Source organism: Vibrio fluvialis (assembly GCF_900460245.1).
GTDB lineage: Bacteria > Pseudomonadota > Gammaproteobacteria > Enterobacterales > Vibrionaceae > Vibrio > Vibrio fluvialis.
In genome coordinates this window covers 1,613,084-1,670,754 of record NZ_UHIP01000001.1, presented here as the reverse complement: position 1 = coordinate 1,670,754, position 57,671 = coordinate 1,613,084, and the positions used below count along the sequence as shown (strand labels likewise).

At 48.4% G+C, this 57,671-nt stretch carries 55 protein-coding genes, 2 tRNA genes and 1 pseudogene (2 of these 58 running past the window's edge); 34 read left to right on the top strand and 24 right to left on the bottom strand.

The genetic code is table 11. The annotated features are described in order from the left end of the window. Together rlmF and DYA43_RS07860 are read left to right on the top strand one after the other, a co-directional pair. A protein-coding gene (gene rlmF, locus DYA43_RS07865) for a 23S rRNA (adenine(1618)-N(6))-methyltransferase RlmF (RefSeq protein ID WP_061056581.1) crosses the window boundary here: on the top strand, positions 1–703 show its 3' portion. 395 nt of this gene lie to the left of the window's left edge; only the last 703 of its 1,098 coding nucleotides appear in the window; its start codon lies off the left edge, out of view; its stop codon occupies positions 701–703. 36 nt (positions 704–739) lie between these two features. After that, positions 740–970 (top strand): hypothetical protein, encoded by a 231-nt coding sequence (locus DYA43_RS07860; RefSeq protein WP_020327489.1) that lies wholly within the window; start codon positions 740–742, stop codon positions 968–970. Here DYA43_RS07860 and pilW read toward each other — a convergent pair whose 3' ends face one another. Beyond that, on the bottom strand, positions 971–1,690 hold the full coding sequence (gene pilW / locus DYA43_RS07855; RefSeq protein WP_061056580.1) for a type IV pilus biogenesis/stability protein PilW: 720 nt from the start codon (positions 1,688–1,690) through the stop codon (positions 971–973). Positions 1,691–1,868: 178 nt separating this feature from the next. Next, positions 1,869–2,810, bottom strand: a complete 942-nt coding sequence (gene metA, locus DYA43_RS07850; RefSeq protein ID WP_020327487.1) for a homoserine O-acetyltransferase MetA — start codon at positions 2,808–2,810, stop codon at positions 1,869–1,871. A 141-nt stretch (positions 2,811–2,951) separates the two neighbouring features. Between metA and DYA43_RS07845 the strand changes: the two genes are divergently transcribed. Then, on the top strand, positions 2,952–3,326 hold the full coding sequence (locus tag DYA43_RS07845; protein WP_061056579.1) for an ATP-binding protein: 375 nt from the start codon (positions 2,952–2,954) through the stop codon (positions 3,324–3,326). 5 nt (positions 3,327–3,331) lie between these two features. Here the strand turns inward: DYA43_RS07845 and DYA43_RS07840 are convergent, their stop codons facing one another. The 5 genes from DYA43_RS07840 to DYA43_RS07820 form a co-directional block, all read right to left on the bottom strand. Continuing rightward, a complete protein-coding gene (locus tag DYA43_RS07840) occupies positions 3,332–4,480 on the bottom strand; it encodes an ABC transporter permease (RefSeq protein ID WP_020327486.1) in 1,149 nt (382 codons plus the stop codon). Continuing rightward, positions 4,467–5,630, bottom strand: a complete 1,164-nt coding sequence (locus DYA43_RS07835; protein WP_061056578.1) for an ABC transporter permease — start codon at positions 5,628–5,630, stop codon at positions 4,467–4,469. The genes DYA43_RS07840 and DYA43_RS07835 overlap by 14 nt, the downstream gene beginning before the upstream one ends. A 3-nt stretch (positions 5,631–5,633) precedes the next feature. Continuing rightward, positions 5,634–6,608 carry an HlyD family secretion protein gene (locus DYA43_RS07830; protein ID WP_024374143.1) on the bottom strand — a complete coding sequence of 325 codons (975 nt, stop codon included), beginning with the start codon at positions 6,606–6,608 and terminating at the stop codon, positions 5,634–5,636. Then, positions 6,605–8,038, bottom strand: a complete 1,434-nt coding sequence (locus tag DYA43_RS07825) for a TolC family protein (RefSeq protein ID WP_061056577.1) — start codon at positions 8,036–8,038, stop codon at positions 6,605–6,607. Before DYA43_RS07825 ends, DYA43_RS07830 begins: the two co-directional genes overlap by 4 nt. Before the next feature lie 151 nt (positions 8,039–8,189). Continuing rightward, positions 8,190–8,423 (bottom strand): hypothetical protein, encoded by a 234-nt coding sequence (locus DYA43_RS07820; RefSeq protein WP_020432526.1) that lies wholly within the window; start codon positions 8,421–8,423, stop codon positions 8,190–8,192. A 358-nt stretch (positions 8,424–8,781) separates the two neighbouring features. On the opposite strand from DYA43_RS07820, the gene DYA43_RS07815 reads away from it, so the two are divergent. The 6 genes from DYA43_RS07815 to DYA43_RS07790 all read left to right on the top strand — a co-directional run bounded on the left by DYA43_RS07815 (position 8,782) and on the right by DYA43_RS07790 (position 20,189). After that, complete coding sequence (locus DYA43_RS07815; RefSeq protein WP_020327481.1) at positions 8,782–10,404, top strand: ATP-binding protein; 1,623 nt, start codon at positions 8,782–8,784, stop codon at positions 10,402–10,404. Beyond that, complete coding sequence (locus DYA43_RS07810) at positions 10,401–11,084, top strand: response regulator (RefSeq protein ID WP_024374659.1); 684 nt, start codon at positions 10,401–10,403, stop codon at positions 11,082–11,084. The genes DYA43_RS07815 and DYA43_RS07810 overlap by 4 nt, the downstream gene beginning before the upstream one ends. An 81-nt stretch (positions 11,085–11,165) precedes the next feature. Then, positions 11,166–11,936 carry a substrate-binding periplasmic protein gene (locus DYA43_RS07805; protein ID WP_020327479.1) on the top strand — a complete coding sequence of 257 codons (771 nt, stop codon included), beginning with the start codon at positions 11,166–11,168 and terminating at the stop codon, positions 11,934–11,936. Positions 11,937–11,959: 23 nt separating this feature from the next. Continuing rightward, positions 11,960–12,934 (top strand): chemotaxis protein, encoded by a 975-nt coding sequence (locus DYA43_RS07800; RefSeq protein ID WP_199465406.1) that lies wholly within the window; start codon positions 11,960–11,962, stop codon positions 12,932–12,934. Positions 12,935–13,353: 419 nt separating this feature from the next. Beyond that, positions 13,354–19,305 carry a pullulanase-type alpha-1,6-glucosidase gene (pulA, locus tag DYA43_RS07795; RefSeq protein WP_061056576.1) on the top strand — a complete coding sequence of 1,984 codons (5,952 nt, stop codon included), beginning with the start codon at positions 13,354–13,356 and terminating at the stop codon, positions 19,303–19,305. Positions 19,306–19,496: 191 nt separating this feature from the next. Beyond that, positions 19,497–20,189, top strand: coding sequence for a DUF2726 domain-containing protein (locus tag DYA43_RS07790; protein WP_061056575.1), 693 nt, complete (start codon positions 19,497–19,499; stop codon positions 20,187–20,189). Here DYA43_RS07790 and DYA43_RS07785 read toward each other — a convergent pair. Continuing rightward, positions 20,181–21,239, bottom strand: a complete 1,059-nt coding sequence (locus DYA43_RS07785; protein WP_024374661.1) for a GGDEF domain-containing protein — start codon at positions 21,237–21,239, stop codon at positions 20,181–20,183. The two genes, DYA43_RS07790 and DYA43_RS07785, sit on opposite strands and share 9 nt — an antisense overlap. Positions 21,240–21,516: 277 nt before the next feature. Here DYA43_RS07785 and DYA43_RS07780 point away from each other — a divergent pair. From DYA43_RS07780 to DYA43_RS07735, 9 genes and pseudogenes are all read left to right on the top strand, one after another. Beyond that, positions 21,517–21,593 (top strand) — tRNA-Val (locus DYA43_RS07780). Between the two features lie 37 nt (positions 21,594–21,630). Continuing rightward, a tRNA-Val gene (locus tag DYA43_RS07775) sits at positions 21,631–21,707 on the top strand. 330 nt (positions 21,708–22,037) lie between these two features. After that, a pseudogene (locus DYA43_RS23060) lies at positions 22,038–22,270 on the top strand (phage portal protein); the annotation flags it as partial. Positions 22,271–22,449: 179 nt separating this feature from the next. Beyond that, on the top strand, positions 22,450–22,800 hold the full coding sequence (locus tag DYA43_RS07765; RefSeq protein WP_061056574.1) for a DUF3147 family protein: 351 nt from the start codon (positions 22,450–22,452) through the stop codon (positions 22,798–22,800). Positions 22,801–22,958: 158 nt separating this feature from the next. Further along, positions 22,959–23,393 carry an SRPBCC family protein gene (locus DYA43_RS07760; protein WP_061056573.1) on the top strand — a complete coding sequence of 145 codons (435 nt, stop codon included), beginning with the start codon at positions 22,959–22,961 and terminating at the stop codon, positions 23,391–23,393. Positions 23,394–23,484: 91 nt separating this feature from the next. After that, on the top strand, positions 23,485–23,844 hold the full coding sequence (locus tag DYA43_RS07755; protein ID WP_020327472.1) for a VOC family protein: 360 nt from the start codon (positions 23,485–23,487) through the stop codon (positions 23,842–23,844). A gap of 44 nt (positions 23,845–23,888) precedes the next feature. Then, the gene (locus DYA43_RS07750; protein ID WP_038157635.1) at positions 23,889–24,200 is read left to right on the top strand and encodes a cupin domain-containing protein; all 312 of its coding nucleotides are present in this window, start codon (positions 23,889–23,891) and stop codon (positions 24,198–24,200) included. A gap of 1,074 nt (positions 24,201–25,274) precedes the next feature. Next, a complete protein-coding gene (gene cspE, locus DYA43_RS07740) occupies positions 25,275–25,487 on the top strand; it encodes a transcription antiterminator/RNA stability regulator CspE (protein WP_020327470.1) in 213 nt (70 codons plus the stop codon). A gap of 294 nt (positions 25,488–25,781) precedes the next feature. Then, on the top strand, positions 25,782–25,988 hold the full coding sequence (locus DYA43_RS07735) for a hypothetical protein (protein WP_020432512.1): 207 nt from the start codon (positions 25,782–25,784) through the stop codon (positions 25,986–25,988). 320 nt (positions 25,989–26,308) lie between these two features. On the opposite strand, the gene DYA43_RS23030 is transcribed toward DYA43_RS07735, so the two are convergent. Then, complete coding sequence (locus DYA43_RS23030) at positions 26,309–26,734, bottom strand: protein kinase domain-containing protein (RefSeq protein WP_225869448.1); 426 nt, start codon at positions 26,732–26,734, stop codon at positions 26,309–26,311. A gap of 515 nt (positions 26,735–27,249) precedes the next feature. Here DYA43_RS23030 and DYA43_RS07725 point away from each other — a divergent pair. The 5 genes from DYA43_RS07725 (at position 27,250) to DYA43_RS07705 (ending at position 32,118) form a co-directional block, all read left to right on the top strand. Continuing rightward, a complete protein-coding gene (locus DYA43_RS07725) occupies positions 27,250–28,566 on the top strand; it encodes a methyl-accepting chemotaxis protein (RefSeq protein WP_061056572.1) in 1,317 nt (438 codons plus the stop codon). A 154-nt stretch (positions 28,567–28,720) separates the two neighbouring features. Beyond that, positions 28,721–29,137 carry an SRPBCC domain-containing protein gene (locus DYA43_RS07720; protein WP_020432508.1) on the top strand — a complete coding sequence of 139 codons (417 nt, stop codon included), beginning with the start codon at positions 28,721–28,723 and terminating at the stop codon, positions 29,135–29,137. Positions 29,138–29,264: 127 nt separating this feature from the next. Beyond that, a complete protein-coding gene (locus DYA43_RS07715; protein ID WP_061056571.1) occupies positions 29,265–29,624 on the top strand; it encodes an EF-hand domain-containing protein in 360 nt (119 codons plus the stop codon). A gap of 631 nt (positions 29,625–30,255) precedes the next feature. After that, the gene (locus DYA43_RS07710) at positions 30,256–31,227 is read left to right on the top strand and encodes a calcium/sodium antiporter (RefSeq protein ID WP_020327464.1); all 972 of its coding nucleotides are present in this window, start codon (positions 30,256–30,258) and stop codon (positions 31,225–31,227) included. A 54-nt stretch (positions 31,228–31,281) separates the two neighbouring features. After that, entirely contained in the window at positions 31,282–32,118 is an 837-nt protein-coding gene (locus DYA43_RS07705) for a mechanosensitive ion channel family protein (protein ID WP_024373895.1), read from the top strand. A gap of 63 nt (positions 32,119–32,181) precedes the next feature. Here the strand turns inward: DYA43_RS07705 and DYA43_RS07700 are convergent, their stop codons facing one another. Beyond that, a complete protein-coding gene (locus DYA43_RS07700; protein ID WP_061056570.1) occupies positions 32,182–32,505 on the bottom strand; it encodes a DUF1840 domain-containing protein in 324 nt (107 codons plus the stop codon). 411 nt (positions 32,506–32,916) lie between these two features. On the opposite strand from DYA43_RS07700, the gene DYA43_RS07695 reads away from it, so the two are divergent. From DYA43_RS07695 to DYA43_RS07670, 6 genes are all read left to right on the top strand, one after another. After that, positions 32,917–34,116, top strand: a complete 1,200-nt coding sequence (locus DYA43_RS07695; protein WP_061056569.1) for a type III PLP-dependent enzyme — start codon at positions 32,917–32,919, stop codon at positions 34,114–34,116. Between the two features lie 145 nt (positions 34,117–34,261). Then, positions 34,262–34,939 (top strand): response regulator transcription factor, encoded by a 678-nt coding sequence (locus DYA43_RS07690; protein WP_020327460.1) that lies wholly within the window; start codon positions 34,262–34,264, stop codon positions 34,937–34,939. A gap of 14 nt (positions 34,940–34,953) precedes the next feature. Then, positions 34,954–36,426, top strand: a complete 1,473-nt coding sequence (locus tag DYA43_RS07685) for an ATP-binding protein (RefSeq protein ID WP_061056568.1) — start codon at positions 34,954–34,956, stop codon at positions 36,424–36,426. Positions 36,427–37,209: 783 nt separating this feature from the next. After that, positions 37,210–39,384 (top strand): catalase/peroxidase HPI, encoded by a 2,175-nt coding sequence (gene katG / locus DYA43_RS07680; RefSeq protein ID WP_061056567.1) that lies wholly within the window; start codon positions 37,210–37,212, stop codon positions 39,382–39,384. 146 nt (positions 39,385–39,530) lie between these two features. After that, complete coding sequence (locus DYA43_RS07675; protein ID WP_061056566.1) at positions 39,531–40,028, top strand: GNAT family N-acetyltransferase; 498 nt, start codon at positions 39,531–39,533, stop codon at positions 40,026–40,028. Beyond that, entirely contained in the window at positions 40,025–41,014 is a 990-nt protein-coding gene (locus DYA43_RS07670; RefSeq protein WP_061056565.1) for a phosphotransferase, read from the top strand. Before DYA43_RS07675 ends, DYA43_RS07670 begins: the two co-directional genes overlap by 4 nt. Before the next feature lie 31 nt (positions 41,015–41,045). Here the strand turns inward: DYA43_RS07670 and DYA43_RS23055 are convergent, their stop codons facing one another. From DYA43_RS23055 to DYA43_RS07635, 7 genes are all read right to left on the bottom strand, one after another. Continuing rightward, the gene (locus DYA43_RS23055) at positions 41,046–41,501 is read right to left on the bottom strand and encodes a c-type cytochrome (protein ID WP_225869435.1); all 456 of its coding nucleotides are present in this window, start codon (positions 41,499–41,501) and stop codon (positions 41,046–41,048) included. 3 nt (positions 41,502–41,504) lie between these two features. Further along, positions 41,505–41,948: a c-type cytochrome gene (locus tag DYA43_RS07660; protein WP_172465282.1), complete on the bottom strand. Its 444-nt coding sequence runs from the start codon at positions 41,946–41,948 to the stop codon at positions 41,505–41,507. Then, on the bottom strand, positions 41,941–42,480 hold the full coding sequence (locus DYA43_RS07655; RefSeq protein WP_020327453.1) for a methylamine dehydrogenase light chain: 540 nt from the start codon (positions 42,478–42,480) through the stop codon (positions 41,941–41,943). The genes DYA43_RS07660 and DYA43_RS07655 overlap by 8 nt, the downstream gene beginning before the upstream one ends. A 16-nt stretch (positions 42,481–42,496) precedes the next feature. Next, positions 42,497–43,102, bottom strand: a complete 606-nt coding sequence (locus tag DYA43_RS07650; protein ID WP_020327452.1) for a thioredoxin domain-containing protein — start codon at positions 43,100–43,102, stop codon at positions 42,497–42,499. Continuing rightward, the gene (locus DYA43_RS07645; protein ID WP_225869434.1) at positions 43,102–43,656 is read right to left on the bottom strand and encodes a MauE/DoxX family redox-associated membrane protein; all 555 of its coding nucleotides are present in this window, start codon (positions 43,654–43,656) and stop codon (positions 43,102–43,104) included. Before DYA43_RS07645 ends, DYA43_RS07650 begins: the two co-directional genes overlap by 1 nt. Position 43,657: 1 nt before the next feature. Beyond that, complete coding sequence (locus DYA43_RS07640) at positions 43,658–44,800, bottom strand: amine dehydrogenase large subunit (RefSeq protein WP_024373905.1); 1,143 nt, start codon at positions 44,798–44,800, stop codon at positions 43,658–43,660. 306 nt (positions 44,801–45,106) lie between these two features. Beyond that, positions 45,107–46,300: a class I SAM-dependent methyltransferase gene (locus DYA43_RS07635; RefSeq protein WP_061056564.1), complete on the bottom strand. Its 1,194-nt coding sequence runs from the start codon at positions 46,298–46,300 to the stop codon at positions 45,107–45,109. 229 nt (positions 46,301–46,529) lie between these two features. Between DYA43_RS07635 and yccX the strand changes: the two genes are divergently transcribed. Continuing rightward, complete coding sequence (yccX, locus tag DYA43_RS07630; RefSeq protein ID WP_024373907.1) at positions 46,530–46,805, top strand: acylphosphatase; 276 nt, start codon at positions 46,530–46,532, stop codon at positions 46,803–46,805. A gap of 34 nt (positions 46,806–46,839) precedes the next feature. Here yccX and DYA43_RS07625 read toward each other — a convergent pair whose 3' ends face one another. The 6 genes from DYA43_RS07625 to DYA43_RS07600 form a co-directional block, all read right to left on the bottom strand. Next, entirely contained in the window at positions 46,840–47,169 is a 330-nt protein-coding gene (locus DYA43_RS07625) for a TusE/DsrC/DsvC family sulfur relay protein (protein ID WP_061056563.1), read from the bottom strand. Between the two features lie 140 nt (positions 47,170–47,309). Then, positions 47,310–47,972, bottom strand: coding sequence for a Bax inhibitor-1/YccA family protein (locus DYA43_RS07620; protein ID WP_020327445.1), 663 nt, complete (start codon positions 47,970–47,972; stop codon positions 47,310–47,312). A gap of 336 nt (positions 47,973–48,308) precedes the next feature. Next, a complete protein-coding gene (locus tag DYA43_RS07615) occupies positions 48,309–49,064 on the bottom strand; it encodes an amino acid ABC transporter ATP-binding protein (protein ID WP_020327444.1) in 756 nt (251 codons plus the stop codon). A 22-nt stretch (positions 49,065–49,086) separates the two neighbouring features. Continuing rightward, positions 49,087–50,184, bottom strand: coding sequence for an amino acid ABC transporter permease (locus DYA43_RS07610; protein WP_020327443.1), 1,098 nt, complete (start codon positions 50,182–50,184; stop codon positions 49,087–49,089). A 1-nt stretch (position 50,185) separates the two neighbouring features. Beyond that, entirely contained in the window at positions 50,186–51,394 is a 1,209-nt protein-coding gene (locus DYA43_RS07605; RefSeq protein WP_024373908.1) for an amino acid ABC transporter permease, read from the bottom strand. A gap of 67 nt (positions 51,395–51,461) precedes the next feature. Further along, positions 51,462–52,490 (bottom strand): amino acid ABC transporter substrate-binding protein, encoded by a 1,029-nt coding sequence (locus tag DYA43_RS07600; RefSeq protein WP_020432941.1) that lies wholly within the window; start codon positions 52,488–52,490, stop codon positions 51,462–51,464. Between the two features lie 461 nt (positions 52,491–52,951). Here DYA43_RS07600 and DYA43_RS07595 point away from each other — a divergent pair, with 461 nt between their 5' ends. Further along, positions 52,952–53,890: a precorrin-2 dehydrogenase/sirohydrochlorin ferrochelatase family protein gene (locus DYA43_RS07595; protein WP_061056562.1), complete on the top strand. Its 939-nt coding sequence runs from the start codon at positions 52,952–52,954 to the stop codon at positions 53,888–53,890. Between the two features lie 55 nt (positions 53,891–53,945). Here the strand turns inward: DYA43_RS07595 and yidA are convergent, their stop codons facing one another. Next, the gene (gene yidA / locus DYA43_RS07590; RefSeq protein ID WP_061056561.1) at positions 53,946–54,770 is read right to left on the bottom strand and encodes a sugar-phosphatase; all 825 of its coding nucleotides are present in this window, start codon (positions 54,768–54,770) and stop codon (positions 53,946–53,948) included. Between the two features lie 257 nt (positions 54,771–55,027). Here yidA and queE point away from each other — a divergent pair, with 257 nt between their 5' ends. The 3 genes from queE to DYA43_RS07575 all read left to right on the top strand — a co-directional run. Continuing rightward, positions 55,028–55,696: a 7-carboxy-7-deazaguanine synthase QueE gene (queE, locus tag DYA43_RS07585; protein ID WP_061057223.1), complete on the top strand. Its 669-nt coding sequence runs from the start codon at positions 55,028–55,030 to the stop codon at positions 55,694–55,696. Between the two features lie 12 nt (positions 55,697–55,708). Next, a complete protein-coding gene (gene queC / locus DYA43_RS07580) occupies positions 55,709–56,398 on the top strand; it encodes a 7-cyano-7-deazaguanine synthase QueC (RefSeq protein WP_020327436.1) in 690 nt (229 codons plus the stop codon). Between the two features lie 344 nt (positions 56,399–56,742). Beyond that, positions 56,743–57,671, top strand: partial view of a NapC/NirT family cytochrome c gene (locus DYA43_RS07575; RefSeq protein ID WP_061056560.1) — the 5' portion only. 163 nt of this gene lie beyond the right edge of the window; only the first 929 of its 1,092 coding nucleotides appear in the window; its start codon is at positions 56,743–56,745; the stop codon falls past the right edge of the window.

The following is a 57,671-nucleotide window of genomic DNA, read 5'->3' as shown; positions in this document are numbered from 1 at the left end:
TTTGCTCACTGAAGAGTGCCCCGCACTTAAGCAAAATAGGGTGAAAGCGTTGGATATTGGCGTGGGTGCGAACTGCATTTACCCGATAGTTGGTGTAACGGAATATGGCTGGAATTACACGGGCAGCGATGTGGATCCGGCGTCGGTCAAACAGGCAAATTTGATTGCGCAAGGCAACCCAGTGCTGAAAGGGCGCATTGAATGCCGATTGCAGAAAAACAGCAAAGCAATGTTCAGTGGCATCATTGGCAAAGATGAGCGTTATGATGTCACCACCTGCAATCCTCCGTTTCATGCTTCTCTGGCTGAGGCTCAGCAGGGCACTGAGCGTAAAATCCGCAATCTGCGCGACAACCAGCTTAAGAAAGGGGTCGCTCAGACTCAGCAGGCCAAAACAGCGCCTGTGTCTCCGACACTGAACTTCGGCGGGCAGAAAGCTGAACTGTGGTGCCCGGGGGGCGAAGCGGCGTTTGTGAAAGACATGGCGTTGGAAAGTCAGAAGTTCGCAGAACAAGTGCTGTGGTTCACGACACTGATTTCTAAGAGCGACAACGTCCGTTGGTTGAAAAAACAACTGGAGAAAGTTGGCGTGCAGTCGATAAAGGTAGTAGAGATGCAGCAAGGACAGAAAGTGAGTCGCTTTGTGGCATGGAGTTTTCAAAATGCTGAGCAGCGCAAGCTGTGGTTGAGCAAAAAATGCTAAGGTAAATAACAGGATAAACAGCAGAGGAGGTTGGTCATGGACTTTGAAATCTATACCCCCTGTCAGCCTGATTGGCTATGTGTACCGTTTCTTTCCGTGTTTTCGGTCATTTTGTTGATTGGTCTCGTGCTGTTTATTCGTATCTTGTATCGCGAATACCAAAAAATTCAACGCTCTACTAAAGTTCGCCGTTTGCGCCGCACGCACTATCGCGATCGCAAAGGCGGCAAAGATGGCCGCCCAACCAACATTGGTAAACGTCGCTAATTATGATGGAGAAAGAGCATCCAGCGCTTGCTGATACTTTTTCTCCAGTGCTTTATTACCCGCCTTTTCTTCCAGTTCAATCAAGAGTTGTAGAGATGCCTTTTGGTAACCGTAACGCTGATGAAACGCCAGCAGTTTGATTCTCGCTTCTGTGTAATCTCCCCGTTCTATTTCCAGCTTCGCCAGTTGCAGTAAAGACCGAACCCGTGTCGGATCGTGGTCGACAGCACGTTTGAAGTAGTAGGCGGCTTTTTCTGGGTCGCCGGATTTGAGTGAACAAAACGCGGCGTTCTCATAGCTGGCGGAAATCAGGTAGTAGTAAGGCTGTTCGACAGCGCGGTTGAAGTACTTATCGGCCTGCTGATATTCGCCGTGTTTGCATAGAAAGGTGCCGTAATTGTTGAGCACATTGCCGTTTTTGGGATGATCGCGCAGTGCCGCGCGGTAGGTGTCTCGGGCTGAGTCGGTTTCGCCAACGGTTTCAAAGTAATGCGCCATCGACAGTTGTGAGCGGTAATAGTGCGGCGCGTGCTGCATCGCTCTTTCTAGATTTTCACGCGCTTTGATCATGCTGCCGTTTTCTAAGTAACCCAGCCCGAGTGCGATACGTGATTCGGCCATCTCAACCGGATCGCTTTTCAGATCGCTGTTGTCTGACTCCTTCACCGTAATACAGCCAGTTAAACTCAATACGCACGCCAGTATCCATACATGTTTCATTCGCTCACTCCTTTTCAATGCACAATCATAAGCACATCAGCAAGTTAACCTAGGTAACGGCAATAACATTGCGAGTCAGTTGGCAAACATACGAGAGTCAATCGCAAAGGATGCGAGGCGAGTAAAAACGTAACGTGCGGATAAAGAAAAGGCCGCTAAAGCGGCCTGAGAGATAGACTTAATCGTCTTTGGTGAATTTGTCTTCGCTGAAGTGCTCCAGATCGTACGGCGTTTGTTGGTACACGCAGTAGTTGAGCCAGTTCGCAAACAGCAGATGACCATGGCTACGCCAGCTGGCGCGCGGTTTGTTGTCCGGATCGTCATTCAGGTAGTAGTTGACCGGAATTGCCGGTTCCAGACCTTCACCCAAGTCGCGAATATACTCATGGTGCAGAGTCAGGGAATCGTATTCTGGATGACCAGTGACGAACACATTGCGTTTGTCTTTGGTCGAGGCCAGATATACCCCCGCCACATCCGAGGTGGCCAGAATATCCAGATCGGTGTGAGTTTCTAAAAAACCCGGCTCAAAATCCGCGTAGCGTGAATGAGGCGCAAGGAACGTATCATCAAAACCTCGGGTCAGCGGATGATAAGGCTGCAGGGTTTCATGGTGATACACGCCGGAGAGCTTCTCGTCACGGGTGCGTTTCGGTAGGTTGTACAACAGTTTCAGGCCAGCTTGCGCCGCCCAGCACACATACAGTGTGGAGGTGACATGCTGTTTGGCCCATTTCATGATCCGTTGTAGGTGGTCCCAATACACCACATCCTCAAATTGCACCAAACCTAAAGGCGCGCCAGTAATGATCAGGCCATCGAAGTTACGGTGGCTAACGATTTCAAACTGACGGTAGAACTCATTCAGGTGCTCTTCTGGAGTGTTTTTGCTTGGGCGATCATCAATGCGCAACAATTCAATGTCCACCTGAAGTGGCGAGTTGGACAACAGGCGCAGGAACTGTGTCTCTGTCTCAATCTTTTTCGGCATCAGGTTCAAAATCAAAACTTTAAGCGGACGAATTTCTTGCGTAGAGGCACGCGATTCTGGCATCACGAAGATATTTTCATTGCGTAGAACATCAGTTGCAGGCAATTGATCGGGGATCTTAATTGGCACAGCTTTCTCCCTAAGCGTTACGTTTGGACGTCTATACATCTAGACTTATAACCCAACTCCCTAAAGTTGTCGATAGCAAAATGCAGCCGGCTCGAATTTAAGTTAGTATGAAAGCCACGATTTTCCTACTCCAAACCCACTATGCCACTCACTCTGACCCTGATTCGCGGCCTGCCAGGCTCCGGCAAATCCACCCTTGCGAAAACCTTGCCCGGAGTGCATCTGGAAGCGGACATGTTTTTTGAGAACGCACAGGGCGAATATCATTACCGCCCGGAATTAATTTCCAAGGCGCACGAGTGGTGTCAGCGGGAATGTGAACGCGCATTGGCGCAGGGGAATAGCGTGGTGGTGGCGAACACGTTTGTGCGTCATTGGGAAATGACTGCGTATAAAAATCTGGCGCGAAAATATCGCGCCAGATTAGTTACCAAAGTCTGTCGGGGGGATTTCCCGAATGTTCACGGTGTCGACTCCGCCACTATCGAGCGTATGCGCCAAAAGTGGCAGGACTGAAGCGATTAATCGCGATGTGCCAACTCACCTTGACCAGTGCGCGTAAACTGCCACCAAGCCAGCGTGCCCCAGACGAACGTTTGCAGCCACAACAGTGTCCATTGAGGCGCTATCTGACGCCATTCTGCGCCCATCTGGTTTAACGCCAAAAAGCCCTGAATCCCCGGCGTACTCGGAAACAGTTTTGATATCCAAACCAGCGGGGCTGGAATTGCCTCAACAGGCCAGATAAAGCCAGCTGAAAATACCAATGGCATTGAGCTGATCAGTACTACCAGTGTCACCAGTTCCCGGCGTGGCGTTAATGCGCCAAGCCAGATGCCGATAAAACACGCACTGAGCAAGAAGGGCAGCAAGAGGGTGAGGAGCTGTCCGCCACTGGCGAGGGTGTTCACTCCGTGGCTGGTAAAACTCGCTCCGAAATAGTACATGCTGAGCAGATAATAGATCGCAACGATGATCGCGCTACGCACCAGAATCAAACGCAGCGGTGACACGCGGCTCCAATAACCCCGGCCTTGCTTCTGCGTTCCCACCATCAAACCTGAAGACATCGCCAGCGTTTGTTGCAAAATCAGTACGAAGACGGCCGGAACGACATAATCGACGTAGCCCATACGTGGGTTGAAAGTCGGTTTGAGATTGGACTGCATGGCTGAATAGTGATGGGCAGCCAGTGCCATCGGCTCACCGTCGATCACCAGACGCGAAACTTTGGCTTTGGCCGACAGTGTGCCGCCCGCCTGCGCCAGGCCCTCAACAATCGTGCCGTAGACCAGAAAATAGGACGCATCACCGGCATACGCCAGTGTCGGGCTTTTACCCAGCAGCAAGTCTTTATAAAAATGTTCCGGGATCACCAGAATTCCGCTGACTTTGCCATCGAGAAAAGCGTGTTTCGCGTCTTCAATCGAATGGTCCCGTTGAACCACCTGCACCTGAGGTGTGGCATCCACCATTCGCTCTAACTGATAGCTGGCCTGGCTTTTGTCGAGATTGACCACCGTGATTTTTTGCTCGCGCGGCGTTTGATGGCTGTAGGGAAGCGGATACAGGAACGAATAGAACACCACGCCGCCAATCATGGTGAGCATGACCACCGGATTGGTCAGCAGGGCTTTGAGCTCGGCTTTAAACAGTTCAAACAGGGTCATGAGTACTCCTTACGGTTTGCTCTTTGCTTTGATGCTTGCGAATTAACGCTAACGTCAGCAGCAGTGGCAGCACATAGCCCACCATTGGCCATAAATGGGACAGCGATTTTGCTGCGCTCAGTCCGTAACTGACCTGACTGACCTGGACTTCAATATAGTGACTGATGGGCAGTAGGCTGCGCCATGCCTGAGCCAGAGAACCCATATCGGAGGTCGGAAAGGTGATGCCCATGAAGGCAAAGCTGGGCGCGGTGAACGCACCAGCAAAACTCATTGCGCGCGCTGGATCGAGCGTGAGGAAGTAGAACGCGGCGCCCATGATCATGCAGGCAACGGCTGTCAGCATTTGTGCGCCAATCAGTACCGCGAAACTCCCATGCATTGGCCACTGCAGCAGTGAGTAAAACCAGATGAGAAACGCTGCGCCTTGCAGCACAAACATCGGGTAGTAAGGCAATAACGTACGAATCAGATTCAACAGCGGTTTGTCACCCAACCAGGCTTTCAGTCCGTATTCGCGATAGTTGGCAGTCAGAATCAAAATGGTACTGACTACAACCACAATCTGCCACAATGCCGGCACAATCGCAGACACCAGAAACTGGGCGTAGTTGGTGTTTTTGTTAAACAGCGCCGTAATTTGCGTGCGTACCGGAACGGAACGGCCCATGGCGCTCAGTGTGGTTTGTTCACCGGAAGCGAGTGTTTTCACCACGTCAATCTGAGCGTTGAGTGTTCCCTGCGCTTGCACTACCGCTGAGTTAATTAAACGACCAACCAGAATGTACTGACTGTTGTAAAAAGTAGTGACTCTCGGCTGTTCGCCACGATAAATGGCTTTATCAAACTGATAGGGAATCACCACATACGCATAAATGTCGCTGGTTACCATGTCATCTTTAGCTTGAGCCACGTTCTGATATTGGCGCGTGACTGACAGCGTTGACGTGGCATCCAGCTCTCTGACTAACTGACGTGAAAGCTGGCTGTGTGACAAATCGACCACACCAATCGGCAGATTCTGAACCACACCCGCAGAAAAGATCCACCAGATGGAACCGGCCAGCAGAATGGGTACCCAGGTCAGGCAGGCCAGTAACCAGTGATCATGACGCAGCAGTTGCCATTGCGAGGGGATAGCGCGGCGCATCACTTACAACTCAACCACCACGCTCATGCCCATGCGCAGATTCGTTTCTGGCGCAGTCGGGCGAGCTTCTACTTCAAAGGTACGCAGGTCAAAACCTTGCGCAGCATCAGTTGAGCGCCAAGTCGCGAAATCACCCATCACGGCGACATGGGTCACTTTAAACTCCAACGACTTGTTCAGCGCAGGCAGATAGGCATTAAACGTGGTGCCTTTCTGGAAATGACTCAACAGATCCTCACGCACGTTCAGCACTGCCCACGAATCTTCGCGATCAACCACCGTCACCACAGGAAAACCCTGAGGAGCCAGTTCGCCGCTTTGCATTAACACCTGCGACACTTCACCATCGAACCAGCTTTCGATTTTTGTGTCTGCGGCATAAGCTTCTACTTCCGCTACGGCACCTGCGGCCATACGCGCTTTCTCCTGCGCGGCTTGTTTGGTTTCTGCGCGAGCGCCTTCTTTGGCCATTTCATACATCTGGAATGCCGCGCTTTCGGTGTATTTCGCCGCTTGCCACTGAGTATTGGCCTCATCACGTTTCTGTTCGGCAACCACGCCATCTTTATACAGGTTGTTCACGCGCAGGTAGGTTTTCTCTGCCAGTTCAGCCGCGGCTTTGGCTTTCATCCATTGGTCTTTCGCGGCGCGAATCTGTTGCTCGCGAGCGCCATTTTCGGCTTCTTGTGCCAGCGCGCCAGCAGCTTTCTGACCCGCGATGGCTTGTTCCAGTTTGGCTTCAATTTCCGGGCTGTGCAGGGTGAAAATCAGCTGACCTTTTTTCACTTCATCGCCTTTACGCACGTAAACCTGATCGATTCGCCCCGGTACTTTGGACGAGATGCTGTATTGCTGAGATTCAATCTGGCCTTGCAAGCGCACAGGCTCTGGTTGGTAGGCCTGATAAAAGCTGTAACCAATCCAGCCCGCGGCTGCTAAGACAGTGACTGCAAGAAGAGAGGATTTTGCCGCTTTCATGAAGGATCCTTTTGCGTGTTGAACTGGTTATTAGAATGCTGAGTGACCAGAGGAATCGCACTCTGGGTGTATTGCGGGAAGGTGGTCATTTCGCTGGAGATCGCCAGAAGTTTGGTGAGCGAAATCAGATAATTAAATCCGGCCGCCGCTTGTTGGGTACGAATGCTGGCTAGATAGAGTTCGGCATCCACCACATCCAGAGAGGTCGATAGCCCTTGGCTGAACGCTTTCTGGCGCAGAGAGAGGTTCTCCTCTGCCAATTTCAGGCTTGAATTGAGCCCCTGAACTTCTTCCAGTGCCTGCTCGGCCTCTTTGTAGGTTTTCTCAACCAACACACTGAGATCTTGCTTGGCTTGCGCGCGCAGATATTTCACCTGCGTCACGGTGCTGCTGGCGGCTTTCACTTGCGAGCTGCGGCCTGTGTTTTCAATCAGCGGCACGTTGACGCCCACTCCAACCATCCAGTCTGGCGCGATTTGGCTGGCAAGCGAGTCATCTTCGTAGAGGTTGTAGGTTCCGTAAAGATAGACCTCAGGATAGTATTTGCCTTTTTCCGCTTTGATGAGGCTGGAGGCCTGCTTCTCTTTGGCTGCCAGCATATCCAGTCCCGGATAAGTAGCCAGTGTTTGATCAATGAAAGCGCTCATTGGCGGCAGGCTGTTATTAATAAACAGGCCGCCACTTGGTTCAACGGTTTGATTCTGGCTGAGGATTTGTGTCAGTGCGCTCTGCGCGATATCGAGATCCTTTTGTGCTTTTTTACGCTCGACGGTGGCTTTGTCCAACGAGGCATCCGCCTGCAGGCGTTCGACATGTGCGATCTGGCCTTGCTGCTCAAGTTTAATGGCATTGTCGCGATGTTTGGTCAGACCTTGCTCTACGGCGATGCGGGTTTGCAACACTTCTCTGGCGAGGACAACACTGAAATAGTATTTGGCGAGATCTTCATAGCGAGCTTGGGTTTCCATCGCCAGCTTGCTTTGCGCTTCTTCTTTTTTTCCTTCCGCTGCATCTTGCGCCGCAGTAATACGACCACCTGTGAAAATGGGCCACACGGCGCGAATGGAAGAACTGAACACGTCGCGCTCAGTAATGGTAGAGGTCAGCGAGCCCAGAGAAGCGAATAAAGGGGCATAGGCCGCGAGGGAAGCAGGAATCCCCCCGGCGCTGTTGACGATTTGCTTTGCTGATACAGTCACATCCTGATCAAGACGCGTGTAATTGGCACCAACCGTCACGGAAGGCAAATTCAGATTCGATGTCGAGTCTTGCAGGTGTTCAAAGTGTTCGACGTTGGCTCGTTCAGCAGCTAATGAATTATTGTTTTGCTGCAATATTTCCCAGGCTTGCTGGAAAGAGATAGGCGCAGCGAATACTGACGAGGTCCCCAACAGCGAACACATCAGAATACTGATGGATTTCACTTTCATGCTTTAGCTCAGAATAGGGTTTTAGAGTTAATGCTCTATATTATAGATTTTCTGCCTGACGTGACAGAATTTTAAAAAGCCATCAGCAGTATATAAGAAAGTGCAACAGATGTAATAACGCGCTGACCCGGTTTGCGAAGTCAGCGCGATGTTAAATGCGGGGATAAGAAGGGCACAAGAAATCAGCACGCCAAATAAGCTTTTTGGTTCCTTGCATCGTGATCAACACGTCTCTGCCGGACATTTGAGGAAATGCGAGCAGTACGCGCAGTTGATCGTCGTCTTCGGTTTCGAGTTCATAAGCACGCACATGAGTAAATGTTGAGTGCAGATTCTCGAACAGCATGTCGTGAGACAAGCATATCCCGAAAGCATCTCTTTCCATGGTGAGTTTCCTTCTGACAATGTAGTGGTTAAGCCGCAATCACGATTTGAATAGTTATGTATAAGTTGTGATTGTTTTTACAACGCTTCAGTCCTCACTGCCCATTGAGTATATCGGCTAATCACTCAAACGAACTAAAAATAACCTAAATGTGGTGTGATCCATGCCACGTTTTATGGGTGCAAAAAATTTTAGTTTGTTGATGATTTATTGCTCACTCTGAGGCGTTTTTTTAGTCGCTAAATTTCCTTATCGAAATGAATAGGTTGGGGACTATCACAGGGCTCACAGTTCTCAGCCGCACTTTTCGCCCTGTTGTTAAATAAGTGTTAGCTTTGTGCGCAACAAGGAGAAATCGATGACATGGAACAGCATCAGCTTCCGAAAACGAATGCTGATCATTATGACTTTATCCGGTTTGATTGAACTGCTGGTGCTGGTGGCGGCGGGTTTTGTTTACATAAAACATGCACAAGAAGAAGAAATGGGGCTAAAGGCGCTGGGCGTGGCTTCGTTTCTGGCCAGTTCGCCAGCGGTCATCGATCTGATCCAAAAAGGCGATGCTTCTGATGCTCAACAAGAGCGTTTTCGCGATCTGACTCAGCTCATCGGTGCCGCGTTTATCGTGATTGGTGACGAGAAAGGTATTCGACTTGTTCATCCGCTTGACCGCCGTATCGGCAAACCGATGGTAGGTGGCGATAACGAACGCGCACTGAATAACGGTGAAGCTTACGTCTCGTTTGCACAAGGATCCCTCGGTAAGTCGGTGCGCGGTAAATCGGCGGTGCTTGACGCTAATGGCAATATCATCGGTGTGGTCTCGGTCGGTTATTTGCTGGAGCGTCTGCAAGATCGCATTGAGCCGTATCTCATTTACCTGATCGGCATTACTTTTCTGGTGGTAGCCGCGAACGGAGTGGTGTCGAGCTATGTCTCTCGCCGCTTTCAGAAAGCGATACTGGGTTTTGAGCCGGAAGAGATTGGCCGCTTGTATGTCGAACTTGACGTAACGATGAGCACCATCAAAGAGGGCATTCTCAGTATCGACGACAAAGGAATACTACGCTCGATAAACAAAAGTGCCTGTGAAATTCTCGGTATTGATCGTGATAAAGCCCTCAACCGTTTACTCACCGATTCGCTGCCGGACAGTGATCTGTATACGGTGCTGGAGTCAGGCGAGATAGACCACGACATTGAACTTTATCTGAATAAGCAGCGTTTGATTGCCAACCGCAGCCCGCTGATTGTGGATGGTAAAGTTGTGGGGGCGGTATCGAGTTTCCGTTTACGCGATGAAATTAATGATTTGACTGAGCAGCTGTCGCAAACCAAAGAGTACGCAGAAATGCTGCGTTCACAAACCCATGAACACCGTAACAAGCTCAATACCATCAGTGGCTTGGTACAAATGGGCGAACTGGAAGCGGTACAGCAGTTGATTGGGCAGGAAACCGCGCATTATCAGAGCTTGATTGAGTTCTTGCGCGAGACGGTGAAAGATCCGCTGATTGCCGGCATGTTGCTGGGTAAAACGGAACGTGCGCGTGAAATTGGTTTAGAGCTGCGCGTGGATGAGGGATCTCATCTTGCGGCGCTGCCTCAGCGTATTAACGCAGAAGATATCGTGACCATTTTGGGAAACCTGATCGATAACGCCTTTGATGCCACGCTGAGTGTCATTCGCAGCGAGCAGCCTATCCCGCAAGAGCGACGTATAATTGACGTATCTATCAGTGATTACGGCAATGAAATTATATTGGAAGTTGAAGACCAGGGTTGTGGACTTCCCACTGATGTCGATCCGGAAGTGCTGTTGCAAAAAGGGATTTCCAGCAAAGCCAAACAGAACCGCGGCGTCGGCCTGTTCTTGGTCAAACAGCTGTCGGATAGATATCAGGGACAATTAGAAATGGTCAGTGATAAGGAATTTGGAACACGTATGACGGTTTATTTGCCGAAGGAAGAAATGCAATGAGTACCCGGGTATTGATCATTGAAGATGATGTCGCGATTGCTCAATTGCATCACAAATATCTCAACCAGATCGGCGGCTTTGAAGTGGTAGGGATTGCCACAAGTCAGGCAGAAGCAGAGTTGCAGCTCGACGTTCTAAAGCCGGATTTGGTGTTGTTGGACGTCTATCTTCCGGATGGTACGGGCCTCGATATATTGCAGTGGGTGCGTGGCCGCAATGAGTGTTGCGACATCATCTTAATCACTGCCGCCCGTGATGTGGAAACGCTGCAGCAGGCTATGCGCGGAGGCGTAGTGGATTACCTGCTTAAACCGGTCATGTTTCCGCGTCTTGAAGCGGCGCTGAACAAGTATCAGGCCCGTCAGGTTGAGCTTGGCCGGGTCGCCGATCTTGATCAGGGAATGGTGGACAAAATGCTCACCGCACACACTCAATCCGAGCCCGGTCAGCAGCGACTGCCGAAAGGGATTGATTCGGTCACGCTGGACAAAATCCGCCATCTGTTTCGCCAACCTGTCAGCCTGACCGCTGATGAAGCGGGGGAACGCATTGGAGCCAGTCGCACTACGGCGCGGCGCTATCTCGAATATTTGATTGGTTCTGGAGAGCTGGAAGCCGACGTGCGTTATGGCAGCGTAGGGCGTCCGGAGCGCAGCTATAAGAAAGTCCTACGCCATTGAACGAACGTATCGTCTAGACGAACCTTCTATCCCTATCTACAGTTAAATTCAGACGTCGTCTGAACAATCAGGTAGGGTGTTATGAAGATAGGTAACACGTTCGTTAAAGTGATTTTTGTTTGGGTATGTTCGTTCTCCGGTGCCTTTGGCGCCACTCTGGATTCTCTGACCTATTACACGGAAGAGTATCCGCCTTTTAATTTCCATCAAAATGGTCAGGTGACGGGTATTTCGGTCGACCTGCTTCTTCAGGCTGCTCAAGTCGCAGGCATTACTTTGCCGCGCGATCACATTGTTTTGCAGCCTTGGGCGCGCTCTTATCGTTCGACTATTTTGCGTCCGGGTTCCGTGCTGTTTTCCACTACTCGTACTCAACATCGGGAAGATCTGTTTCACTGGGTCGGCCCGATTGACGACATCAAAGTCGTCATCATTGCCCGCAAAGGCAGTGGTATTGAGGTGGATAGTCCGCTGGACATGGCGTCTTACCGCATTGGTATCATTCGTGATGACGTGGGTGAGCAGATGCTGCTGCAGTTTGGTGTGCCACGAGAATCGATGCAAGAAGCGGCGTATGTCAGCGTACTGGCTGAGCAGTTGCTCAAGAAACGCATTGATTTAATTGCTTATGATGAACGTTCAGCACAGTGGTGGATCAAACAAGCGGGCTATAATGTCGAAGATTTTGAAACTGTTTATGTCCTCAAAGAAGGATTGTTGTACTATGCGTTTAACAAAAACGTCGATCAAAGCTTGTTGAACGACTTACAAAAAGGTATTGATACAATTAAAAATACCACCGGTAAAGATGGCGTGAACCTGTATCAGGCGATCTTGAACAAATATCGATGACTGGCCTTAAAGATGTGACCATTATGAGCAACCCAAGCAGTACAATCTTATTAGAAAGCGGCACCAACGAATTAGAGATTATCGAATTCCACCTGGAGAAGCTGCTGCCGAGCGGTCAAACCAAAACCTGTTATTACGGCATCAACGTGGCCAAAGTGCGTGAAGTGATTCGCGTGCCGGAAACCACGGACTATCCGAATGCGCAGCCGCACATGATAGGGGTGTTTTCATCACGGGAGATTCTCACGCCACTGGTGGATCTGGCAGGCTGGCTCGGTGTACCGACTCGCAAAGAGATCGACAACAAGTTCGTCATCGTGACCGATTTCAACCGCATGACCAACGGCTTTCTGATTGACAGCATCAGCCGCATTCATCGTATTTCCTGGAACGATGTGGAATCGCCAAGCCAGTTCTTAGAATCTGGTGAGCAGGACTGCGTCGTTGCGGTCGTGCGCAAAGAAGGCAAGCTGATCATGATTCTCGATTTTGAAAAGATCATTGCCGACATCAACCCGGAACTGAGTATGGAAAAATACGATGTGAAGGTAGACCGTTCAGTGGATCTTAACCAGAAAATGGTCGGCAAACGTAACGCCAAAACAGTCATGGTGGTGGACGATTCCGCCTTTATTCGCAGCCTGATTCAGGACACCCTGAGCACCGCAGGTTATAACGTGATTGCGTGCAAAGATGGTGGCGAAGCGTACGAAAAGCTGATGGATATTCAGCGTATTGCCAAAGAAGAGAACCTGCCAGTGAGCGAGCTGATCGACGCCATCGTGACCGACGTGGAAATGCCGCGCATGGACGGGATGCACTTGGTCAAACGCCTGCGTGACAGCGAAGTCTATACCAAGACACCTATCGTAATGTTCTCCTCCCTGATGAGTGAAGATAACCGTCACAAAGCCATGACGCTTGGTGCCAATGACACCATCACCAAGCCTGAAATCGGCAAACTGGTGAGTATGATGGATAACTATATTTTCGGTTAAGCGCGAATTAGTAGTAAAAACGGAGCCAAGGGTTCCGTTTTTTATGTGCAAAATTCGAAATCCGCCCGCTGCGCAGCTTGGGATTAGGATCATAAATTCCGGCACTCACGCAAATGTAACTTTCTTTCAGTTCCAGCCGCGCTTCAACCTACCGAGTGTTACCCGCTTCACTGAAATGGCCAGTGATATGAAACTCATCACCACTTATATCCCTGCCGAATGTGAACTCTCCCAATATTTTGATTTCTCATCCTTTTCATCTACGCCCATACCAGGGAATTGCAAGGGGGAGGTCATCAAATGCTGTCCAATTATAACGTTATTGTGCGTAGTCAGGTGCATATGACGGCGCATGTCAGGGTTTGCTGCCATTTCGTTTTCGAGCAGCACCCAATAACGTAAACCTTATGGACAGAACGATGAATACAAAGCTAACGAGAATAACCATCGCGTTTGCTTCACTGGGATTCTTGGCCGCCTGTAATGATGGCAGTTCCAGCGATAGCCAGACGATGAGCGTTCAGGCGATGGATGGCTATTTGAATCAGGCTGTGGTGTGGCTTGACGTCAACGGCAACTTTGAACGTGACAGTGATGAACCGCAAGCCATTACCGGCGAGCAGGGGCGTGCGGAGATTGATCTTTCCGCCTTCAATGGTGACCCCGACAGTTACACCTTGATGACAGAAATCATACAGGGACAAACCATTGACGAAGATCTGCCCGGAGTGACTGTGTCACGCGGCTACATGATGTCGGCACCGAAAGGCTATCGTCAGATCACACCGCTCACCACTATGCTGCATGCCAAAATGGAAGATGGCCTGAGTGAAGCGCAAGCTCTGGCCGCGCTGCGCGAGGATCTCAATCAACCGGATCTGGACCCGAAAGCGAACTACATCGCTGATGGCAATACACTGGTGGCACAGTCCGCGAAAGCTATGGCGCAAATGATGCCGGAGCAGTTCGATGCCAATCTGATTGGTCAGCATGCCGAACAAATGGCGCAAGGAGCCAAAGCGATTGGCGAGGAAATCAAAAACGCGCGCGAAAATGGTGGTGAAGTTGATCTTGGCAATAAAACGCTGACTTTCGATGAAAATGGCCGTCCTGTCATCATGGTCGATAGCGACAAAGATGGCGTTGCCGATAACGTGGATGCGTTTCCGCATGATCCGAATGAATCCGTAGACAGTGACAACGACGGCATTGGTGATTTCGCCGATAGCGACGATGACAACGATGGTTGGTCAGACGCAGATGAACGCCGTCTGGGCAGCGATCCCTATGATGCCAGCAGTGTGCCTGCGGATCTGGACAATGATGGTATCGCTGACGTTGACGACACTGATATGGATAACGATGGCGCGTTGAACAGCGATGATGCGTTTCCGCGTGATCGTTTTGAAAGTACTGATACCAATGGCGATGGCTTGGGCGACTTCGCGTCCAGCGATGATGATGCCGATGGTATTCCGGACAGCATTGATCCTCAGCCAAAAAATCCTGACAACGCGACAGAGACGCCGACCCCGACATACAGCGAAGCGGTCGTGTATTACCATCGCTCGGATGCCAACTACGCTGGATGGGGATTGCATCTTTGGAATGGCGGCAGCTGCGATTCGGTTGCCGACGACACCTTGAGCAGCGTGAGCTGGGGCGCGCCACTAAGCTACACGACTATCGACGGTGACTATGGTGCTGAGTTCCATATTCCGCTCAAAGCAGAGCATGGTAATTGTATGAACTTCATCATTCATAACGGCGATGACAAAGCGCTGGGTGGTGATGACCTGCAGCTGGATTTTTCCAAAGGTAACACGCTCTACACTGAGCATGGCAGTAGTGTTCTAAAATACTCGCCGAATGAACAAACGGCGGTCACGATTGAAGGGGCATCAGCGCACTGGATGGCAGCTGATTCTATCGCCTGGCAAACCACCGACGGTGCCAGCAGTTATCAGTTGTGGAACCGTGCTGAGGGCAATGGCGATATCAACGAGCCATCGCAGTTCGTTGCTTATCCGCTGGCGCAAGCGGGAGTGGTCAGCAGCACTCACTATCCGCATTTGAGTGGCATGGTAAATTTTCAACTGGACGTGACGGCTGAACAGGCTAAAGCACTGTTGAAAACCGAACTGCTGGCCGTGGCGCTCAACAGTGAAGGGCAAGTGTTGGCAGCCACGCAGTTGCAAATCCCTGGCGCCGTGGATGCGTTGTACACCGGCGGAGAGAACGATGCGGATGAAGCGAAGCTGGGTTCCTGGCTGGCTGACGGCAAAGCACATTTTGCTCTTTGGGCGCCCACCGCACAAAGCGTGGAGCTGTATCTTTATGATGCGGATAAAACGCTGCGTCAGGCGTCGCCTGTTATGATGAGCGAAGATCCGGCGACGGGTATTTGGCATTATCAGGGCGATGAAGCCACCTTGAATCAGGTCTACTATCGTTATCGCCTGCGTGCTTATCATTCGAAAACCCGTCAGGTAGAATGGATGATGACCACCGATCCTTACTCACTCTCTCTCAGCACCTCCAGCCTTTACTCACAACTGGTCGATCTGGAATCGCCGCAGAGTAAACCGTCAGGGTGGGACAACCAGATGGTTCCCGAGCTGAGTGCGCCGGAAGACAACATTATTTATGAAGTGCACATTCGTGATTTCAGCGCCAGCGATACCAAAGGTACACCGGAACTCAATGGTAAATACCTGGCATTTTTGGAAGAACAACGTGACAGTGTCGCGCACCTGAAAAGCTTGCGCGACGCCGGCCTAACCACTGTGCATCTGCTGCCAAGCTATGATCTGGCGTCCATTCCTGAAGAGAGTCGCCGCCGGGTCGATCTGAATGACACAGTCGCTAAGCTGTGCGATCTCAATCCAAGTGCGACATTGTGCAGCAATGGAACGGATCGCGGCGCGACAATTTTGTCTCTGCTGGAGCAGGCGGATCCTGCCACCGAACAAGCGCAGGCACTGATGGCCGACATTCGTCCGCTCGACAGTTTCAACTGGGGTTACGATCCATACCATTACTCGGCGCCGGAAGGCAGCTACGCCGTAAACAGTGAAGGATTGGCGCGCATCAAAGAGTACCGTCAGATGGTACAGAAGCTGCACGAGTTTGGTTTCAGAGTCGTGCAGGATGTGGTGTACAACCATACCTATTCATCGGGGCTGTACGATAAATCGGTCCTCGATAAAACGGTTCCGGGTTATTACCACCGTTTGAACCCGGTGACAGGGGCGGTGGAAAACTCAACCTGTTGTGATAACACGGCTTCTGAGCATCGTATGTTCGAAAAGCTGGTGGCTGACAGTGTGAGTATGTGGGCCAAAGAGTACAAAATCGATGGCTTCCGTTTTGACTTGATGGGTCATCTGATGAAGTCCAGCATGCTCAAAGTGTATGAACAGGTGAAAGCGGTCGACGAGGATACCTGGTTCTACGGTGAAGGCTGGAACTTTGGTGAAGTGGTCAACGGCGCACGCGGTGAAAACGCCACGCAATGGCAGATGGCCGGAACCGGAATCGGGACTTACAACGATCGTCTGCGTGATGGTGTGCGTGGTGGCGGCCCATTCGACAGTGGCGCAGATTTGCTTAATAACCCTGGTTTTGCCAATGCTGGTGACCGATTCAGTGATGATCTGAAATCACGTATGGATCTGATTCGCTACGGCATGGCGGGAAATCTGCAAAATTATCCGCTGAAAACCTACAGCGGGATGGTGGTATTGGGTAAGGATTACCTCTATGGCGACCAAGGAGCCGCGTATACGTTGGATCCGCAAGAGTCGGTAAACTATGTCTCCAAGCATGATAACCAGACGCTGTGGGATTTTAACCAGTATAAAACGGATGCGTCAGTCTCGTCGGCTGATCGCGCGCGAATGCAGATTGTCGGGCTCGCGCCTGTGCTGTTGGGGCAAGGCGTGCCGTTCCTGCATATGGGATCAGAGCTGCTGCGTTCCAAATCCATGGCTCGTGACAGTTACGACAGTGGTGACTGGGTCAACCGGGTTGATTTCAGTAAACAGACCAACAACTGGAACGTCGGTCTGCCACGCGCTGATAAAGATCAGGCGAACTGGAGTGCGATTCAGTCCATCATTAGCAATCCGAATACGGTGGCCTCACCGAAAGACATTGCCTGGAGTGATGAAGCATTTAAGACGCTGCTGAAAATTCGCTCTGGTACACCGCTGCTGCGTTTGCTGACGCAGGATGAAATTGTTACACGCGTACATTTCCACAACACGGGGTCGGATGCTCTGCCGGGCCTGATTGCGATGTCGGTGGACGACGGTATTACCTCCGGCGCGGATCTTGATGCCAACTACGACGCGATTGTGGTGATCATCAACGCCAACACGGCAGCACAAAGTATCACGATGGATGAAGCGTCTGGATTCAGTTTGCATCCGCTGCTGGCCAATGCGTCCGATTCGGTGGTGCGCAGTGCCAGTGTCAGCGGTCATACTTTCTCCGTCCCCGGGCTCACTGCCGCGGTGTTTGTTCTGCCGCAACAAGGCGAGCAGGGCACGGGTATTCAGGTTGCGTCACAACAAGCCGACCAGGCCCCTTACGGGTCAACCACTGTGTATCTGCGTGGTTCGATGAATGGCTGGGCAACCAGCACCGCTTTTGAGTATGTCAAAGAAGGGGTTTATCAGGTCAGTGCCTACCTTCAACCGGGTGAGTACGAGTTCAAGTTTGCCAGCGACGATTGGGCAACCGTGAACCTCGGGTTTGGCTCAGTGACAGACAACAGCGGACTGTTGCAGGACGCTGGTGGCAACTTCAAACTCACGCTGAGCGAAGCAGGGCTCTGGCACTTTGTACTGAATGCTTCGGATACTGCGCATCCGAGTCTCTCGCTCAGTCAAACGGATTATGCCTGTTATCAGGATGACGATCCGGCCTGTAACCTGCGTATTTATCAGGTGATGGTGGAGTCTTTTGTTGATGGCGACAGCGGTGCAGACTACGGCGTCGGCTATGGCAGTTCGCATCACAAAGGCGACTTACAAGGCATCATTGATAGCCTCGATTACATCGCCAGCTTGAATGTCAACGCCATCTGGCTGACCCCTGTGTTTGATTCGTGTGCAGGAACAGGTACAGACAACAAACTCGATGCGACTGGTTATTTTGCGTGTGATTACTTCAATGTCGATCCGAATTTTGGGACCAATGCACAACTGAAAACGCTGATTGATACAGCGCATGCTAAGGGCTTGTACGTGTTCCTTGACGGCGTTTTCGGTCACACTCATGTCAACACCGTCAAAGCTTCACCAACCGGGAAACTGCCGCAACTCAAAGCGGGTGAAAGCGGTTATCCGGGGCAATTGGTGGTGTACCCGAGCGCGGACAGTGAAGCCTTCTTCCAGGAAGTGGCGACGTACTGGATCAGTCAGTATCACATTGATGGCTGGCGTCTGGACCAAGCATATCAGGTACCGCTGGCAACCTGGCGTAACCTGCGTTCGGCGGTTGAAAGTGCAGCGGCGGCCAACAAAGCAGCTGGCGCGCAGTGGGGTACGCTGGGTTATATGGTCGGTGAAGTGTGGAGTGATGCCAACTCCATTACCGAACAAGCTTATGGCAGTGATGATGCGCCCGCTCTGGCTTCAGCCTTCAACTTCCCGCTGCGCTATGGCCTGGTACAAGCTTTAGCGGTTGAGGAGTCGGGGGCGTCAGCTAACGCACGAGCGCTCGATGCGTCTTGGAATACGCGTAGCCTGTCACCGTATCACGCCATGCCAAACCTGATGTTGGGCAACCACGATTTGGTGCGCTTTGGTGATTTGATTCAACGTGGCAACCTGGGCGATTTCTACGCACGCTATCAGGCAGCCATGACATTCCTGACGGCTTATTCCGGACCCATCACACTCTATTACGGTGAGGAAATTGGCGATGAAGTGGCAGATTTTGCGGCAAAAGTGACAGATAACTGCGCCGAGCAAGGGCTGTGTGATGACCATGTCTCACGCTCCAGCGGGAAAGTTGATGGCGTGACCGATGTGACCCTGACGGCTGAGCAGCAAGCATTCAAAGCCACGGTGTCCGAGCTGATGGCGATACGGGCACAGCATCCGGCATTGTATAACGGTGAGCGTCGGAACCTGTGGATTGACGATAATGTCTATGCGGATCTTAAAGTCAGTGGTGAAGAGCAGATAGTGTTTGCGCTCAACACGTCGACGTCGGCGCAAAGCCTGGCGATTGACATGAGCAAACTCAAGCCAACCACACAACTGCGTGATTTGCTGACGAATGAAGCGATCGCAACGACCGAGACCACGACAACGGTTTCGATCCCCGCCCTGACCGGACGTTTGTTACTGGTTGAGTAAGCATTCTTTGTATAAAGTGAAAGCCCGCTTCGGTGGGCTTTTTGTTTCTCGAAATGCCCAATCCTCAAAACTGAAGGAATAAACTGGCCTTTCCGCAAAACTTCGGTTATCTATAAAAGCGTTACGTCTCATTTAGTTACTTGCCACTACTGGCAGTTCAAAGCGCTATGAATAAAAGCTGATGGAGCACCATGACTAACATTTTCATCATTGTTGCATTGCTGGTGGTATTTTTCGTTGTGATTCAAAAGTACGTCATCCGTCACGACGATACCAAGGATTACGCCTATAAGCGCAAAGGGCCGGTGCTCAATATGGCCGAAAGCACCTTTTATAACGCATTGAAAACGGCAGTAGGGGAGCACGGTGTCGTACTGACCAAAGTCAGCATGGCGCACGTGGTGACGCCCACTAAGTTGCAGAACAAAAAGCAGTGGTTTATTGCCAGTAACCGCATTGCACGCAGCTATTTCAATTTTGTGGTGTGTGATGCCCGCACCTTAGAACCACGCGTGGTGGTAGAGCTTGACGATGGCAAGGAACTGAACAAGTCAAAGATTGAACGTGAAAAACTGCTGATGCACGTGTGCAAAACTGCCAACATTCCACTCATCGGCGCCAATATCAAATACAGTTATCAGGTCGGAAAGCTGCGCCGGTTGTTGGCCGCACATATTGATCTGATCGAAACCGATAAAGAAGTTCGCTTTTGTAAGCGTTGTGGCAGCCCGATGGTAATAAAAGTTGCCAGCCAAGGCGAATTTAAAGGCCGCCGCTTTTTTACCTGCAGCCGACAGCCGCACTGTACTTATACAGAAAACTATAACGTGGTGTTTGAACTGGATGATGACAACGAGTCGAATGATATCGAGCCGTTAAACTGATTCGGTTTGCATGGTGTGTTCGCGCTTGTCGGAAATTTGGCATAAACGCACCTGATTACGACCGTTTTTCTTCGCTCGATACAGTTCTACGTCTGCCAGTTTCAACAAATCGCTGAGGTTATCGCCATCCCGGTATTCGCAAATACCGACACTCAAGGTCAGTTGAATGCGTTGATTACGATAGTTGTAGAGGTGCTGCCCAATCACGTAACGCAGGCGCTCGCCGACGCGTTCTGCCTGTTCCAACCCTTGGTCAAACAGAGTGACACAAAACTCTTCTCCGCCGATCCTGAATAAGTTGTTGTCTCCCACGATCTGGCTCAGCAATTGCGTGGTTTCGATCAACACTTTGTCGCCGGTATCGTGGCCGAATTCATCATTAACCTGTTTGAAGTAGTCCAAATCGATGATGAGCAGGCACAGTGAGGAGGCGTCGTCTTTGTTCTTCTCGAAGTGGTTGAAGGCAGAGGTCAGCGATAAGCGGTTGTGTGCTCCGGTTAATGAATCCCGGGACGCCAGATAGGTGAGGGAATTTTCAATGTTGTGACGGTTGGTCTCATAAATGTGGGAAACCGTCCAAACGCCCACATAACACAGGATCAAATTGACTAACGTCGCTACCGTATCAAACGCGTCGACTTTGGTAGCATTGTGGTAGACGTTAAAAATCTGAATGATCAGCACCACGCCCGTCATCAGTCGTCCATGCGATTGTCCGAGCAAGACATAAAGCAGAATCGGGCAGAATATCGTCCATAGGAATAAACCGTTACCCAGCGGTTGCATGAAACTGCCCACACCGATAATGGTAATGAGGAAGTAGACATAGTACTGAATATGACGATGGGTATGTTTATGAGCGGTCGCCAGTCGATAAATATAACCAGAGTAGAAAGCGAATAAAAACTCCAGTCCTGCCAGCACATAGGCTTCGTTGTAGGAGATGTTGAAGATGGTGAAGAACAGGGCAATCCCAGTCAGGAACAGGCTGAGACCCGCCAGTACTGACGCTCTCAAAGTATGCGAATTGTCAAACAACCTTGCATCCATGTTCTAACGTCTCAATTGCATAGTTCCTAGCCAATAAGGCGCTATACTACCCCTTTAGTTTAAGCAATCAATATTATTTTTGAATACGAATCACAAAAGGAGAGATAGTTCTAATTAGTGCCGGAAAATTAATTGTGATGTAACTCAGTTAATTGTTATGAAATGGGATAAAAAAACAGCAAACTGTCGATGTAAAAGCCAATCGATTCAAAAACAAAGAAATTTGACTTGCGCGTCTGAAAATCTGTCGTTAATATCCTCCCCGTTCTCAGGTAAAGCGTCCGTAGCTCAGCTGGTTAGAGTATCGCCTTGACATGGCGGGGGTCGGTGGTTCGAGTCCACTCGGACGCACCATGAGAAAACACTCAGCAAGTGTATAAACATGCGGTGTGCGTCCGTAGCTCAGCTGGTTAGAGTATCGCCTTGACATGGCGGGGGTCGGTGGTTCGAGTCCACTCGGACGCACCATAAATTCACACAGAACCCGCTTTTTAGCGGGTTTTGTCGTTTCTTAAGCGATTAAAATACTTGGCTTTCCTAGAATGAGTATCCACATTTGTCTTCAGGTGTGGTTTTAATCGCTCCAACCTAAGTTCCCGACATCCAGATTAAGTTCGGTTCCTTTCTCGCTTCTTACTTTGCCCACCGTCACCGGTCTAACTGACTTATTCGTCAGTGCGACTTCGGATCGGCTCTTCGACGTCTGGCTCTTAATTAGCTGATAGGGATTTTAAGGCTGCTGTTAGCGCCAATCTGCGGCTTTGTTGCCCGCGGTATATGGACGATCTGAGCATGACAAAGGAGGGGATGGCGTTTAAAAACCTGTTTGTAAATGCCAAGGGTAAAGATACCACAGCGCCGGAACTCAAACCTATTGGCCTTATGGAAGCGAAGACTCGTTCAAAGACGCGAAGAACCAGATCTTGAATGATGTGCTGGCACAGATTTATTCACTGGGCGAACTGAACGAGTTTGTGGAGAATGAGCAGCTTAAATTGAATGAGTATGTGAGCTTGGAGCATGGTAGCTGATCGCTTCAGTGTGATTTTTGTCAGCCAAACAATTCTTTTATTCTTGTTTATTTTATTAACTATCAATAAGTTATTTGGTTTTTTGTAAAACTAGTTGTATATAAAAACACGCAAGCGTACCAATAAAATGTTAGGCTAAACAAGTTTAATCCAAAAGTTATGGGAAAGGAGATCTGATAATGCTTTGGATTGTCATTAAGTACCTTACCACTGCTGCTATCGTTGTGTTGGTTTCTGAAGTTGCAAAAAGAAGTGACAAAATGGGGGCTTTGGTCGCAGCTTTACCGACAGTAACCATATTGGCGTTGGTTTGGATGTACATAGAAGGGCAGGGAAACAGCAAACTTTCAAATCATGCTTTTTATACTTTTTGGTATGTGTTACCAACATTACCAATGTTTTTGCTCTTTCCTTATTTACTGGCTAAATATTCATTTTGGATCACGTTGCTAATAAGTTGTGTAGTTTCGATTGTTTGCTTCGCAATTACACAAGCAGTAGTGAAGCACTTTGGGATAAGTTTGCTGTAGACAAGTTTAGCCCAACAAATGCCTCAAGACGGATTCGTAACGCTCGACGGTTATGGTTAGATTTAGCGTTGTGTTTACTTTACTGTGCAATGGTTGAGTACTGTTGTGTGTTGCTCACCACGTAAGCGAGCGTTAGCTTTCTTCGAGGAAATCGGTCTATGGAATTCAAAGAAAAAATCTTTATCAATGCTGTACCTGAAAAAATTTATCCATTTTATTCTAATGTTAATGATTGGGCTGCGTGGGACCCCGATGTTACCTCATCTTCAATAGATGGCGATTTTGTTCAAGGTACAAAAGGTAGGCTCAAACCTATGAAAGGACCGGAAGCAAAAATAGAGTTTACGGAAGTAACTATAAATAAGTCCTTTACAACAATTAGTCGCTTACCACTTTGCCAAATTAGTTTTGAACATGAACTGCGGGGAAAAGGTAAGCAAACGGAAGTGATTCACGCTGTGAAATTTTCGGGCTTCTTGGCTCCACTGTTCGGCAGGTTAATAGGTAAACAGATGAAAAGAGCCTTACCTGCGACGATGAAAGGGCTCAAACAAGCAGTAGAAAATGAAGGCATACAAAGCGTTCAAGAGTGATTCGTAACGTTTGGCAGTTTAGGTGGAAGTGTAGATCGCGACTTAATTAACGTTGCGTCGTGCGCCAATGAAAAAATGACAGGAGTTAACAATGAACCAGCATGAAAAGATCAATTATGTAGAGTTTGCAGCTAAAGACTTGGAGTCAACGAAAGCGTTTTTTTCAAAGGTTTTTGGCTGGCGTTTTGTTGACTATGGACCTGACTATACTGCATTTTCAAATGAAGGTTTAGACGGTGGCTTTTTTAAGGCTGAGCTTTCTAGTCGGACTGAAAATGGTGGTGCGCTTTTAATTTTCTACAGTGCGGACATTGAATCTACTTTGGATAAAGTCGCGAACAATGGCGGCCATATTATCCGCCCCATCTTTGAATTTCCCGGTGGTTGTCGTTTCCATTTTGTAGAGCCAAGTGGCAATGAGTTTGCAGTTTGGTCGGAAGCACGTGCATAACAAACGCCTCACGTGGCGTTATACACTTAAAAAGGATGATAATTTTGGAAATCATAAGAAGCAGGGAGTTTAAAGCATCGCGAGCTTGGGGAGCTAAAGAAATAGCGAACATGAATGGCATCACTACGAGCTTACATTGGACAGATCAACCCTATAAATGGCATATCAACGATGGTGAAGAAGTTTTTGTTGTACTAGATGGTGTTGTTGAAATGCTATATCGCATTGATGGACAAGAAAAAACGACAACCTTGCAGGCCGGCGATATTTTCTATGCGTCAATGGGTACTGAGCATGTCGCTCATCCACAAGGTGAAGCAAGAGTTTTAGTCGTTGAAACTGCAGGCAGCGTGTAACAGCGTGGCACATTCCCAACGCTCACACCAGTTTTCGTCACAATGAAGCGCTATAGCTCTATAAATCGACATCATTGATTTGCCTTCTCACGTTTCATTTAGAGCTGGTGAGCAATGAATCAGTTTTTGCAATGCAAACGAAAAAGCTATCTATTTAGTTTGTTGCGTGTATAGTGTGCCTTGCTCATAAAATATGAGCTATTCATGTAACATCAAGTTCAAGTCTCTTCCCTGTATCTTTTCGAATTCTTTCGTCACATACCTGCGATTACTTCCTCTTTATATTCCATCAAATAGCTTAAGTATCCCTATACATTTTTTATCGAAGTATTTTTAGGTTCGCACGGCTGAAACTCTCTCATGCCATGCTTGCCTTTCCGTAAACTAAACAGAAGTTAAATTTATTATGGCTAGACGAACCAGCCGACAAATCTATTGGTATCACACCAATCGTAACCAAGAATCCGTACAAGGAAAGAAACAAGAATGTTCAAAATAGAATTTTACCTAAACCACAATGAACTGAGTTGGTCGGAATTTATTCACCAACTGAATAGCGATATTTTGAGACGACACATTTTTCAAAAGCTGCCTGTTTTCGATAGGAACGTGAGCTTTTCGTACTGCGAGCAATCGAGCTGCGGAGAAATCTTGAACGGCCAAGGTGAAAGCCTGGGTAAGTTTTTCATTCAATAGTGTTCAATATTTCATCGCTGCCTCGTTCCATCCCCTAGTTCGCATCCCCAAAACTGGATCTGCCGTTTCTCAAAACGTCCTGCTGACTACTAACGCTTAGGCACTGGTATCATTAGATTCACGAACGAAATCATGGAAATATTTTTGATACAAAAATTGGTTGTTAGAGAAAATAAATCAAAATATTCCTATCTATTTGAGTACATCCGTGTATAGTACCCGAAGCTCTTAAACGAGAGCTATTTATGAAATGTTTAGTTCAAGTCTCTTCTTAGTTTTCTTTCGAGTTATTTCGTTATATTACTCCTGCAGTAACTTATGCTTCATCTTCCATCAAATAGTCTCGCTTTCGAATCTTTAATTAATAACGAGGTATTTATGTCTAATAAGACTACAGGTTCAGTAAAATGGTTTAACGAAACTAAAGGTTTCGGTTTCATTACTCCAGACAACGGTGGCGCGGACGTGTTCGTACACTTCAATGCTATCGCTTCAGAAGGTTTCAGAACCTTGACTGAAGGCCAAAAAGTAACGTTCAACGTAGAGCAGGGCGCGAAAGGTCCTCAAGCTGCAAACGTTCAAACTGCATAATCTAGCTCCGGAAACACACTGTCTATTCCTTCCTGGATGATAATGTGTGTTTTTGTTGAAGCCATTGGCAGCAATAAGAATAAATTATTATAAAGGTGCGATGTGAATTACACTCTAATTTAAGTGAGTGTAACTGAATATCGTATCTTTATTTTTTTGTGCTTAATAAACACTAACAGAGATAATATTAATTTAGCTCGTAAATGTATTAGTTATTGTAATTAATTAATTATTTATTTGAGGTGATATATTTAATGTTATTGACGTTTTGCACTTAGCAATAAGGAACAGTTAATGAGAAAAAGTCGACACGAAAAAGCGCAAAAGAAAGCGTGGAAAGGCGGTTATGAAGCAAAATTCGAGCAAATGGTTGGTGAGTACCATAAAGCTAAGGCTGAGCTCGAAACGATGGAAAAAGGGACACCAGAATACTTGCAACATGAAAAACACTGTAACTCTCTGTTCGCTAGCGCTGAGCGTTTTTTCAAGCAACATCAGTAGCCTAAAAGCAATACCCCCATTATATTTTTCTAAGTGTCACATGTGTGTAGCACTCGTACACTGAATTATCACTTCCTTTTAGGAACGACTATGGTGGTGCCATGGTACTGGTTCTCAATGTCTCCAGCTACACCACCAAAGCCTCCGGGTAACGTTATAGCTGCGTCGTCAACTGAGATGTGTGACTTCATGCATCATCAGAGGACCGAATGGGTACCCGTTTAGGCCAGCAAAACATTCGAGTACCTTTGTCCCGTTTCTACAAGGTAATCACTGAATGTGATAACGACTTGTAGATTGCACATATCAACTTAAGTTTATCAGTATTGCCTTTTTATGGATGATTCAGTACCTGATTGAACCTGAGATAAAATATTGCAGATTTTATCAAATGTAGGTCGAGCTATAATGTCGCGATGTTGACAGTCAAAAGCTAGTGCCTCCAACTCTACTCGAACTTGATCATTTAAATCATCACAACGTTCTGTCAGTTCTTCCAACAAACACCCAAACGCTCTAACTTCCAAACGTTGTAATTTCGCTGATTGATTAGGATCTGTAACATCAAAAAATGATGCAGCACCATAATCACTTAGTAGTGCATCTCCTGATGATGTAATCAGTATATTGTGTGCGTACAAATCACCATGCATCACCCCCTGTTGGTGAAGATGACGTACGGCATCCGCTATTGTGCCGGCAATTTGAAATAGTACTGATGTAGAAAACTTCCTATCGCTAACCAGAGTAATCTAGGCAAAGATATTAGCCATGCGGGTGGGGCTTTGAGTTGGTTCGCTGCGATACGGGCGAGTTCTAAGCGGTGATATCGGGCCAGTGAATCAGGCAAGTTAGTAAGCTGATTTCCAGCTAATATCAGTTTTTGCAAGTCAGAGCATTGCCCAATGCTTTCAGGTAAAGCCTGAATACAATTATCTGCAAAAAAAGCTCTCGCAACTTTGCTGGTAATGACTCCGCTGGCACATCTACTATCTGGTTGGATTTAAACCCATCATGGTCCGCAGTCTCGGAGAGCGGCGGCTGTCCATTCAACAGTTAGATCTTCGTTCATAAATTCACATCGGCAAATGGTGCTGAATTCGACAATAATAAATAGACAAACTTTTGGTTTAGAACGAAAGTTTAAATACTATTCAAACAAACGCCGTTTCGGCAGATAACCTACTAAGTCAGTTTATAAAAGCAACCTGGATGCTTTTTGCATTCGAGTTCAAACACCTTATTACCAGACAGGGCCACTATGTTTTTCAATAAGTCACTTCAAAAGGAAAATCAGCAGCTTAAAGAAGATCTTCACTCTTGGGTTCAAATACGTGAAAGTCTTGATGAAGATATGCTGCGCATTACGTTGGATCCCAAAGGTGTTGTTGTTTCGGTCAATGCGCGTTTTGAGGACGAGCTGGGCCTGAAGCAAACGGCAGTATCCGGTAAACACATCACGGAACTCGTGCCGGAGAAAGCGCGGGATACTGAGCATTTTCACCGGATGAAAGAAGCGTTGGTGCGTTCTGAGCATTGGAACGGTGCAGTGCAGTTGAAGAAGGGGACCAGCGAAGAGGCTTGGCTGCGTACCATTATTCAGCCGATAAAAAACAGCAAAAATCAGGTGCTGCGCATCGCTGTCTATGCGGCAGAGCTGACTCGAACCATCAAAACGTCGCGTGAACACGAAGATATGCTCAAAGCGCTCAATCGCTCCACAGCGGTGATTGAATTTACATTGGACGGTACCATCATCCGCGCTAACGACAATTTTCTGCGAACCATGGGGTATTCCAACAATGATCAGATTGCAGGAAAACATCATCGCATCTTTTGCGAAGCAGATGAGGTTAACTCGCCTGCTTATAAAGAATTCTGGAGAAAACTGGCCAGTGGTCAGTTCGTTTCCGAACGCTTTAAGCGAGTGGACAGTCATGGGCAAATTGTTTGGCTGGAAGCGTCTTATAACCCCATTCATAACGATTTAGGTGAACTGTATAAGGTCGTGAAGTTTGCCACGGTGATCACCGACCAGGTGAATCAGGAACTGGCGGTGGCCGAAGCGGCGAAAATCGCCTTTGATGTTTCTGAAGTGACAGGGCAACAAACCTCTCAAGGTCAGCAGGTCGTAAGTACCACGATTGACAAAATGGAAGCGCTGGCGCAACAAATGCAGCAGGCGAGTCAGGGGATTGAAGCGTTAAGTGAGCACTCGAAAAAGATCAGTGAACTGGTCAGCAGCATCAGCGGCATTGCTGATCAAACCAACTTGCTGGCGCTGAATGCAGCGATTGAGGCTGCGCGAGCGGGGGAACAGGGGCGCGGGTTTGCCGTGGTGGCTGATGAAGTGCGCCAGTTAGCCTCTCGCACCAATAAAACCACCGAAGAAATTGTGGCGGTGGTGAGTGAAAACCTCAAACGAACCAAAGATGCTGTTGAGTTGATCGCGCGTTGCCAGAATCAGGCTGGTGAAGCATTGGAGCTATCGACGGAGGCAGGTCAGGTCATGGGTGATATTCAGCGCGGAGCGCAGAAAGTGGTTGATGCTGTCAGTCAGTTTAATCAGCAACTGTAATGCTTCCTGTCAGGCAATGTATATGAGCCATAAATGCGCTTCACACTCATAGCGATGCTTATTTATCCTGAATGCCGCTGATTGGTAACTTCGTTAATTTTAACTATGGTTTATAGGCGATTCGCTCACACAGTCAGTGGCAAAAGGATAAAAGATGAAAATCACCGTGGAACAGAAAGTCGCCGCCCCGCTTGCTCGGGTGTGGCATGCCTATACAACACCGGAAGATATTGTGCATTGGAATGCGGCGTCTGATGATTGGCACACCACCAAGGCGACCGTGGATTTACAAGTCGGTGGAGAATTCTGCTCTCGAATGGAAGCGAAAGATGGCAGCATGGGATTTGATTTTGCTGGTGTCTATACCCATGTCGAACCGGAATCTCTTATTGTCTATGAATTCGGAGATAGGAAAGCAGAAGTCACCTTTACTGTCCATATTGATGGCGTGCTGGTGCGTGTCACCTTTGATGCGGAGACGACGCATTCAATCGAGCAACAACGAGAGGGTTGGCAAGCCATTCTGGCTAGCTTTGCGCGTTATGTGGAACACGGAGGTGGAGAAAGCTGAGGTGCAATCAATTCGGCCTGTCTCATGAGTGAAAAAGTCGTCATTACTCTATCTGTAAACAACCTCACAAAATTTATGGTTATCGAGGTCTACACTCTGAGTTGTGTTTACAGGGAAGGAGGGATGTATGATTCGTAAAGCTTCATGGCTATTGATCGGATGTTTTGTCGTGTCTCTGCCCGCTTATGCTGCAGGAAACGCCACTGGGAATGGTGTGGGGAAAGGCAATGGCGGAATGGGGCCCACGCAGATGCCGACCTTTACTGAGATCGATGTCGATCACGACGGTGCAATTACTCAGCAAGAGTTTGTGGCATTTCAACAAGCCAGACAAGCGGAGCGTGCCGCGGATGGTCGCATGATGAAAAATGCCGCAAATAGCGATGGCATGTTTGAGCAGATCGATGCTGATGGCAATGGCTTAATCGATGAACAAGAATTTCTCGCTCATCGTGGCAGCATGAGATACGCCAAACCGCAACAATGATTGTTACAATTTACAAGAGGCCGTATCTGCGGCCTCTGTTTATTTCTGGACCCTATATTCGCAGAGTCTGAATGGCGCGAAGCAGCAGTCCCAGAAGTGAATTCCGGCAAATATCAGCGTTGTTTTTGGTGTCAGAGAAATATTCATTCTGGTGCTTATTTACTCCGATGAATCATTGACCAATAAACAATCGCTTGCATTGTCAGGAATGACGTAGTTAAATGCGCGCGTTTAAGGGAGTAGCCTTCTTCAATTCATTGAAGAGTGAATATCAACAGTCTCCAAGCCTCATGCTTGTGGTATTCACGTTCCTGATGTTCTGGCAAGACTTAAGCAAGGTAGGGGTAACGACAGGTCCCGCTGCTTTGCTTACGTAAATTTGCCTGTCGATATTCGGAGTTTTATGATCAGCTATTCCATCACTTGCTGAAAGTCTCAGCGCAAACGTTCTGATGTAATCCATGTTGAGTAAAATATTACCTTGCACAACCACTGTGAGAATTGAACGTTATACTGAATGCACCAACACATCTTTGTTTCTGGTAACACTGACCAACAGACACAACAGCTTTTTGTAGCGCCGCCAGGTTGCGACTCCTTTTTAAGCGTGTTTGAAAGTGGGAAACGAGCTATGTTGTTAGCGATTGTGGCAATTATTGCCGGATTTGGCCTTTTGGTCTGGAGTGCAGATAAATTTGTTGAAGGGGCTGCGGCGAGTGCAAACTACGCAGGCATGCCGCCTTTACTGATTGGTATGCTGGTGGTGGGTTTTGGCACTTCGGCGCCTGAAATGGTCGTCTCTGCAATGGCCGCGCTGGATGGTAACCCTGCGTTGGCGCTGGGTAATGCGCTGGGCTCCAACATCGTTAATATCAGCCTGATCCTGGGTGTCACCGCGCTCATTGCTCCGATTGCCGTTCACTCCAATATTATCCGCAAAGAACTGCCTATTTTGCTGATCATCACCTTGGTGCTTGGTGGCATGCTTTGGAATCACGATATCAGTTCGGCAGAAGCATGGGTGCTGCTGGTGGGTTTTCTGACGATCATCGGTTGGTCCATCTGGAGTGCTCTCAAAGCCAAACGTGATTCTCTGCAGACTGAATTTGAACAAGAAATGCAGCGTCCTGAGCTCTCAAAAGGTAAGGCTATGTTCTGGCTGGCAGCCGGTTTGCTGCTGCTGGTTGTCAGTTCCCGCATTCTGGTTTGGGGTGCGGTCACGATAGCCCAGCAACTGGGTGTCAGTGATCTGCTGATCGGTCTGACCATCGTTGCACTTGGTACGTCTTTACCGGAACTTGCGGCATCCATTACGGCAGCGCGCAAAGGGGAACATGACATTGCGGTTGGCAACGTGGTCGGCTCAAACATGTTTAACTCATTGGCGGTGGTAGGTATTGCCGGAGTCATCGAGCCCATCAACAACATCGGCGCTGAAATTTTCTGGCGCGACTGGACCGCAATGCTGTTTATCACTGCATTGCTGCTCATCATGGCACTGAAATTTGGCAAGGCCAAAACCATAACCCGTGTTGAAGGTGCGGTTTTTGTTTTGTGTTATCTGAGTTATAACCTGTATTTGATTCAGGGAAGTGTAGGTTAGTCACCCACCTTCTTAGCCTTTAAACCCATCCATATAACCATTGCGGAGATATTCATGGATTCATTAGTCGACTTCTATAACACGCATCAGGCATTCCTGTTGGACGTAGCGAAAAATACGCTACTGACCATTCTTATTCTCGTGGCTGCGTCAATTATCTCGAAACTTGTTCGCAAAGCCGTTTTTAAAGGCGTGATGAAAGTCGGTAGCAGTGATGAAATCGTGGCGCGTTTGCTATCGAAAATCGCTTCTTATTCTGTTTACTTGCTGGCGCTGGTGATCATTCTTGATCTGTTTGGCGTGAATACAGCGAGCTTAGTTGCTCTGGTCGGTGCCGCTGGTCTGGCTATTGGTCTGGCATTGAAAGATACGCTGAGCAACATTGCCGCAGGTATCATGATCCTGTTCTTAAAACCGATTAAAAAAGGTGAGTTTGTCGAGTTTGCGGGTTATACCGGCAGCGTGAGAGACATTGGCTTGTTCACTTCGGTGTTTGAAACATCAGATGGTCTGTATATTTCCAGCCCAAACCGCACCGTTTGGGGCGCGACCATCAAAAATTTCAGCCGCAACAATCGTCGTCGTATGGAAGTCACGGTGGGTATTTCATACAAAGATTCGGTTGATGTGGGGTTAGAGGTTCTGAAAGAGTTGGCTCTGAGTCACGAAGCAATCATGCGCGATCCGCAGCCTCAGGTGATGGTACAGATGCTGGCAGACAGCTCGGTGAATCTGCAACTGCGCGCCTGGTGTCCGACAGACAAATACTGGGAAACATACTGGAGCATTCAACGCCAGCTTAAAGGCAAAATTGAAGAGGCGGGTTTGTCGATTCCATTCCCGCAGCGCGACCTGCACATTACAATGGCGCCGCAAGAGCTCATCAAATAAAACTAAGCCCCGCCATTGCGGGGCTTTTTGATCTTAGTGATTGTGACAAGCTGAGGAAGAAAATCAGTATCCTTCTTCCCACATCACATCGCACTCTTCCTGCGTTGCTGCCTTAAGCAGCGCAATCAGTGGTAAAGCGCGATTCGCAATGCTGACCGGCAGTTCAATCGCGGACTCATTGTCTTCATCATCATCCGTTTCAGGCTGGGCCTTCTTCTTTTCGAGCTCTATCGCAGCTTGCAACAAACGAAGTGCCTCTGGCACATCCTTGGCGAGAATGGCTCCTGGGACGGTTTCACTGTGACCCATCATCGTCAACATTTGCAGGCCGATGCTGCCAAACATGGTGACGTTTGCCGACGCCTTGCAGCGAAAAGTCATTAACATAGAATGCCTCTTTGTGATTATTGAGTGTGAGTGCAATGTTCACTTTACTCCGTTGAAAAATGATCGTCTATCTTGGTTGAAAAACTCATCGAAATCGGGCCAGATTTTCCTTTGCCGACAAGGAGATCAACCGTGTTTCGGGACCCAGAAAAACCATTACATAATGCAATCTTTACCACAAAAAAGTTTTAGTTTTAAACACCGAATTTTTTATTGCGCTGACCAACTTATGACCTTACTATCGCCTCGCTTCTTGATGATAGCCAATCCGAGTACATCACAGCTGGTTTTGTGGCAAGGCGATAGAGCAACTATCCAAGAGTGACTTTGACAGCGCAACCGCGCTTTTATTGACGCTCCACTTTTCATCACAACGCATATGAAAAGTGCTCATTATTTTGGAGGTTTGCCATGGCGACTGCTCGTTCAGTTCTGAATTTTCAATCTTTCACTTCTCAAGCGCTTTCTGCTGACGAAATTCATTTGATCGAATCATCGGTCGAACAGTTTGGTGCGCCATTACTGATGCTTGACTGTGACATCATCCGTCAGCAATACCGTGCATTGAGCGCGGCACTGCCAAACGTCACTTTGCACTTTGCACTGAAACCACTGCCACATCCGGTGGTGGTAAGAACGTTGCTGCAAGAAGGCGCAAGCTTTGACTTGGCGACAACCGGCGAAGTTGAACTGGTTGCTCAGGAAGGTGTACCTGCAGAACGTACGATTCATACTCACCCAATCAAACGTGATGCCGACATCCGTGACGCTCTTGCTTACGGTTGCAACGTGTTTGTGGTCGACAACCTGAACGAACTGGCGAAGTTCAAAGCTTACCGCGATGATGTAGAGCTTCTGGTTCGCCTGAGCTTTCGAAACTCTGAAGCGTTTGCTGACTTGTCGAAAAAATTCGGCTGTTCAGCAGAACAAGCACTGACCATCATTGAAATGGCAAAAGAGTGGAACATTCGTATCAAAGGCTTGTCATTCCACGTTGGTTCTCAGACCACCAATCCACAAAAATACGTGGAAGCGATCCACACGTGTAAAGAAGTGATGAAACAAGTGGTAGAACGTGGTTTGCCTGCCCTGAGCACGCTGGACATCGGTGGTGGTTTCCCTGTGAACTACACCAAACAAGTGATGCCGATTGATCAGTTCTGCGTGCCGATCAACGAAGCACTGGCAGAGCTACCTGAAACCGTTCAGGTGATTGCTGAACCTGGTCGTTTTATTGTCGCGCAATCTATGATGAGCGTGGCGTCGGTAATGGGTCAAGCTGAGCGCGATGGTCAGACTTGGTACTACTTGGATGACGGTGTTTACGGTTCGTTCAGCGGTTTGATTTTTGACGACGCACAATACCCATTGGTGACGCTGAAGCAAGAAGGCGAGTACGCACCAAGTGTGCTGGCTGGCCCGACTTGTGACAGTATTGACGTGATTGCAGAAAACATTCTGCTGCCAAAACTGGATAACGGTGATTTGATTATCGGCCGCATGATGGGGGCTTACACCAGTGCGACGGCAACCGACTTCAACTTCTTCAAACGTGCGCAAACTGTCGTTTTCAATGAAATGGCCGAAAACAGTGAACGCATGATTGGCTAATGAATTGCTGAAAACTCCCACCTCGGTGGGAGTTTTTTTATGTTTGTGAGTAGGGCTTTCTACCAGTTCTGCATAGCGTTTGGGTCCACATTGTCGGCGTTTTCACGTATGCTTGAGCTATTCCTCCGCGATAACAGAACCTGCCGTGAAACTATTAATTATCGAAGACTCCGAAACGCTCCGCCGCAGTTTGATTGTGGGTCTTAACCATCTTGGGTTTGCCACTGATGACACGGGTGATGGTCAGGAAGCGCTGAGTATGGCGCTTAACAACCAGTACGATGTCATCATTCTCGATTTAATGCTGCCCGGCTTAAGTGGCCTGGAAATACTCAAAGCACTGCGCAAACAGAAGAAACAGACTCGCGTGTTGATTCTTTCCGCCAAAACCGACACTCAGGATCGGGTGGAAGGCTTGCTGCAAGGCGCTGATGATTACCTGACCAAACCTTTTTCATTTGAAGAGCTGCATGCCCGTATTCTGACAATCATGCGTCGAGGTAGTCTTGAGCAGGTGGACCAGACACTGTCCATCGATGAATTCTGTGTCAATTTAGCGGATAAAACCTTTCTTTATCAGGGACAGGTCATTGATCTTACCCCGAACGAATTCAAAATCGTACAGTGCTTGTTCAGTGCACCAAACCGGGTGATGAGCGTGGAACAGATCAGTGAATCCGTGGTGGGGCATTTTGATTATGTCGCCAAAAACACGATTGAAGCGCACCTTTCCTCCATTCGTAAAAAGGTGCGTGATGCTGGTGGCAATCTGCCAGTGAAGAACAAACGTGGCTTTGGCTATGTGGCGCAAAAGTGCAGTTAAGGTAGAAAGTGGCGATGAAATCTTTGTTCGGCTCACTGTCAAAAGCGAATCAGTTTGCTTCCATTGAACGCAACCTGATTAATTCCGTCACCCTGATTTTCGGGGCTTTCTTGTTTATGGTTTTTTTGTCCGTGGACTTGGGGCTGGACGATTGGGTTGAAGACCAATTTGATCAGGCGATGCTCAACAAAGCCAACTATCTGAAATCTCAGATAAGAGTGGCTGACCATCACGTTGAGTTTTTGGCTGATGAACGTTTTATGCCAGAGTATGCTGAAAGCGACGACCCGCATTTCTTCCAGCTGTGGCGCGATGAAACCACAATCAAACGTTCAGAGTCATTGGCTCAGTATCCACATGTTGATCTGCTTAAACCGGATGTGCAGCTGGGTCGTGATCGCATCGTAGATATCGTTATGCCCAATGGTGACATGGGCCGCGCGACGCTGTCCTATTTTGTCCCTGAAAGCAGTGATGACGAAATTCTCCCGGTTGCACTGACGATATACGAATCCTCGACTGGCTTGGAAAGGCTGGTTTGGGTGGTTGACGGGCTGCTGATCGGCAGCTTCATTCTGGCGATGATGCTGATGCGTTATGTTACCAAGAATGTGATTCGCCGTGGCCTGGAGCCACTTGAAAAACTCAATCAGGATTTGAAAACACTGCACAGCAGCGAACAGCCCGCGGCCGGAGAGCTGGAGTTACCTGAGCAAGTGGTGGAAGAGATCGAGCCGATCCGCAAGGAACTTAATCGTTACATTCGCAGCAACCGAACGCTGATCAACAATGAAAAACGTATTACGGCAGATATTGCTCATGAGCTAAAAACGCCTCTGGCAGAAATGATAACGCTGAGTGAGGTCTACATTCGCTATCCGCAGGATGAACGCATCAGTAAAACCTACCAGCATGACATGCTGGCGATCGCTAAACGTATGAAAGCGATTGTGGAGAACCTGTTGTTGTTGCAAAAAACGTCTTCGATTGCGATGAACACCGAATGGCAACTGCTGTCGATCAAAAACGTATTTGGCCAGGTGAAGCATGATTTGATGTTCAAATATCCGGATATCGATCAGAGGCTGGTAGCCAGCAGTTGTGCGGACGAATTTTTCTCTGCCGATCGCTTCAGCATTGAAACCATCTTAAAAAACCTAATCGATAATGCCTTGTATTACAGCCCGCATGAAAGCCTCGTGACGCTGGGCTGGAGTGAAGTGGATGATGACTATCAATTATCCATCAGTAACGCGTTGGTGCAGTCGATTACCGAGGAGCAGCTTGCAAAGCTGACGCTACCCCTGTTTCAGATAGATGCGGCGCGAACCAGCAATGAGCGTTTTGGTCTGGGGTTATCGATCATCAGTAATATCTGTCGTCAACAAGGATATACATTGAGCTTTATTCAACCAGATACCATGACCTTGACGGTCAATATCGCTATTCCCAAAGAGGTTCCGTTGCTTCAGCATCACAATGTGTGAGAAGTCAGCATAATGTAGCGATGATGGTAGCGAGAGAATGAACAAGCAACATCACATATGACCATCGTCGTTATTATAAATATGATCTAGGTTCCAGTATCTCTTTCTTTGGGGATTGGCTTTAACGAAAAAGTTTAAACAATATGACGTTTTAATTGATGGGTGTTTAAACTTTTATTCTTTCTATCCACATTCTTATCATGCCAAAGTTATATATTTTCCAATTTGTGATTTAGATCGTTAATATTCACAATCTATTCTTTGTTAGTCCAATCTGTTTCTTTGCGAAGATTTAATAATAGCGTTAGATCGACATGTTTAGCATGTTGCCATTCGTCGTATTGCTATATGTTGTACCTATTGGTTTCTTTGCTCATCTTTGTCTTTTTCATGTTTTGTAAGGATTTTCTTAACTTCTCTGTTTCCAGTTTTATCGTTGACTTCATTTCATTGATTCATTTGATGCAATTGGTTTTGTATATAAGTGAGTTTCATTTTTGTTTATATTTTCTAAAGCGAATGTTTACGATTGGTAAGAATAAAAAATCTGAATCGATGGATGGGTTATTATTTTCTGTTGAAAATGTTTACATATTCTATTGGTGAAAAATTCTTTGATAGGTTTTCTCTATTGAAATAATTGCCATAAATAATGTGAATATTTGAAACATCGGGACTAGACTCACTTTCGTAGACAATAATTCTGACTAATTTTAATTAACTGACTCAGCGCTTTTGAATCTGAATCAACGAACTTGAACCAAACAGGTAAAGGGACATCTTATGGCAAATCATGAAAGTAGTTCTTCCGGTAAATGCCCGGTCATGCATGGCTGCATGACATCCACGGGTACGTCAAACATGGATTGGTGGCCTAAGGCACTAAACCTCGACATCCTTCATCAACATGACACCAAGACAAATCCTTATGGCGTCGATTTCAATTATCGTGAAGAGCTGAAAAAGCTCGACGTTGATGCACTCAAGAAAGATTTGAAAGCGCTCATGACCGATAGCCAGGAATGGTGGCCAGCGGACTGGGGGCACTACGGCGGTCTGATGATTCGTATGGCTTGGCACGCAGCAGGCAGCTACCGTACAGCGGATGGTCGCGGGGGTGGTGCAACTGGCAACCAACGTTTCGCTCCACTCAACTCGTGGCCTGATAACGCCAACCTGGACAAAGCTCGTCGTCTGCTTTGGCCTCTGAAGAAAAAATATGGCAACAAAATCAGCTGGGCGGACTTGATCCTGCTGGCGGGTAACATGGCTTACGAATCAATGGGTCTGAAAACCTTTGGTTTCGGTTTCGGTCGCGAAGATATCTGGCATCCGGAGAAGGACATTTACTGGGGTTCAGAGAAAGAATGGCTGGCACCAAGTGGCGGTGAAGGTACCCGTTACTCTGGTGAACGCGATCTGGAAAACCCACTGGCAGCCGTAATGATGGGTTTGATTTACGTAAACCCAGAAGGTGTCGATGGTAACCCGGATCCACTGAAAACGGCGCAAGATATGCGCGTCACGTTCGCCCGTATGGCCATGAATGATGAAGAGACCGTGGCGTTAACCGCTGGTGGCCACACTGTTGGTAAAACGCACGGCAACGGAAATGCAGCAGAACTTGGTCCGGATCCAGAAGGCGCGGATCTTGAAGAACAAGGCTTGGGCTGGATGAACCACAAATCACGTGGTATCGGCAGAAACACGGTAACGAGCGGTCTGGAAGGCGCGTGGACAACACATCCGACGCAATGGGATAACGGCTTCTTCAAAATGCTGCTGGAACATGAGTGGCAGTTAGCGAAGAGCCCGGCAGGCGCTTGGCAGTGGGAGCCTGTGGACATCGCAGAAGAAGACAAACCGGTGGATGTTGAAGACGGCAAAAGCCGTTACAATCCAATGATGACCGATGCGGACATGGCGCTGAAAGTCGACCCTGAATACCGCAAAATTTCGGAGCGCTTCTACAAAGATCAAGCGTACTTCGAAGAAGTGTTTGCCCGTGCATGGTTCAAACTGACCCACCGTGATTTGGGGCCGAAATCGCGCTACCTGGGCCCGGATGTGCCAGCTGAAGATTTGATTTGGCAAGATCCAGTACCAGCAGGTCGCACCGATTATGATGTCAACGCGGTGAAAGCAAAGATTGCGGCGAGCGGTCTGAGCACTGGGGAAATGGTGTCTACCGCTTGGGACAGTGCTCGTACGTTCCGAGGTTCAGATAACCGTGGTGGCGCAAACGGCGCGCGTATTCGTCTGGCTCCGCAAAAGGATTGGGAAGGCAACGAACCTGCCAAATTGGCGAAAGTACTGGCAGTGTTGGAAAACATCGCAGCTGAAGCGGGTATCAGCGTTGCTGATACGATCGTTCTGGCTGGTAACGTGGGTATTGAACAGGCGATTAAAGCGGCTGGTTTCAATGTCGCTGTTCCATTCAGTCCAGGCCGTGGTGACGCAGCGGCAGACATGACCGATGTAGAATCATTCGATGTGCTGGAGCCACTTGCAGACGGTTTCCGTAACTGGCAGAAGAAAGACTACGTGGTGAATCCAGAAGAGATGTTGCTAGACCGCGCGCAACTGCTCGGCCTGACTGCACCAGAAATGACGGTTCTAGTTGGTGGTCTGCGTGTCCTTGGCACCAACTACGGTGGCAGTGCGCACGGTGTCTTCACTGATCGAATGGGTGCGCTGACGAACGATTTCTTCGTCAACCTAACCGACATGGCGTATACCTGGAAACCAACGGGTCGCAACAAATACGATATCGTTGACCGTAAGTCAGGTGCCACGAAGTGGACGGCAACCCGTGCTGACCTCGTGTTTGGTTCGAACTCTATCCTGCGCTCTTACGCGGAAGTGTACGCTCAGGACGACAACCAAGAGAAGTTCGTGAAAGACTTCGTAGCCGCTTGGACCAAGGTGATGAACGCGGACCGTTTTGACCTCGTCTAACCCAGGTAGCATTGCAATTGAATCCCTCGGCATCGCCGGGGGATTTTTTTATCAGTTCAACGCTGTATCGTTTACTCTTTGCGCACGGTTACGTTAGATTGGCAAAAGTAGTCAACAGATTGCACTGATAAAGCAAAGGAAAGGTGATGGAAATACGCGACATTCAGGACGTTGATATCGTAACAATTACCGAGATTTATAATCGTTACATCGAACAGACGACAATTACCTTTGAAGAAGTGCCGATCAGCGTGAGTGAGATGGGCGAAAGGGTGAACAAAATTCGCGCGGCCGGATTGCCATGGTTGGTCGTTGCACACGAAGGTACGGTAGTGGGATACGCTTATGCCGGACAATGGAACGCCCGCAGCGCTTATCGCTTTACCGTCGAACCTTCCATCTATCTTTCACCACACGCCAAGGGGCAAGGGTGGGGACGAGCGATTTATCAGATGTTGCTCAGCAAGCTCAAAGACCTCGGGATCCGCAATGTGTTGGGCGTTATCGCTTTACCCAATGAGGCGAGTATCGGTCTGCATGAAAGCCTTGGCTTTCGCAAAGTGGGCGAGTTCAGTCAGGTCGGATATAAATTTGAGCGTTGGCTTTCTGTCGGTTATTGGCAATTGGAGATTCCATTACAGTGACGAATAAAGAATGCTTACTTAGCTGTGTGCTTAAGCACTGGCCTAGGGTTAACTTTCCAGTTGAAATTACACCAATCTTAGTCGGGGCAACCAATCAGGTTTATCGTATTGACGATGGTAAGAAGTGTTACTACCTCAAATCTTATCGTCGCAACCTGCAATCTGCTCTCAATCGAGAACATCATTTACTAAATACGTTGAGTACTGAGCTTCCACAAGTTCTTAAGCCGATTAAAACTCACCTGAATGGTGATCTTGTATGCTGGGAAGGGCACTTTTATGCGTTGTTCCCTGAAGCTAAGGGAGAGATGTTAGAAAGCTTCCAGCTCTCTTGTACTCATGCGCGTGAAGCGGGGATCTATTTGGCTCGCTTACACCACGCATTACGAGCTATCAATGTTACTGACTTCCCCAAAATGAAATTGTGTTGGAACGGAAAAGAATGGTGTGAAAGGCTTCAACGTATTTTGGCGTCGGTTCTGGAAGTGGAATCACCTGATAATGTTGATCGCTGGGCGATTGAACGCATTAGGGTGCAGTATGACTATTTAAATCGACCAGATAGTTGGCACCACTATGTTTGTACGACAGAAGAGCAAGTGATTCACGGTGATTTTCATCATTACAACCTGTTTTTTGGCAAAGATGGGCAGGTCAGCGAAGTCATCGACTGGGATTTGGCGCAGAGAATGCCTGTAGGTTATGAGATTGCTAGAGCATGTTGGTACATGTTTCGTCTGGACTTATCAAAAACAAAAGCGTTTATAGAGGGCTATCTATCCATTTCAGTGCTGAGTCTAGCGCGGTTACGAGATGGGGCAAATGCTTGGGCAATTTTCGCCGATCATCACATATGGGCTCTAGAGGCTGTCTATCTCCATGGTAATCAGGCGGCGAAGAAATTTATTCCCGAACAGCCGTTCGAACCATTTTTGTCTTCTTGGAACAAGGTTATTGAACATGTTTCCTACTTGTTTGAAGGCTAAATGAAAGCCCGCATAATGCGGGCTTTGTGTTTTATGGCCAAGGATACGACCCTGTGGCAATGCCTTGTTCGTTGAAGCGTTTAACGATTTCTCGGCGATATTTCACTACATCTTCCAATGGCGCGGAGCGAATCTGCGCGATCTCTTCAGGCGAATAGGGTTTGGCATTGGCTTTATCGCCCCATTTGTCATTGAGATAATTCATTAGTACGGCGAGCTCGTGGTTGTTGAGTCCGGATGCAACCACGCCAGGCACGTTCATCAGATAGACCCGTCCCTGTTCATCGTCCATAAATGCGCCCAGATAGCCGGGAAGAGGCGGGATACCTCCGGCGACTGAGCCGGACCCATCTATGTCATGGCAGCCGGAACATTTGAGGATGTAGTTTTGCTGGGGCGTGTTGGAAGCGGCATAAGCCGCTCCGTTACACAGTGCGAAGGTAATCAAGACGCTTCGTACCCAACGACGGTAAAGCGTTGTTTTCATACCTTAGTCTCCGTCACGCAGTTGATGCAGTTCCTGATGAGAGAGTGGGTTCTCCTTGTATTTGTCGATCAGATTGGCATCAGGCCCACCAGTAAGGTGGTTAATGTCACTCAGGATGTAGTGAGTAATTTCCACCAGATCCGCGGTCTCAAGAAAACTTTGTGGAGGCATAGCAAATCCTTGATAGCTGTTGCCCAAAGACTCGATCTTACCGCTCATCCCCCCTGTTACCACACCCGCAATGTACTGATCGCGCTTGTCGCCAAGGCGGTTCCAGAGCTGCGGGTTTTCCAACGAGGGAGCCAGACCGATAATGCCTTTGGCGTCCATTCCATGGCAGCCAGAGCAGTTGGTGACGAATTTATCCTGGTCGGATTCAGCACTCACTGGGTAGTGAGTGCCAAGCGCCACTAAAGCAAACAATAGGGAAACGGCGCGTTTATTCATTCGCCAGCCCCACCAGTGCGGCTACGGTGCAATGGTAGCCTTTGTTGGTGTTCGCCATACACCAGTTGATGTCGTTGTGCAGACCCATGCGGTATCCCGGACGTTCACGTTCACTGTTGAGACACGCGACTGAGCTGTTCACGATCGCTTTACCACAGCAGTCGTTATACGACACCAGATAGTTCTTATTGTCGTTCGGGTTGAGACATGTGCCCACCCAAGCCACTTTGGACGCTTCAGAACCCGGAGGGCAGGTGGTTTCGCTGCCACCGGATGTGGAACACAAGTTTCCGTCGAGCGCGCAATAGCGCCAGTAGTCACAGCTGTTGATATCATCCCCCGGGCCTTCGGCTGCAAACACTTTGCCTGCTGAGCGGTCAAATGGCAGCAGCGGCATCATGCCCGTACCGACGATAAACACACCTGCTTTGGCGAGAAAGTTGCGGCGGCCAATCTGGCGTGCGGAATGACGGACGGTTTTCTCTGAGAGCCTGTCCATGGCATTCAATAACATTTCGCTGAATTTTTTCATTGTCACTGTCTCCTGCTTAGTGATTAACCGTCACGGTCTGTTTGTGTGAGAAATCTTGTAGTGATTCAAAGCCGCTCTCTTTCGCGTTGAACAAGCTTTCGAGCTGTTCGCGGCTATTGATCAGACCTTTTGACACGATCTGTCCCTGCTCATCCATGAGGACAGAGAACGGCAGTTTTGCCACGCGGTAGGCCATGCCCAGCTCCTGAGACAGCACATACGGAATGTTTTCCAGTTTATGCTGAGCAATCAACGCGCGTTGAGCGGGTTCGTCACCGTCACTTGCCAGCACCACATTCAGCCAGCTCGATTCGGCTTTTTGCAAACTATTGATGAGAGGAAGCAGCACCTTACAGATAGGGCATGATGGTGCAACGAACAGCACCAAGGTACTTTTTGCTTGCGCGCCACCCAGCGTGATTTCCCCCTGATTGAGAGACATCAACGTCATCGGTTTGGGCGTCTCACCCAACTGAGGGCCATTGTTGTTGATCATGGCTCCCACTGGAGAGATGCGTTCAAACAGAATCCCGACCTGACGGGAAAGCGCAATAAAAGCGATAAACAGCAGTGCGACGAGTACAGCTAAAAAGCCGACTGCAAACAGTAATACAGTATTCATTAGATGTCCTTTTCCTGCTCGTGTTGAGCGAGCTTCAGAATCAAATCGTGGTTGTGCATCAGTTGCTCTAGTAGGTAATACCCAAACCAGAGAATCACTCCGCCTGCGATAGCCATCAGCAGACTCAAACTGGTGATGGGCTGGTTAGCGGTCATCAGCATCGACCCTGCCAGCGTTATCAGAATGGCATTGCGTAACAGCGTGCGGCGCGATACCACGATCGGTGTTCCACCACATCCACAGTCAATTTCTCGGTTGCCACTTTTCAGTTGCATGCTCATGGCGAGCGTATAGCCGATGAGCAGCAGTAGCATCAGCAGTTCCCCGGCCACATTGGTTATCGGCGTTATGCTCAGAACCACTGCCGCAATTTCGCCAACCAATAACAACACCGCAAGCGGGTAGGCATGTTGTTCAAAGTGGCGTGAGTAGTGACTGATGTAGCCTGAAAAACGACGTAGATCCGCTCCTTTATGCAGCGCGGCCTGAATAAACACCAACACGAAAAAAGTCATGATGGTCAGGTGATATTGGGTTATCCAGGATGTGCTCATATCAGTAATCCACCATCAACATTTGAGTGAAACTGCCCATCTCTTCCGCTTCATGTACTTTGGTGCCTTCAAACTTGCCGCCATTAAAGGTGTATTTCACCACGGTGCCGAAGTCGGTCAGGGTGTACACATCCGGCGCTTTGGTTTGAGACACGGCCAGAGAAATCGGTTCTTCTGCTTCAATGCGCGTCACAACCTTATGCGAATCCATGCTCACGCCCCAGATTTCTTGAGCACCGTCTTTGTGGCTGCCTTCCTTGCCATCCGGATGCATGGTGACGAACATCAGTTTGTTAGGCTGGTTGTAGCCAATGACTTCGTAACCACCAGGTAGCCAGTTGCCTTCGATGTCTTTGGTGTAGTTGAACTTGTCTGCCAACGTCACGGTTTCGCCAGTGTCATTCAGGACATACATGTTGCCTTTGAACGAAGTGAACATCAGTTTGCTGCCGTCGCGCTGTGCGGTGATGAATAGCGCATCGTCGTCAGTGTCGAAAATCTTTTCACTTTTATGCGCGGTATAGTTCTTCGCATCTTTAGCTATGACGTAGGTTGAGAAGGTGCCGTCGCCGCAAGCGGAGCTGAACTTGTTGTCATCCTGTGATGCGTAAATACCCCAGCAGCCCGGTGTCGGGATTTCTAACAGCGCTTTGCCGCTGGCAATATCCACCACAGATACCGATGCAGCGGGTGTGGCGTTTTGTACGAACGCGTATTTGTCGGTTGCGGAAGTTTGGAAAGTGTTCACGTAAGCTGCGGCTTGCGCCATTTTGGGAGAAGATTCGATCTCTTTATCCAAGCTAAGAGAATTGACCGCGAACTTTTGCACCACAGCGTCGATGTCACCCCAAACAATGCGTTTTGGGTATACCGAGGCGGTGTAGAGCGATTTTTTGTCTTTCGATAAACCAAACTGTGCGATCAAACCCGTGGAGATGTTGCCCTTCGCTTCGAGGTTGTCCGCGCCGATCACGGTGATCATGCTTGAACCTGCCCAGCTTTGATCGATGATGAAGACGTTCGGTCCGGGTTTAATTTCTTTCTCTACAGAGACGTGTTCGGGTTTGAACTGAGTGGCTGCATATGTGGTTGGAAGGAAGATTAAGCCGCTGATAAATAAAGCGCCTAGTACTGTTTTTCTCATTGAATGATCCTTTTCGTTTTAAGAAATCATCATTCAAATCGCAATGTTTATGCCATGTTTATCAGTGGTTTCTAATTTGTTAATAACGAGTGGGGAAACACCTTGTTACATCTGGTCTGGCATGAGATTTGGGTTGTAATAAAAGTGTCACTTTACGATGTCGCGGGCCTAGTCATGCTCAAAAATGTCTGCTTTCAACGCACTATTTTGGAGTATATGCACTAAAAGTGCGCTTGATTGCACATGACTCTGGAGAGACTGAAGGTAAGAAAAAGGCTTCCGGATGGGAAGCCTTGAGAACACAGATTACAACACCTTACAGGCAAATCCTTTAAGGTAGAACCCTTCCGGATAAGCGGTATCCGTTGGGTGATCCGCCGCCTGTTCAAAGCGTTCAATGAATTTCACGTTGCGGCCGGCATCCAGTGCAGCATCGGCGATGATTTTTTGGAACAGCACCTGATCCATCAATCCTGAGCACGAATAGGTCAGCAGGGTGCCGCCCGGATTAAGGATTTGCATCGCCAGCATGTTGATGTCTTTGTAACCACGACATGCACCATTAAGCTGCGCTTTAGATTCCGCAAACTTTGGCGGATCCATGATGACAACATCAAATTTGGTGCCTTGGTCGCGGTATTCGCGCAGCAGTTTGAACACGTCTGCATTGAGGAAAACCGCACGTTTTTTCGAAATATCAAACTCATTCAGTTCAGCGTTGAACTTCGCGGTATCCAGCGCTGGTTGAGATACATCAGCGTTGATCACGCGCTTTGCTCCGCCTTTCAGCGCGTACAGGCCAAAACCGCCAGTGTAAGAGAAACAGTTAAGGACATCTTTGTTCTTCACATATTTCATCGACTGGAAACGGCTGTCACGTTGGTCCAGATAGAAACCGGTTTTGTGGCCACCGACGATGTCGACGCTGATTTTCACGCCATTTTCTTCAATTACAACTGATTTTGGCGGCAGTTCGCCATGCAGAACGCCGACACGTTCTTCCAAACCTTCTTTCTTGCGTACCGCGACATCAGAGCGTTCGTAGATGCTGCATGTCGGGAAACACTGTTTCAGCGCTTCAACCAGCGCGTCTTTCTGGCTCTCTGCACCTGCACTGAGCAGCTGGCACACCAGAAAATCCTGATATTTGTCGATGGTGATGCCTGGCAAGCCATCAGACTCTGCGGCGATCAGGCGGTAACCCGTGAGACCATCACGCTCAATCAGATCATCGCGCAACAACTGTGCCTGCTGGATACGTTTAACAAAAAACGCGGTATCAATGGCTTCTTTTTCAAAGCTCCAAACGCGAGCACGAATTTGAGAATGCGGTGAGTATGCCGCTTTCGCAAGCCATTGGCCTTCGTGGGTATACACATCAACGGTGTCACCTAAACCCGGTTCACCTTCGATTTTGCTGATACCACGAGAAAACACCCAAGGGTGTTTGCGGCGTAAAGATTTCTCACGACCTTTGACCAGATAGATTGCAGGAGTCATTGCGTTACTCAAATGATTAATAGAAATGGGCGGGTATTTTCATGGAACTCAGCCAGAAAAGCAAACTCCGTAGGAAAATAGTCTTTTCGATGACCTCACAGTGGCCCGAGTGAAAATTGTCTATCCTTGGGGGAGGCGATCAAGAGGTGCGCGAATGTTTACGAAACTAAGGAAATGGTTATTGTCCAATAAGGAAGAGGACTCAACCACTGAACAAGAAGGGAATCAGATGTCGATAAAGTGCGATAAGTTTATTGTGTCGGGTGTAGTGCAGGGAGTCGGCTTTCGATATCACACCGCTCATCAGGGGCTAACACTGGGTTTAACCGGGTATGCCAAAAACTTATTCAGCGGAGATGTTGAAGTGATTGCCTGTGGTGATCCGCAACAAGTGGACGCATTACATGAATGGTTGAAAGAAGGGCCAAGAACGGCGTCGGTTGAGTGCGTTGAGCGGTCAGAATGCATTACCAACAAGCACTATAGAGGATTTGAAATCCTGTAAGAGGCTCGCTCACAGGATTTCGTTACTCATGGCGTTATAAGCATTTGGCTGGTTTTGGCAAGCCTGCCAGTTTGGTTGCTTGTTTAGCCGGGCCTTTCGGAAACAGTTTGAATAGGTATTTGCTGTTGCCTTTTTCCGGACCGTGCTCTTTTTCCATCGCCTTAACCAGCATACGAATGGCTGGCGAGGTTTTAAATTCTTCATAGAAATTACGCACGAAGTGCACCACTTCTAAGTGAGCATCCGTCAAAGTCAGGCCTTCATCCTTGGCAAGCATGTCAATCATTCCTTCTTCCCACAAGGTGTAGTCCAGCAGATAACCTTGTGCGTCGGTTTCAATCGATTTGCCGTTGTATTCAAACATCTTTATTGTCCAATCGTCAGTTTGCGCTAAGGGTAGCGAAGCCCGTGCATTTGCTCAAGGGGTATTGGTGATTGTTCCAAAAAGTAAAAAGCCCGAAAGCAAAGCTTTCGGGCTTAGAATCTCTACCTTAAGCGAGCGAATTAATCGTCGCGCATCACGCCAAGAATGCTTAGCAGGCTGATGAACAGGTTGTAGATAGACACATACAGAGTAATGGTCGCTGAGATGTAGTTGGTTTCACCACCGCGAACAATTTGCTGTGTTGTCAGCAGAATTGCACCCGTTGAGAACAGAACAAACATGCCGCTCATCGCCAAGTAAAGCATTGGCATTTGCAGGAAGATGTTCGCTACCATACCAATTAGCAGTACCACGAAGCCCGCCATCAACAGACCACCCAGGAAAGACAGGTCACGTTTTGTGGTCAGTGCGTATGCTGAAGCACCCATGAACGCCAGAGCTGTGCCGCCCAGCGCTGTCAGCACGACGTCGCCCATACCTGCACCCACATACATGTTCAGGATTGGACCGATGGTGTAGCCCAGGAATCCGGTAAACAGGAACGTAAATACAAGACCCATGCTGTTGTTACGGTTCTTTTCAGTCAGGAACAGCAGGCCGTAGAAACCAACCAGCATGATGATCAGACCCGGGCGAGGAAGGTTCATCGCCATCGAGATACCAGCCACAACCGCAGACCAAAGCAGTGTCATTGAAAGCAGTGCATACGTGTTACGCAGCACTTTGTTTGTTTGTAGAGCACTGTCATAAGACGAGGTGCGTGAATACATAGGACTGTTCATACTCTTCCTCATAGAAAGGTGTTGATATTTATATGGACATTTATGAGGCCAAAAGTTCCATATTTCAAGCCTCTGCCACTAACAATTACTGGAAATAATAATCAAAAAATGGGCGGATAGGTGTGAACAAGTTGTAACACAATATTTCCAATCAACGAAAGATTTTTGAAGTATTTATTTGAATACTATGTGTTTTTTATGGTTTGGCTGAAATGTTTTGTGGTGATCGAGTCCGATGAATCGTGTTGTTGATGTTCAATCTCACCAAGCGGATAGCATAAATGCCAAAAGAAAAGAGGCGATAATTCGCCTCTTTAGATTGTGAGTTTGGGCCTGTTAGTGGTGCAGAATCTGCGCCAGGAAAGCCTGAGTACGGTCGGATTGTGGATTTTCGAAGAAATCTTTCGGGTTGTTTTCCTCGATAATTTCACCTGCATCCATAAAGATCACGCGGTCAGCCACTTCTTTGGCAAAGCCCATTTCGTGCGTTACACACAACATGGTCATGCCTTCTTCTGCCAACTCAACCATAACGTCGAGTACTTCGCGCACCATCTCTGGGTCGAGTGCCGAGGTCGGCTCATCAAACAGCATTACCTGAGGATTCATGCACAGTGAACGCGCAATCGCCACACGTTGCTGCTGACCACCGGACAACTGGCCAGGGTACTTATCTGCCTGATCCGGAATCTTAACGCGCTTGAGATATTTCATCGCAATCGCTTCAGCTTCCTCTTTCGGCATCTTTTTCACCCAAATAGGTGCCAGCGTACAGTTTTCCAAAACCGTCAGGTGAGGGAAGAGGTTAAAGTGTTGGAAACACATACCCACTTCACGCCGAACGGCTTCAATGTTTTTCAGATCTTCAGTCAGTTCATTGCCAGACACGACAATCTGTCCTTTCTGATGCTCTTCCAGGCGGTTGATGCAGCGAATCATGGTGGATTTACCGGAGCCGGAAGGTCCACAGATAACAATACGCTCACCTTTTTTTACGTCCAGGTTGATGTTTTTCAGTACGTGAAACTCACCGTACCACTTATTCATGTCCTTAATCTGAATCATGAGATCGCCAGAATTTTGTTGCGTCATAATACGTTCCTTGAAAGATTGCTTATCGTTTGTGGCCGGTATGGAGTTTACGTTCGAGCCAAATCGAGTATCTCGACATGCCGAAACAGAACACCCAGAACACTAACGCGACAAATACATAACTCTCAGTTGCAAAACCCAACCATTCCGGGTCGGTGTTTGCAGCCTGACCGATGCCCAGTACATCAAACATACCGATGATAAGTACCAAGCTGGTGTCTTTAAACAGACCAATGAAGGTGTTTACGATCGATGGAATGGTGATTTTCAGTGCCTGAGGCAGAATAATCAGTCCCATCTTTTTCCAGTAGCTCAGACCCAGAGCGTCCGCGGCTTCGTACTGACCTTTAGGAATCGCCTGTAAACCACCACGAATAACCTCAGCCATATACGCGGCACTGAACATCACCACACCAATCAGGGCGCGCAGCAGTTTATCCGTCTCTGAACCTTGGGATAGGAACAGTGGCAACATAACTGACGCCATGAACAGAACCGTGATCAGTGGAACACCACGCCACACTTCGATGTACACCGTACACAGACTGCGGATAACAGGCATGTCAGAGCGGCGACCTAGGGCCAGTGCGACACCGATAGGCAGTGATACAACAATACCGACCAACGCAATGATCAACGTTACCAACAAACCACCCCACTTATGGGTGGAAACCACGTCCAGTCCGAACACACCGCCATACAGCAGGCCTGCCATCAGGAATGGGTAGATGTTGACAAAGAACAGCCAAATCCAGGTACGTTTAGGTGTCTTTTCATACGCCAGAAGAGCGATGAAAATCGCCAGCGTTGCAAAGAACAGGCGAGGGCGCCACAGCTCTGCTTGCGGGTAGAAGCCATACATGAACTGTTCCCAGCGCACGCTGATGAAAACCCAACAGGCGCCATCACGAGTACAGGCATCGCGGGTCGTGCCGACCCAGTCTGCTTTGATAATGGCCCAGTCCAGAACATGCCAGATTGCTGAGAAGGCAATATACGCCAACACAATAGTGACAACGGAATTCAGCGGACTGTTAAACAGGTTTTTACGCAGCCAGCCGACAACGCCAGTGGTGTTGGATGGTGGCGGCAGACTAGGTTGAAACTGATGTGTCTTCATCTTATCTCTCCACCAAAGCAACTTTACGGTTATACAAGTTCATCAACGCTGACGTAATCAGACTTAGTGTCAGGTAGACACCCATGGTCATTGCAATGATTTCAATTGCCTGACCGGTCTGGTTCAGCGTTGTGCCCGCAAATACCGACACCAAATCCGGGTAACCAATTGCCATCGCAAGCGATGAGTTTTTGGTCAGGTTCAGATATTGGCTGGTGAGTGGCGGGATGATAATACGCAGAGCCTGAGGAATAATGACCAGTTTCAGAGTCTTAGAGCGTGGCAGACCCAGCGACATTGCCGCTTCTGTCTGACCATGGCTTACGGCATTAATACCAGAACGGACGATCTCGGCAATGAACGCGGCGGTGTAAACACTCAGCGCGACAAGCAAAGCTGCCAATTCCGGAATGATGCTGATACCACCACGGAAGTTAAACCCTTTCAGTTCCGGATATTGCGCAGAAATTGGCATACCCATAATGAAATACACCAGCAGAGGCAGACCGACACACAGTGTCAGGATGATGCGCCCCATCGGTGTTTGCTGACCAGTTAAACGTTGCTTGTTGTTCGCCCAGATATTGATCACGGCGGAGGCGATAATGCCTGCTACCAGAGTGATCAACACCACGCTGGAGCCTTTCTCAAACACAGGTGCAGGGAAGAACAAGCCACGAACGTTCAGAAACACCGCTTCTCCCAGGCTCATACTCTCACGTGGAGATGGCAGAGCTTGCAGTACCGCGAAGTACCAGAAGAAGATCTGTAATAGAAGAGGGATGTTACGGAACGTTTCGATATACACCGCGGCCAAACGACTCACCAGCCAGTTGGACGACAGGCGTGCAATACCGAGCACAAAACCGATCAGAGTTGCGAAAATAATACCCAAAACTGACACCAGTGCGGTGTTCAGCAGACCCACCACGAAGGTACGTCCATAGGAGTACGTCTCGTTGTAGTCGATCAAAGTCAGGCCAATCCCGAAGCCAGCAGGTTGATCAAGGAATTTAAAACCAGTCGCGATACCACGCGATTCCAGGTTCGTCAGGGCATTATTAATGATGGTGTAAAAGAAGAAAACCAGAGCGGCAATAGCGATCAGCTGAAAAACAACTGAACGAAAAGTGGGATTGTAAAATAAATTTGTGCTTTTAGCGGGAGCCGAGCTCGCTGCTTTTTGCACAGCAGTATTCGTAGGTTTCATACAGCGATAACCTCTTATCCATTTTTGACAAAGGGCGGCCGAAACCGCCCATTTTTATCAATCTTTATTAACGGATAGGTGGAGCGTACATAAAGCCGCCCGCATTCCACAGCGCGTTCACGCCACGAGAAATTTGTAGAGGCGAACCTTTACCTACTGTGCGCTCGAAGCTTTCACCGTAGTTACCCACTTGTTTCACGATTTGGTAACCCCAGTCGTCACGGATGCCCAGACCTGAACCTTTAGGACCGTCGACGCCCAGAATGCGTTTAACTTCTGGGTTGTCAGACTTCAGCATTTCGTCTGCGTTCTTAGAAGTGATGCCGTATTCTTCCGCGTTAACCATCGCGAACAGAGTCCATTTCGCTACGTTGAACCACTTGTCGTCGTCCTGACGAACAACTGGACCCAGAGGCTCTTTAGAAATGATTTCAGGTAGTACAACAGCTGAATCTGGTTTTTCCAGGTTCAGGCGCAGAGCGTACAGACCAGATTGGTCAGTAGTCAGTACGTCACAACGACCGGCATCGAAACCTTTTGAAGTTTGCGCTGCTGTATCGAATACGACTGGCTTGTAGCTCATACCGTTATTACGGAAGTAGTCTGCAAGGTTTAGCTCGGTAGTTGTACCTGATTGAACACAGACAGATGCGCCATCCAGCTCTTTAGCACTTGAAATGCCAAGATCTTTCTTAACCATGAAGCCCTGACCGTCGTAGTAGTTCACACCAACAAAGTTCAGACCCAGCGCTGAATCGCGGTGTAGAGTCCAAGTGGTGTTACGAGACAGAACGTCGATTTCGCCAGACTGCAGGGCAGTGAAGCGTTCTTTTGCGGTCAGAGGTACGTATTTGACCTTAGTTTTGTCACCAAGAACTGCAGCTGCAAGCGCTTGACAATATTCCACATCGATCCCTTCCCATTCGCCTTTTGCGTTAGGGTTCGAGAAGCCCGGAAGACCAGTACTCACGCCACAAGTCAGAAAACCTTGAGACAATACTTTGTCTAGGGTGCTGTCCGCAGCTGAGGCTGAGTTAGCCATCAGGGCAGTAGATGCCGCTACAACGGAAGCAAGAACTGTTAGTTTATTTGCCATTTGTATCCTTCCTGTATGATCCATCGTTGACCAGGTGACACCTGATACAAGGTTCAGAAAATGTTGTGTTTTATTATTAGTTTCGGCTGTATTTGGGCTCAATCGCACATTTACAAATCAACCGTTTATAAGCGTAGGTAAGGAATAAAGGATTCTCAAATATATAATTTAAAAAGATTTTCGTTTGAGAACACAAACCTAAGCTGTAGTTAGAATGGCGAAATGTTACGCGGTTGTAAATAGTGCAACTGGGCACACGATTAGTGCAACAGAATGGTAGAAGGACAATTAACTGTTAACTTAATATTAACACTTATAGTTTGTGTGAGATTTCAATATAAAATGCTGATCCCCGGCTAAAATTCGGTGATTAATTATTTCATCCACCTTAGCTAGTGATTTCCTTGCACCTTTTTTGGTAGCATGAAACGCATAGTTATTTAGATTGTGACCAAAATAAAATGCGATATTTTCCTCTGTTCCTGGATTTAACTAACAAACCGGTGCTCGTCGTAGGCGGAGGGGAGGTTGCGTGCCGCAAAATAGATGCGCTCCTTCGCGCCGGAGCCAAAGTGACTATTGTTTCTCCACAAATTGCCTCAACTCTGCAATCCTTAGTGGATGACGGTAAGTGTCAGTGGATTCAAAATTTTTACACGTCTCAGATTCTCACCAAAGAATATCTGCAGGTTTGGGCGACAACCGATAACCCGGACTTAAATCATCAGGTGCATAAAGATGCAAAAAACATGGGTATTTTAGTCAATGTGGTTGATGATCAACCTTACTGCGATTTTATTACCCCTTCGATGATCGAACGTGGCCGTGTACAGCTTGCTATCTCTAGCGGTGGCGCGTCGCCGGTGCTGATTCGCAACGTACGGGAAACTCTCGAAGCCGTTTTGCCTCAGAACCTTGGACTACTGGCGGATTTTGGTGCGTCGAAACGAAACTCCATCAAAGAATTTTTGCCAACAGTTGATCTCCGTCGCAAATTCTGGGAGATGTTTTTTGCGGATACCGAAGTAAAAAATGCCAAAGATCGCGAAAGCCTGGAAAAAATGTACATCAAGGCACTCGATAAACCGCTGGATGATGATGGTGAAGTGACCTGGGTAGAATTTGGCAAAGATGTGGAGTTATTGCCTCTCAAAGCACTGCGCTACATGCAACAGGCTGAGTTGGTGCTGTTTGCCAAGTCATGCACGTTTGATTTTATCGATTTGTGTCGTCGCGATGCTGAACGTGAGCGCTTTACCAGTGCGGCAGAACTGAGCGAACGCCTCAAGAAAGCTAAAGCGGAGCAATTGAGAGTGTGTGTTCTGATCCCACACGGCATGCAGGAATACACTTTGTTGCAAGCACATCAGCGAGTGCTGGGTCAGGGCTTTGAAAAATAGAATCGGGCAAAACAAAAAGGCGGCTGTTGGCCGCCTTTTTGTGTCCTGGGAGCACTTACGCGTCGCAACGCTCTTTGTTGAGGGCAAACTTTTCAATCGCCGCAGCCACACCATCTTCGTCATTGCTTAGCGTGATGTAATCGGCGATGCGCTTCGTTTCTTCCATCGCGTTAGCCATGGCAATGCCCATCCCTGCGTATTGCAGCATGTGATGATCGTTTTCGGCATCACCCATACAGATGACCTGGCTGGCCGGAATATTCAGGTGGTCGGCAATCGCTTTGACACCCACGCCTTTGTTGCTTTGAGTATTAAGGAACTCAAGGAAGAATGGCGCGCTTTGTACGATCGTATATTGCTGATGCAGATCCGCTGGCAGACTGGCGATAGTGCGGGTGAGCAGCTCAGGTTCGGCCACAATCATGGCTTTGATGATTGGGTGATCATCTTCCAGTTGTTCAAAATCCATCTCGGTAATAGAAAGGCCATTAATTTGCGCTTCAACTTCGGTGTACTTGCTGGTTTTCGGAGTAATCAAACCATGAATTTGGCTAAATGCATGGGTATTAACGCCCATTTCGTTGGCCAGACGGGCCACCATTTTCGCGCTGCGGCCATCAAGAATCTGCTGGTAGATGATCTCGCCAGTACCGACGTTGGCAACCATCGAGCCGTTGTAGTAGAGCACGTAATCGTCTTTCGATTGAATGTTCAGTTCTTCGAGCTTGTTGCGCATGCCGTCAATCGGACGACCGGACGCCAGAACCACTTTAATCCCTTGTTCGCGAGCCTCAGCAATCGCCAGTTTGGTGCGTGGTGAAATTTGCTTTTGGCTGTTTAACAGGGTGCCATCCATATCGAGAGCGATCAGTTTGTACATGTCTTACCTAAAAAGTCTGCGCGAAACGAAAGGTCAGATTATACCTAAAATATGACAGGATGCGCGTTTTTGATGAAAATGGTGTCGAATATTTATGCGTAGCTTTGATCTGAGTGTGCGAATTCTGCTTATGCAATAGGTGGAGTTAAGTTGCGGCTTTTTGTGTGTTGAACGGCGGTTTTAAATTGACCTTCACCAACGCATCCTTTAAGGTCAGCGACCTGCAATTTTTGGATAACAAGTTAGGCAATTTTACCTTGTATAAAGTAAACGAAATGTTTGAGACGATTCAGGGCGAGGGCGTGTTTACTGGCGTGCCTGCGGTGTTTGTTCGTCTGCAAGAATGTCCTGTTGGCTGTGCCTGGTGTGATACGAAACAGACCTGGGATGCCGAGCCCGCTGATGAGCGCTCATTTGATGAAATTCTGGTGAAAACGGAAGACAATCCGAACTGGTGCTCCGCATCAGCGCAACAGATCATCGAGCGATATCGTGCTCAGGGCTACAGTGCTAAACATATCGTGATTACAGGTGGCGAACCTTGTATCTATGATTTAGTGCCTCTGACGCAGGCATTTGAAGCGATTGGCTGCCGCTGTCAAATAGAGACCAGCGGTACCTTTGACGTTCAGGCAACCGAAAATACTTGGGTGACAGTGTCACCAAAAGTGGCGATGAAAGGCAAATTGCCAGTAATCGATTCTGCGCTGCGCAGAGCAAATGAAATTAAGCACCCGGTTGCGACTGACAAAGACATCGACAATCTGGATCAGCTACTTGCTCGTGCCAAGGTGCCGGAAACGACTGTGATCGCGCTACAGCCGATCAGCCAGAAACCACGTGCAACCCAGCTATGCATTGAGACTTGTATTGCGCGAAACTGGCGCTTGTCGATTCAGACTCACAAATATCTCAGCATTGCTTAAAGGAGTAGCGGAATGAAAAAAGCAGTTGTCGTGTTCAGCGGCGGTCAGGATTCAACGACCTGTTTGGTTCAGGCTTTGAAAGAGTTTGATGAAGTGCATGCCATTACGTTCGACTATGGTCAGCGTCACAAGCTGGAGATTGAAGTAGCACAGACGCTGGCGAAAAAACTGGGTGTAAAAGCGCACAAAGTGATGGATGTCGGTCTGTTGAATGAGTTGGCAATCAGCTCACTGACTCGAGACGACATTCCGGTGTCGCACGAACTCCAAGAAAATGGCCTGCCAAACTCATTTGTTCCGGGGCGCAATATTCTGTTTCTGACTCTGGCGGGCATTTATGCTTACCAAATTGGCGCGCAGACCGTCATTACCGGCGTGTGTGAGACAGATTTTTCCGGCTATCCGGATTGTCGCAACGACTTCGTTAAAGCGATGAACAGCGCATTGGTTCAAGGAATGGATCGCGAGCTGGAAATTCGTACGCCGCTGATGTGGCTGAACAAAGCGGAAACCTGGGCAATGGCGGATCAAAATGACGCGCTGGAGTTAGTTCGTAATGAAACACTGACTTGTTACAACGGTATCATCGGCGATGGTTGTGGAGACTGCCCATCGTGTCACCTGCGTAAAGCGGGCTTGAACGATTATCTGGAAAACCGTGAAGCTGTCATGGCCGCTCTGGTTGCCAAACAAGCCCAATAATACTGCATACCTTCACAAAGAAGCTGCGTCATTGAAGCTCATTAGAGTGTTCAATTTCGCGGCTTTTTTTGTTTTTCATTCTGCCTACCTGCCGTTTTCCCCTGCATTACACTAAGCTCAAAATCACAATATCCATACAAATTGTGAGAATTTGTGGTGAATCGCAATATCAGAATTTGATTCCGGTACAAAAAGTGATCTGTCTCACGCCCAATTTGGGATTCCGTTGACTATTGTCAAATAGTCTTAGCCCTTTAGGGGTAGGATTGCATACGTAATTAACTTCAGTTCACCCAGTTGAGCTGCGACATTTCGTTATCAAACCCACAGATTTGTGAGGACAAATGAGTATTAAAAAAAGCGCGATCGTGCTGCTTCTCGTCATTGGTGTAGTCATAGGTTGGCTGACACTCGGCGGAACGCATGCCATTTTGGAAAAGACCTCGAGCACCGAGTTCTGCGTCTCTTGCCACACCATGGAAACCCCTTACAAGGAGTATCAGGGTTCCGTGCACTTTACGAATGCAAAAGGCATTCGTGCTGAATGTGCGGACTGTCATATCCCCACCGATACCATCGATTACCTGATCACTAAGATTCGTGCGTCTAAAGACATCTACCACGAGTTCATTACCAAAAAGATCAGCACGGATGAGAAGTACGAAGCGCATCGTGCCGAAATGGCCGAAACGGTCTGGGCGCAGTTGAAGGCGAATGATTCGGTGACTTGTCGCTCTTGTCACTCAGAAGACGCGATGGAAACCTACGACCAGACTCCTGAAGCGCAAAAGATGCACCAGTACGGTATTGAGAACAACCAAACTTGTATCGACTGTCACAAAGGCGTCGCGCATATCCTGCCTGAAGTGAAAATGGATAGTCAGGCGCTGGCTCATCTGGTGGATGAAGCCAAACTGACCCCGGCAACGGCAAAAGAAGTGTTCACCATGCAAGCGACTCCAATCGGTGAGTTGGGCACCATTAATCCGGCAACCAAACTGGCAGTGATGAGCGATAAAGATGGCAAGCGCACGGTTTCTCTGACGGCTTACCAGATGCAAGGCGCGGAGCAAGTGCTTTACATGGGGCAAGGCAAGCGTGCGGTGGTGGCCATCCTGACTGAAGCGGGCCAGAACGCGCTGACTACGGGCGAATACACTGAAGACGATTACGGTAATAAATGGCGCAGTGTTGAGCTACAGGGTGACATCGAAACGCCTGTGCTGGCGAAAATCGATTCGTTGTGGTCTTACGCCGAGCAGTTGGACAACGT

Coding starts and splice junctions, on each gene's coding strand:
- DYA43_RS07635 (WP_061056564.1), bottom strand. CDS start 46,300: ATGACTCCTGCAATCTATCTGGTCAAAGGTCGTGAGAAATCTTTACGC.
- DYA43_RS07650 (WP_020327452.1), bottom strand. CDS start 43,102: ATGAATACTGTATTACTGTTTGCAGTCGGCTTTTTAGCTGTACTCGTC.
- DYA43_RS07830 (WP_024374143.1), bottom strand. CDS start 6,608: ATGAAAGCGGCAAAATCCTCTCTTCTTGCAGTCACTGTCTTAGCAGCC.
- DYA43_RS07810 (WP_024374659.1), top strand. CDS start 10,401: ATGAGTACCCGGGTATTGATCATTGAAGATGATGTCGCGATTGCTCAA.
- DYA43_RS07815 (WP_020327481.1), top strand. CDS start 8,782: ATGACATGGAACAGCATCAGCTTCCGAAAACGAATGCTGATCATTATG.
- DYA43_RS23055 (WP_225869435.1), bottom strand. CDS start 41,501: ATGAAAACAACGCTTTACCGTCGTTGGGTACGAAGCGTCTTGATTACC.
- katG (WP_061056567.1), top strand. CDS start 37,210: ATGGCAAATCATGAAAGTAGTTCTTCCGGTAAATGCCCGGTCATGCAT.
- DYA43_RS07805 (WP_020327479.1), top strand. CDS start 11,166: ATGAAGATAGGTAACACGTTCGTTAAAGTGATTTTTGTTTGGGTATGT.
- DYA43_RS07720 (WP_020432508.1), top strand. CDS start 28,721: ATGAAAATCACCGTGGAACAGAAAGTCGCCGCCCCGCTTGCTCGGGTG.
- DYA43_RS07625 (WP_061056563.1), bottom strand. CDS start 47,169: ATGTTTGAATACAACGGCAAATCGATTGAAACCGACGCACAAGGTTAT.
- DYA43_RS07840 (WP_020327486.1), bottom strand. CDS start 4,480: ATGACCCTGTTTGAACTGTTTAAAGCCGAGCTCAAAGCCCTGCTGACC.
- DYA43_RS07700 (WP_061056570.1), bottom strand. CDS start 32,505: ATGTTAATGACTTTTCGCTGCAAGGCGTCGGCAAACGTCACCATGTTT.
- DYA43_RS07685 (WP_061056568.1), top strand. CDS start 34,954: ATGAAATCTTTGTTCGGCTCACTGTCAAAAGCGAATCAGTTTGCTTCC.
- pulA (WP_061056576.1), top strand. CDS start 13,354: ATGAATACAAAGCTAACGAGAATAACCATCGCGTTTGCTTCACTGGGA.
- DYA43_RS07620 (WP_020327445.1), bottom strand. CDS start 47,972: ATGAACAGTCCTATGTATTCACGCACCTCGTCTTATGACAGTGCTCTA.
- DYA43_RS07610 (WP_020327443.1), bottom strand. CDS start 50,184: ATGAAGACACATCAGTTTCAACCTAGTCTGCCGCCACCATCCAACACC.
- DYA43_RS07825 (WP_061056577.1), bottom strand. CDS start 8,038: ATGAAAGTGAAATCCATCAGTATTCTGATGTGTTCGCTGTTGGGGACC.
- DYA43_RS07660 (WP_172465282.1), bottom strand. CDS start 41,948: ATGAATAAACGCGCCGTTTCCCTATTGTTTGCTTTAGTGGCGCTTGGC.
- DYA43_RS07695 (WP_061056569.1), top strand. CDS start 32,917: ATGGCGACTGCTCGTTCAGTTCTGAATTTTCAATCTTTCACTTCTCAA.
- DYA43_RS07710 (WP_020327464.1), top strand. CDS start 30,256: ATGTTGTTAGCGATTGTGGCAATTATTGCCGGATTTGGCCTTTTGGTC.
- DYA43_RS07820 (WP_020432526.1), bottom strand. CDS start 8,423: ATGGAAAGAGATGCTTTCGGGATATGCTTGTCTCACGACATGCTGTTC.
- DYA43_RS07725 (WP_061056572.1), top strand. CDS start 27,250: ATGTTTTTCAATAAGTCACTTCAAAAGGAAAATCAGCAGCTTAAAGAA.
- DYA43_RS07765 (WP_061056574.1), top strand. CDS start 22,450: ATGCTTTGGATTGTCATTAAGTACCTTACCACTGCTGCTATCGTTGTG.
- DYA43_RS07835 (WP_061056578.1), bottom strand. CDS start 5,630: ATGCGCCGCGCTATCCCCTCGCAATGGCAACTGCTGCGTCATGATCAC.
- DYA43_RS07755 (WP_020327472.1), top strand. CDS start 23,485: ATGAACCAGCATGAAAAGATCAATTATGTAGAGTTTGCAGCTAAAGAC.
- yccX (WP_024373907.1), top strand. CDS start 46,530: ATGTCGATAAAGTGCGATAAGTTTATTGTGTCGGGTGTAGTGCAGGGA.
- DYA43_RS07645 (WP_225869434.1), bottom strand. CDS start 43,656: ATGAGCACATCCTGGATAACCCAATATCACCTGACCATCATGACTTTT.
- queC (WP_020327436.1), top strand. CDS start 55,709: ATGAAAAAAGCAGTTGTCGTGTTCAGCGGCGGTCAGGATTCAACGACC.
- DYA43_RS07785 (WP_024374661.1), bottom strand. CDS start 21,239: ATGGATGCAAGGTTGTTTGACAATTCGCATACTTTGAGAGCGTCAGTA.
- DYA43_RS07705 (WP_024373895.1), top strand. CDS start 31,282: ATGGATTCATTAGTCGACTTCTATAACACGCATCAGGCATTCCTGTTG.
- pilW (WP_061056580.1), bottom strand. CDS start 1,690: ATGAAACATGTATGGATACTGGCGTGCGTATTGAGTTTAACTGGCTGT.
- DYA43_RS07845 (WP_061056579.1), top strand. CDS start 2,952: ATGCCACTCACTCTGACCCTGATTCGCGGCCTGCCAGGCTCCGGCAAA.
- DYA43_RS07615 (WP_020327444.1), bottom strand. CDS start 49,064: ATGACGCAACAAAATTCTGGCGATCTCATGATTCAGATTAAGGACATG.
- DYA43_RS07655 (WP_020327453.1), bottom strand. CDS start 42,480: ATGAAAAAATTCAGCGAAATGTTATTGAATGCCATGGACAGGCTCTCA.
- DYA43_RS07860 (WP_020327489.1), top strand. CDS start 740: ATGGACTTTGAAATCTATACCCCCTGTCAGCCTGATTGGCTATGTGTA.
- DYA43_RS07605 (WP_024373908.1), bottom strand. CDS start 51,394: ATGAAACCTACGAATACTGCTGTGCAAAAAGCAGCGAGCTCGGCTCCC.
- DYA43_RS07640 (WP_024373905.1), bottom strand. CDS start 44,800: ATGAGAAAAACAGTACTAGGCGCTTTATTTATCAGCGGCTTAATCTTC.
- DYA43_RS07600 (WP_020432941.1), bottom strand. CDS start 52,490: ATGGCAAATAAACTAACAGTTCTTGCTTCCGTTGTAGCGGCATCTACT.
- DYA43_RS07675 (WP_061056566.1), top strand. CDS start 39,531: ATGGAAATACGCGACATTCAGGACGTTGATATCGTAACAATTACCGAG.
- DYA43_RS07735 (WP_020432512.1), top strand. CDS start 25,782: ATGAGAAAAAGTCGACACGAAAAAGCGCAAAAGAAAGCGTGGAAAGGC.
- DYA43_RS07790 (WP_061056575.1), top strand. CDS start 19,497: ATGACTAACATTTTCATCATTGTTGCATTGCTGGTGGTATTTTTCGTT.
- DYA43_RS07595 (WP_061056562.1), top strand. CDS start 52,952: ATGCGATATTTTCCTCTGTTCCTGGATTTAACTAACAAACCGGTGCTC.
- DYA43_RS07760 (WP_061056573.1), top strand. CDS start 22,959: ATGGAATTCAAAGAAAAAATCTTTATCAATGCTGTACCTGAAAAAATT.
- DYA43_RS07715 (WP_061056571.1), top strand. CDS start 29,265: ATGATTCGTAAAGCTTCATGGCTATTGATCGGATGTTTTGTCGTGTCT.
- cspE (WP_020327470.1), top strand. CDS start 25,275: ATGTCTAATAAGACTACAGGTTCAGTAAAATGGTTTAACGAAACTAAA.
- yidA (WP_061056561.1), bottom strand. CDS start 54,770: ATGTACAAACTGATCGCTCTCGATATGGATGGCACCCTGTTAAACAGC.
- DYA43_RS07800 (WP_199465406.1), top strand. CDS start 11,960: ATGAGCAACCCAAGCAGTACAATCTTATTAGAAAGCGGCACCAACGAA.